Genomic DNA, 57,671 nt, shown 5'->3' with positions numbered 1-57,671 from the left:
CTGGGCACCTTCGACACGGTCAAGCGCGCGCTGGAGGTGTTCGGGCCCGAGGTCATCGAGTCGTACATCATCTCCATGTGCCAGGGCGCCGACGACGTCTTCGCGGCGGCGGTGCTGGCCCGTGAGGCCGGGCTGCTGGACCTGCACGCCGGGTGGGCGAAGATCGGCATCGTCCCGCTGCTGGAGACCACGGACGAGCTCAAGGCCGCGGACACCATCCTCGACGACATGCTCTCCGACCCGTCCTACCGCCGCCTGGTCGCGCTGCGGGGCGACGTCCAGGAGGTCATGCTCGGCTACTCGGACTCCTCCAAGTTCGGCGGCATCACCACCAGCCAGTGGGAGATCCACCGCGCCCAGCGCCGCCTGCGCGACGTCGCGCACCGGCACGGCGTGCGGCTGCGGCTCTTCCACGGCCGGGGCGGCACGGTCGGCCGCGGCGGCGGCCCCTCGCACGACGCGGTCCTCGCGCAGCCGTGGGGCACGCTGGAGGGCGAGATCAAGGTGACCGAGCAGGGCGAGGTCATCTCCGACAAGTACCTGGTGCCGTCGCTGGCGCGGGAGAACCTCGAGCTGACGGTGGCGGCCACGCTGCAGGCGTCCGCGCTGCACACCGCGCCGCGGCAGTCGGTGGAGGCGCTGGCCCGGTGGGACGCGGCGATGGACGTCGTCTCGGACGCCGCGCACGTCGCCTACCGGAAGCTGGTCGAGGACCCGGACCTGCCCGCGTACTTCTTCGCCTCCACCCCGGTCGACCAGCTCGCCGAACTCCACCTGGGCTCGCGGCCCTCGCGCCGCCCCGACGCCGGCGGCGGCCTCGACTCCCTGCGCGCCATCCCGTGGGTGTTCGGCTGGACCCAGTCCCGGCAGATCGTCCCCGGCTGGTTCGGCGTCGGCTCCGGCCTGAAGGCGCTGCGCGAGGCCGGCCTCGACAGCGTCCTGGAGGAGATGCACCAGGAGTGGCACTTCTTCCGGAACTTCATCTCCAACGTCGAGATGACGCTGGCCAAGACGGACCTGCGGATCGCCTCCCTGTACGTCGACAACCTCGTGCCCGACGAGCTCAAGCACGTCTTCGACGCGATCAAGGCGGAGCACGAGCTCACGGTGGCGGAGGTCCTGAAGGTCACCGGTGAGGGAAGCCTGCTGGACGCCAACCCGGTCCTGAAGCAGACCTTCGCGATCCGGGACGCCTACCTGGACCCGATCTCCTACCTCCAGGTCACCCTGCTCAAGCGGCAGCGGGACGCCGCCGCGCGGGGCGAGGAGGTCGACCCGCTCCTCGCGCGGGCCCTGCTCCTCACCGTCAACGGCGTCGCCGCGGGCCTCCGCAACACCGGCTGACCCCACCCCACACCCGCACGACGGCGCCCCCGCCCGGCCTTCACCGGACGGGGGCGCCGCCGTCCCTCCGTCGGGCGACGATCACCCCTCGCCCCCTCCCGGTGCGACGGCCACGCAGAACAGGCGGCGGAAGGGGAGGACCGTGCCGTGCGGGGCGCGGGGGTAGGCCTCGCGGAGGCGGTCGCGGTAGGCGGCGACGAACGCGTCCCGCAGCGGCGGGTCGGGGGCGAGCGCGGTCAGCACCGGCCGCAGGCCCGTGCCCGACACCCAGTCCAGCACCGCGTCCTCACCCGGCAGGACGTGCAGGTACGTCGTCTCCCACACGTCCACCGCGAACCCCCGCCGCGCGAACAGGTCCAGGTAGACCTCCGGGTCGCGCACCGAGTCGCCGCCGCGCAGCACCCCCCGCAGCCGGTCCGCCCACCGCGGGTCCCCGGCCGTCTCCCGCATCAGGGCGTGCACCGGCGCCTCCAGGTTGTACGGCACCTGGAACGCCAGCACCCCGCCCGGCGGCAGCGCCCCGGCCCACTCCGGCAGCGCCTCCACGTGCCCCGGCACCCAGTGCAGCGCCGCGTTGGAGACGATCAGGTCGTGCGCCCGGTCCGGCGACCACTCCGCGAGGTCGGCGAAGGCGAAGTCCAGGCTGCCGCCGCCCTCCGTCGGGCCGGCCAGCGGCGCCGCCCGCTCCAGCATCGCGGGGGAGTTGTCGTAGCCGGTGATCCGCGCCGCGGGCCACCGCCGCGCCAGCAGGTCCGCCGTGGTGCTGCCCGGCCCGCACCCCAGGTCGGCGATCCGCGGCGCGGCGGACGGCAACCGCGGCACCCGGGCCAGCAGGTCGAGGAACGGGCGGGCGCGATCACCCGCGTGGCGCACGTACTGCTCGGCATCCCAGTCCATGCGCCCAGTGCACCGCGAAAATGTCTTGACGTCAAGATAGTTGCGTTCAAGAGACTTCACGTCGACACAACCACTACACTGATCGTATGGAGGACGAGGTCGATCGACTGGTCGCAGCGTGGCGCCGCGAGCGCCCGGACCTCGACGTGGAACCGCTCGAAGTGCTCAGCCGGGTCAGCCGGCTCGCCCGCCACCTCGACCGCGCCCGCCGCCTCGCCTTCTCCGAGCACCACCTCGAACCCTGGGAGTTCGACGTGCTCACCGCGCTCCGCCGCGCCGGAGCCCCCTACCAGCTCTCGCCCGGGCAGCTCCTCACCCAGACGCTGGTCACCTCCGGGACCATGACCAACCGCATCGACCGGCTCGCCAAGAAGGGCCTCGTCGAACGCCTCCCCGACCCCAGCGACCGCCGCGGCGTCCTCGTCCGCCTCACCGAGGAGGGCAAGAACCGCGCCGACCAGGCCCTGTCCGGCCTCCTCGACCAGGAACGCGCCCTGCTCTCCGAGCTCTCCCGCGGCGAACGCGGCGAACTCGCCACCCTGCTACGCCGGCTGACCGCCCCGTTCGACAACATCCCCGGCTAGGTCCACCGGACCCACCCCGGCCCGCCGCGCCAGCGCCACCGCCGCCAGCGTCGAGTGCACGCCCAGCTTCCCCAGCACGTTCTGCATGTGCGTGCGCACCGTGTGCGGGGACAGGAACAGCCGCTCCGCCACCGCCTTGCGGCCCAGCCCCGCCACCATGCAGCGCAGCACCTCGCGTTCGCGCGGCGTCAGCGACTCCACCAGCCGCTCGCTCTCCGTCCGGTGCCGCCGCGCCGTCGTCATCTCCCGCAGCACGCCCGTCAGCAGCGCCGGCGGCAGATGCGTCTCGTCCCGCAGCACGCCCCGCACCACCGTCAGCAGCCGCGACAGCGAACAGTCCTTCGCCACCCATCCCGAGGCCCCCGCCTGCAGCGCCTGGGCGGCCCGCCGGGGATCGTCCTTCTCCGCCAGCACCACCGTCCGCGCGCCGGGATGCGCCGACCGCACCGTCGCCACCAGCGCGATCCCGTCCCCGGCCACCGCACCGGAAGCCCCCGGGCCACCCGGCCCGCCGAGGCCGCCCGCACCGCCCTGACCGCCCGCGGCCCCGTCGGGCCCGCCGCCGGACGGGGACACCGAGGACTGCGCCGGAAGCGACACCCGCGAGCCCGGCGGGGAACCGTTCACCGGACCCGAGCCGCCCAGATCCGCGTCGACCAGCAGCACGTCGAAACGCCGCCCGTCCGTCGCGGCACGCTCCAGCGATCTCAGCGCCGCCACCGCGCTGCCGGCCGCCGACACCTCGACGTCCGGCTCGGCCGCCAGGGCGGCGGCCAGCGACTCGGCGAAGATGCGGTGGTCGTCGACGACCAGCACCCGAACGCGGACCATCCGACCCACCCCGTCCCGTCTGCCTGCCAGTGTGCGGAGCCGTGCCCGGACACCGGCGCCACGGGCCGAGGGCCCCGGCGCCGGCGCCGCATGGCGAAGCGGACACGGCACCCGGCCCAGACCCAGGCCGCAGGGCCCCGGAGCGAGGAACCGCGCCCGACGACCACCGTCCGGCCGCCGCCGAACCCGAGTCGTACCCGCGCTGCTCCACCCACCGGATCCGGGCGCCGTACCCGACTGTCTCGCCCCCTGAACGGCACCGGCCCCCACCGGTGCTGCCCATCAGAGTACGGGCGCGGGACGGGGCGGGAAGCGGATTCCCCCGAACTTGGGGGAGCGGACCCGGTCTCCCGGGGGCGCACACCGCTCACCCACGCCCCCGGGCCCGCCCCGGCTGCCCCCGCCACCCCGGACCGGCGCGCGCGGTCAGGAGTTGTAGGCGCCCTGCGCCCGCTCGAGACCCTCCAGGACCAGCGCCTCCGTCGCGTCGGCGGCCCGGTCGACGAAGAACTCCAGCTCCTTGCGCTCCGCCGAGGAGAAGTCCTTCAGCACGAAGTCCGCCACCTGCATCCGCCCCGGCGGCCGCCCGATCCCGAACCGCACCCGGTGGTAGTCCGGCCCCATCGCCCTGGTGACCGACTTCAGCCCGTTGTGCCCGTTGTCGCCGCCGCCCAGCTTCAGCCGCAGCGTCCCGTAGTCGATGTCCAGCTCGTCGTGGACCGCCACCACGTGCGCCGTCGGCACCTTGTAGAAGTCCCGCAGCGCGTTCACCGGCCCGCCGGACAGGTTCATGAACGACATCGGCTTCACCAGCACCACCCGCCGGCCCGCCGGACCGGGCGGACCCACCCGGCCCTCCACCACCTGCGCCTGCGCCTTCCCGGCCCGCTTGAACCGGCCGCCCATCCGCTCCGCCAGCAGGTCCGCCACCATGAAGCCGACGTTGTGCCGGTTCATCGCGTACTCCGGCCCCGGATTGCCGAGACCCACCACCAGCCACGGGGCATTCGCGTCTGTGGACACCACGTCACTCTCCCTGGGAAAAGACCGCCGGCCGCCGCCCCCTCGGGGAGCGGCGGCCGGCGGAACGACAGATCAAGGGCGGATTCAGCCCTCGTCGACCACGTCGCCCTCGGGGGCCTCCTCGGCCTCCTCCTCGGACTCCTCGGCCTGCGGGGCGACGACGGACAGCACGACGGCCTCCTCGTCACCGGCCAGGGAGACACCCTTCGGCAGCTTCACGTTCTTGGCCAGGACGTTGGCACCCGACTCCAGGCCCTCGATCGAGACGACCACGGACTCCGGGATGTTGGTGGCCTCGGCCTCGACGGACAGCGCCGCCTGCACCAGCTCGACCAGACCGGCACCCGGGGCCAGCTCGCCCTCGGTGACGACCGGGATCTCGACCGCGACCTTCTCGCCCTTGTTGACGAGCAGCAGGTCGACGTGCTCCAGGAAGCCCTTCAGCGGGTCGCGCTGCACGGACTTCGGGATCGCCAGCTCGGAGCCCTTGCCGTCGATCGTCAGGGAGATCAGGACGTTCGGCGTACGCAGCGCCAGCAGCAGGTCGTGACCCGGCAGGGACAGGTGCTTCGGGTCCGTGCCGTGGCCGTAGAGGACGACCGGCACCTTGTTCTCGCGGCGGATGCGACGGGCCGCACCCTTGCCGAACTCGGTACGGGTCTCGGCGGCGAGCTTCACCTCGGACATGCTCACACTCCTTCGTAGTGGTACGTGAAACGGTCGGGGTCACCCGGCCAAACAACGGCCTGCTACGAAGAGCGCGTCGATAACGGACCGCCGTACACAGAAGTACGGCCTCCCTCGCCGAGCAACTCCAGAAGTCTACTCGGCGAGGAAGGCCGCACAAAAACGATCTCCCGGTCGGCTAGCTCGACGTGGTCGTCGTCACTGCTCGTCGAACAGGCTGGTGACCGAACCGTCCTGGAACACCTCACGCACCGCGGAGGCGATCGTCGGCGCGATCGACAGCACCGTGATCTTGTCCAGCTCCAGCTCACCCGGCGTCGGCAGGGTGTTCGTCAGCACGAACTCGCTCACCCGCGAGTTCTTCAGCCGGTCCGCCGCCGGACCCGACAGCACACCGTGCGTCGCCGTCACGATCACGTCCGCCGCACCGTGCGCGAACAGCGCGTCCGCCGCCGCGCAGATCGTGCCCGCGGTGTCGATCATGTCGTCGACCAGGACGCACACCCGGCCCTTGACCTCGCCCACCACCTCATGGACCGTCACCTGGTTCGCGACGTCCTTGTCACGCCGCTTGTGCACGATCGCCAGCGGCGCGCCCAGACGGTCGCACCAGCGGTCCGCCACCCGCACCCGGCCGGCGTCCGGGGAGACCACGGTCAGCTTGTCCCGGTCCACCTTCGCGCCCACGTAGTCCGCCAGCAGCGGCAGCGCGAACAGGTGGTCCACCGGACCGTCGAAGAAGCCCTGGATCTGGTCCGTGTGCAGATCCACGGTCAGGATGCGGTCCGCGCCCGCGGTCTTCATCAGATCCGCGATCAGACGGGCCGAGATGGGCTCACGGCCACGGTGCTTCTTGTCCTGACGGGCATAGCCGTAGAACGGCACGATCACCGTGATCGACCGGGCCGACGCGCGCTTCAGCGCGTCGATCATGATCAGCTGCTCCATGACCCACTTGTTGATGGGGGCCGTGTGGCTCTGCATCAGGAAGCAGTCCGCGCCACGCGCCGACTCCTGGTAGCGGACGTAGATCTCGCCGTTCGCGAAGTCGAACGCCTTGGTCGGGACGACCTCGACGCCCAGCTGGTGCGCCACCTCCTCGGCAAGCTCGGGGTGGGCGCGGCCGGAGAAGAACATCATCTTCTTCTGGCCGGTCGTCTTGATCCCGGTCACAGCACTGTCTCCTCAGAGGTGTGGTCTCACAGCGGGCGGGGGCAGGGGAGAGTGCCGGACGGCGCCTGCCCGCCCGGCTGGGGGGTGGTGCGAGTATCTGCACTTATCACGGTACGCCCGATCAGACGGGCCTGGACACGCTCAGCCTTCGCCGTCCGCCTGTCGGGACGCCTCCTCGGCGGCCTTCGCCGCCGCGCTCCCCGGACGCTTCCGGGCCACCCAACCCGCGATATTCCGCTGCTGGGCACGGGCCACGGCCAGCGCGCCGGGCGGCACCGGCGTGGTCAGCACCGACCCCGCGGCGGTGTAGGCGCCGTCCCCGACAGTGACAGGTGCCACAAACATGTTGTCCGCACCGGTACGGCAGTGCGACCCGATCGTTGTGTGGTGCTTCTCCTGGCCGTCGTAGTTCACGAACACGCTGGCCGCGCCGATGTTGGTGTGGTCGCCGATGGTGGCGTCCCCCACGTAGGTCAGGTGCGGCACCTTGGTGCCCTCGCCGATCTCCGCCTTCTTCGTCTCGACGTACGTGCCGATCTTCGACCGCAGGCCGAGCCGCGTCCCCGGCCGCAGGTACGCGAACGGGCCCACCGAGGCCTCCGGGCCCACGATCGCGCCGTCCGCCACCGTGTGGTCCAGACGCGCGCCCGGCCCCACCTCCGTGTCGTTCAGGCGGCTGTTCGGGCCCACCTCGGCGCCCTCGCCGACGTGCGTCGAGCCCGTCAGCTGGGTGTTCGGGTGCACCAGCGCGTCCTGACCGAAGGTCACCGTCACGTCCAGGTACGTCGACGCCGGGTCCACCACCGTCACGCCGGACAGCATGGCCTGCTCCAGCAGCCGCTCGTTCAGGATCCGCCGCGCCTCGGCCAGCTGCACGCGGTTGTTGATGCCCGCGATCTCCCGGTGGTCCGCCGCCACGCTCGCGCCCACCCGGTGACCGTCCGCCCGGAGGATGCCGAGCACGTCGGTCAGGTACTCCTCGCCCTGGCTGTTGTCGGTCCGCAGCCGGCCCAGCGCGTCCGCCAGCAGACGGCCGTCGAACGCGAACACGCCGGAGTTGATCTCCCGGATCGCGCGCTGCGTCTCGGAGGCGTCCTTGTGCTCCACGATGGCCGTCACCGCGCCCCGGTCGTCGCGGACGATCCGGCCGTAGCCGGTGGCGTCCGGGACCTCGGCGGTCAGCACCGTCACCGCGTTGCCGTCGGCGGCGTGCGTCTCGGCCAGCGCGCGGAGCGTCTCGCCGCGCAGCAGCGGGGTGTCGCCGCAGACCACCACGACCGTGCCGTCGACCTCGCCGAGCTCCTCCAGCGCGATGCGGACGGCGTGACCGGTGCCGTTCTGCTCCTCCTGCACGGCGGTGCGGACGGCGGCGTCGGTCTCCCCGAGGTGGCCCTTCACCTGCTCCCGCGCGTGGCCCACGACCACCACCAGGTTCTCCGGCTCCAGCTCCCGCGACGCCGCGAGCACGTGCCCCACCAGGGACCGTCCGCACAGCGTGTGCAGGACCTTCGGAGTGGCGGACCTCATACGGGTGCCCTCACCCGCTGCGAGGACGACGACGGCGGCCGGGCGGTTGACGCTCACGGTGGTGCCCTTCGGCTGTATTACGAGTGGGACACCCGCAGGATACCGGGGGGTCGGTGAGGCCACACGTACGTACGGGCCCCGACCGCATGTGGTCAGGACCCGTGCCTGGATGCTCCCCTGCCAGGACTCGAACCCGGAACTAACGGACCAAAACCGTCTGTGTTGCCAATTACACCACAGGGGACTGCAAACCAACTCGAAACGGACTTCTTGCCGTTCCGGCGAGGTCGCGCCTCTACTATGCCGCAACCGGCCGTCCGGATGCGACGGTACAAGTGGCTCCCTTGCGGGCGGCGAGGCCGCGGAGGGAACGTCCTCGGCGCAAACCCCCAGGAACCCCCCGCGGGCTCTTCCGTAGGCTGGTGCGTATGACCACGACGGGGGAAGAGCGGCGGGCGGCGGTGGACCGGGCCGGGCCCGGTGAGGGCGGCGGGCGGTGGCGGCGCTGGCGTGGGGTGGTGCTGGACGGTTCGCTGGCGGTGGCGTCGGCGGGGGAGTGCGCGGTCGAGGGCGTCGGGTTCGCCCGGGACGCCGGGCTGCCGGTGGCGGCCGGGGTGGTGTTCGGCGTCCTGGTGGGCGCGACGCTCGGGTTCCGGCGGCGGTGGCCGGTCGCGGTGGCCCTGGTGGGGCTGGCCGTGACGCCCGCGCTGATGGGCTACCTGCTGGGCGTGGTGGGCCTCTACACGGTGGCCTCCCGGGACCTGCCGCGGCGGGTGATCGGCGCGCTGGCCGGGATGTCGCTGGGCGGCGTGCTGGTGGTGACGCTGGTGCGCACGGGCTCCGAGGTGGACGGGTGGTTCCGGCTGTTCTTCGCCGTCGCGATGGCGCTGGGGCACACGGCGCCGCCGGTGCTGCTCGGGCTGTACGTGGGCGCGCGGCGGCGGCTGATGGAGTCGTTGCGGGAGCGTGCCGACAGCCTGGAGCGGGAGCTGCTGCTGCTGGCGGAGCGGGCCGAGGAGCGGGCCGAGTGGGCGCGGAACGAGGAGCGCCGGCGGATCGCGCGGGAGATGCACGACGTGGTGGCGCACCGGGTGAGCTTGATGGTGGTGCACGCGGCGGCGCTGCAGGCGGTGGCGTTGAAGGACCCGGAGAAGGCGTCGCGGAACGCGGCGCTGGTGGGGGACATGGGCCGGCAGGCGCTGACGGAGCTGCGGGAGATGCTGGGCGTGCTGCGGAGCACGCCGGCGGCGGGCGCGGCGCCGGTGTCCGCCTCGCGTGAGGCGGCGGCCGCGCCGCGGATGCCGGAGCAGCGGGGGGAACCGGAGGGCGCGGCCGAGGGGCCGGCCCGGTTGGCGGCGCTGGACGAGCTGGTCGGGCAGTCCCGGGCGGCGGGGATGGCCGTGGAGTTCCTGGAGGAAGGGGAGTCGCCGGGGTATCCGGCGGCGGTCGAGCGGACGGCGTTCCGGGTGGTGCAGGAGGCGCTGACCAACGTGCACAAGCACGCGGCGGGGGCGCGGACGCGGGTGCGGGTGGCGCATCGCGAGGGGGAGGTCGCGATGCAGGTGGAGAACGAGCGGCCGGACGGCGGGGCGGGGGCGGAGGCGTCGCTGCCGTCCGGGGGGAACGGGCTGGTGGGGATGCGGGAGCGGGTGACGGCGCTGGGCGGCGTGTTCGTGGCCGGTCCCACCGATCCGGGCGGCTTCCGGGTCTCCGCGGTCCTCCCGGCCTCCGTCTCCCCCGACCCCACGACCCCCACGGGCTGAGCCGCCTCCGGCCCCCGGGGCCGGTCGTGCGCGCCGCGGGGCGGTGTCCCTTCCCGCACCGCACCGCACCGCACCGCGCCGCGCGGGCGCCGACCCGGGTGGGCCGGCCGTCGGTCTCCGCGGGGTGCCGGGGCGGACGCCGGGCCGCGCCCGCCCCTGTCGGCGGCGCGGTCCGTCGCCGGCGCGGTCCGGCCGCTCGCGGGGGGCCGGCGCCTCAGCTGTGCGCGGCCCGCGAGGGGCGGGAGCGGGCCGGGACGGGGAGAGGGCGAAGGCCCCGCCCGGGATGGGCGGGGCCTGTGCGGGATGGGCGGGGCCTGTGCGGGGTGGGCGGGGAGAGGGGCTACTCCGTGGCGATGGCGTCGAGGACGTTCATGCGGCCGGCGCGGAAGGCGGGGACGAGGGCGGCGAGGAGGCCGACCACGGCGGAGCCGGCGAAGACGGAGAGGATGGTGGGCCAGGGGATCTCCAGGACGGTGAGCCCCTCCAGCGCGAGGAGCTGCTGCGCGGCCGCGCCCCAGCCCATGCCCAGCCCGAGCCCCAGCAGCGCGCCGAAGAGCGCGATGACGACCGACTCCAGCCGGATCATCCGCCGCAGCTGCCGCCGCGAGAGCCCGATGGCCCGCATCAGCCCGATCTCCCGGGTCCGCTCGATCACCGAGAGGGCGAGGGTGTTGACGACGCCCAGGACGGCGACGATCACCGCGAGCGCGAGCAGCGCGTAGACGATGTTGAGGAGCTGCCCGATCTGGTCCTGGAGGACCTCCTTGTAGTCGGTCCGGTCCATGACCTGGTACTGCGGGTAGTCGTCGAGGGCGGTCCTGAGGGCCGCGTAGGCCGCGTCCTCCTGGCCGTCCTCGGCGCCCGCGAAGACCATCGAGTCCAGCGGCATGTTCTCCGCGGGGATGTACTTCTCGGCGGTGTCGATGGAGAGGTAGAGGGCGCCCTTGTCGACGGTGACCTCGTCGCTGGTGATGGCGCGGACGGTGAGGGTGCCGGTCTCGCCGCCGGGGAAGTCGACCGTGATCTCGGAGCCGATGGTGAGGTCGTACTTGTCGGCGAAGTCGCCGAAGACGGACATGGAGTCGGCCCGGTAGGCGTCGGCGAGGTCGCCGGCCTCGGTCTCGGTGCGCAGGTCCTCGGCGTAGGTGGGGTCGGCGGCGTTGAGCCATTCCTTCTCGGCGACCCGGCCGTCGGGCATGGTGAGCCGGGCGTCGGGGAGGAGCTTGTACTCGGTGACGCGCTCGACGCCCTCGGCGTCGCGGACGGCGTCGACGGCCTGCGGGGTGATGAGCTGCCCGCTGGAGGACTGGACGATGAAGTCGGTGCCGACGGTCTTGTCGAGCTGGTCGGTGGCGGAGGCCACCATCGAGGAGCCGACGACGGAGAGGCAGGCGACCAGCGCGAGTCCGATCATCAGCGCGGCCCCGGTGGCGCCGGTGCGGCGCGGGTTGCGCAGGGCGTTGCGTTCGGCCATGCGGCCGACGGGCCCGAAGAGCCGCAGGACGGCCGCGCCGAGGACGCGGACGACGCCGGAGGCGAGGACGGGGCCGATGACGATGAAGCCGACCAGCGTGGTGACGATGCCGAGGCCGAGCCACTGGGAGCCCTCGCCGGCGGCGTCGGCGAGGGTGGTGGCGTAGAGGGCGCCGGCGCCGGCGAGGGTGAGGACGGTGCCGAGGGCGAGGCGGATGCGGCCGGCGCGGGCGTCGGCGGGCATGCCGGGGTCGCGCAGGGCGGCCATGGGGGAGACGCGGGAGGCGCGCCGGGCGGGCAGGTAGGCGGCGACCAGGGTGACCACGACGCCGAGGACGACGCCGGCGACGGGCGTGGTCCAGGCGATGGTGAGGTCGTCGGTGGAGAGCTTCATTCCCATGGCGCTCATGGCTTCCATGAGCAGGACGGCGAGGCCGATGCCGGCGCCGACGCCGAGGGCGGAACCGACCACGCCGAGGATCAGCGCTTCGGCGAGCACGGTCCGGTTCACCTGCTTCCTGGAGGAGCCGACGGCGCGCATCAGACCGATCTCCCGGGTGCGTTGGGTGACGAGCATGGAGAAGGTGTTGAAGATCAGGAAGACGCCGACCATGGCCGCGAGCAGGGCGAAGCCGAGCATGGCGTACTTGAGGACGTCGAGGACGCCGGCGAAGTCGGAGGCGGCCTGGTCGGCGGCCTCGTCGGCGGTGAGGATCTTGTACCCGCCGTCCGCCGCGGCCCCGCCGGCCAGGGCGGCGGCGACGTTCTTCTTGACCTCGCCGTCGGTGTGGCCGTCGGCGGCGGTGACGTAGACGTCGGTGAAGACGTCCTCCCGGCCGACCAGGGTCTGCTGGGCGGTGGGGGTGTCCAAGTAGAACAGGGCGGCGCCCGGGTTGGTGACGCCGAAGGCGGCGATGCCGCTGATCTCCGCGGTGTGGGTGCCGTTGGCGTTGATCACGGAGACGGTGTCGCCGAGGGCGAGGCCGTGGGCCTCGGCGGTGTCGGCGTCGACCATCACCTCGCCGGGGCCGCTGGGCGCGGCGCCGTCGGTGATCCTCATGGTGCGGGCGTCGTTGGCGGTCCAGTTGCCGACGACGGTGGGTGCGCCGCTGGTGGGGGAGAGGCTGTCCTTGTCGGCGTCGACGACGGTGACGCCGGTGGACCACACCGCGCCCTCGGCGGAGGCGACGCCTTCGGCGCCCTCGACCTTCTCGACGGTGCCGGCGGGCAGGACGGGTGGTTTGCCGGTGGCGGAGGCGTTCTCGGCGCTCGCGTCCTCCGGGCTGACGGTGACGTCGGCGGAGGTGGTGGCGAAGAGCTTGTCGAAGGTGGTGTTCATGGTGTCGGTGAACACCAGTGTTCCGCAGACGAAGGCCACGGAGAGCAGGACGGCGATGCCGGAGAGGGCCATGCGGCCCTTGTGGGCGAGGAAGCCGCGGACGGCGTTGCGGGTGGTGCTCATGAGGTACGCCCCCGGGTGCCGAAGGCGGGGGTCCGGGGGTGTCCGCCGGAGAAGCGCAGCATGCGGTCGAGGACCGCTTCGGCGGTGGGGGTGCGCATCTCGTCGACGATGCGGCCGTCGGCGAGGTAGACGACGCGGTCGGCGTAGGAGGCGGCGACCGGGTCGTGGGTGACCATGACGATGGTCTGGCCGAACTCGTCGACGGAGCGGCGGAGGAAGCCGAGGATCTCGGCTCCGGCGCGGGAGTCGAGGTTTCCGGTGGGCTCGTCGCCGAAGATGATCCGTGGCCGGGAGGCGAGGGCGCGGGCGACGGCGACGCGCTGCTGCTGGCCGCCGGAGAGCTGGGTGGGGCGGTGCTTGAGGCGGCCGGCGAGGCCGACGGTGGCGACGACGCGGTCCAGCCACTCCTGGTCGGGCTTCCGCCCGGCGATGTCCAGCGGGAGGGTGATGTTCTCCAGGGCGTTGAGGGTGGGCACCAGGTTGAACGCCTGGAAGACGAACCCGACCTGGTCGCGGCGGAGTTGGGTGAGCTTCTTGTCCTTGAGACCGGTGATCTCGGTGTCGTCGAGGAAGATCTGGCCGGAGGAGACGGTGTCGAGCCCGGCGAGGCAGTGCATCAGGGTCGACTTGCCGGAGCCGGAGGGGCCCATGATGGCGGTGAACTCGCCGCGCATCAGGTCCACGTCGACGGTGTCGAGGGCGACGACGCGGGTCTCACCGGTGCCGTAGGCCTTGACGACCTGCCGCGCCCGCGCGGCGACGGCCGATGTCCTCCCGTTGCCCCCGGACTTGGGGACGGTCACAGCCGAAGTCACGTTGATTCTCCTTGTAGTGGGAAATGTCCGGCCCGTGGTCATGGCGGGCCGGGTGGTGCGGCGTTCGGTTCCGGCGTGGTGCGGTGCGCGCGGCCTGCGGCGCGTGCGGTGCGGTGCGCGGCGCGTGCGGTGTGCGGCGGTGCGTGCCGCGGTGCGGCGGGAACGGGTGTGCGCGCGGTTCCCCCCGTCGCCCCGAGTCTTCTCGCCGGCGGGGTGCGGCGCGATGGTGCCCGGTGCAGTTCCGGCGGGGGGTAAACCCCACCGCCGTCGGTGCCGTCCGCCTCCCCCCGGGGCGTGTGACCAGGCTAGGGAGCGGGCGGTCCCGGTCGCGTCGTCCGGCGGGTGGAGGCGTCCCGGAGGCGGTGTACGGCCTTGCCCCTAGGGGACCGGGACCTGGGGACGAGGGATTTCGGGGTGCGGTACTCCCTGCCGCGCAGGGCGGTGGTGGTGCGAAGCTGTCCACGCGTGGGCGGGCGGACGGGCGCGGTGCGGGAGGGTTCTCGGTGACCAGGACGGATCCGACGGTGGTGGGCGCGGGCGCGGCGGGCACCGGGGCCGGGGCGGGACCGCGGCGCGGCCCCGTGATGGCGGCGCTGATGCTGTCCACCGGGCTGGTGGCCCTGGATTCGACGGTGGTGGCCACGGCGGTGCCGCAGATCACCGGGGACCTGGGCGGTTTCGCCTACTTCTCGTGGCTGTTCTCGGGCTACCTGCTGGCGGTGACGGTCACCCTCCCGGTGTACGGGAAGCTGTCGGACACCTTCGGCCGCAAGCCGGTGCTGGTGTTCGGGGCGGTGCTGTTCCTGCTGGGTTCGCTGCTGTGCGGGCTGGCCTGGAACATGGGCTCGCTGATCGCGTTCCGGGTGGTCCAGGGGCTGGGCGGCGGGGCGCTGCAGGGCACGGTGCAGACGCTGGCGGCGGACCTGTTCCCGCTGCGGGAGCGGCCGAGGATCCAGGCGCGGCTGTCGACGGTGTGGGCGCTGTCGGCGGTGGCGGGTCCGGGCATCGGCGGTCTGCTGGCGACGTACGCGGGGTGGCGGTGGATCTTCTTCGTCAACCTGCCGGTCGGCGCCATGGCGTTGTGGATGATCGTGCGGCACCTGCGGGACCCGCGGCGGGACGCCGGACGGGCGCGGCCCCCGGTCGACTGGGCGGGCGCGGTGGCGATCTTCGCCTGTGCCGGTGTGCTGATGACGGCCCTGGTGCAGGGCGGTGTGGCCTGGCCCTGGCTGTCGGCGCCGTCGCTGGGGCTGTTCGGGGCCGGGCTGGCGCTGGTGGCGCTGGTCGTCGTGGTCGAGCGGCGGGCCGCCGATCCGGTCATCCCGGGCTGGGTGTGGCGGCGGCGCACGATCGTCGCGGTCAACCTGGCGCTGGGCGCGATGGGGCTGCTGATGGTGGCGCCGACGGTGTTCCTGCCGACGTACGCGCAGGCGGTGCTGGGGCTGGATCCGGTGGCGGCCGGGTTCGTGATGTCGGTGTGGACGGTGACCTGGCCGGTGGCGGCGGCGTTCAGCCAGCACCTGTACCGCAGGATCGGCTTCCGGGACACCGGGCTGGTGGGCATCGGGGTGACGGCGCTGGCGCTGGGGGCGTTCCAGCTGCTGCCGTTCCCGGGGTCGGTGTGGGCGCCGGTGGCGCTGATGGCGGTGGTGGGCGCGGGACTCGGGCTGTTCTCCGCGCCGCTGCTGGTGGGGGCGCAGTCGACGGTGGGCTGGGAGGAGCGGGGCACGGCGACGGCCTCGGTGCTGTTCTGCCGGCAGACCGGTCAGACGCTGGGCGCCTCGCTGTTCGGCGCGGTGGCCAACGGGGTGCTGGCGGCCCGGCTGGGCGGTGCCGCCGACCTGGACGCGGTGACGCGGGCGGTGGAGCCGGGCGCGCGGGTGCCGGAGGCGACGGCGCGGGCCGTGGCGGCGGCGACCCAGGCGGTGTACCTGGGCGCGGCGGTCGCGGCGGTGGTGGCGTTCGTGGTGCTGCTGGCGGTGGCGCCGCGCCGGTTCCCTGTGCCGGGGACCAGCGGGGAGGGCGCCGGGGAGTGAGCGTGCACCGTTCCGGCCGCCACCGGGGTGGGCGGCGGTGAAACCCCTGTGTTCGCCGCGGGTGCGTCGGTAGCTTGCGTGGGCTTGTCCAACTCCTCCAACTCCCCTCCCTGTGGGCCCTTTCGGGGTCCGAGCCTCGCAAGGAGCACGGGATGTCCTACGACCCGTTCCCGTCGTACCCAGCACCGCCCCCGCAACCCTCGCCGCCTGCCGGACCCTTCCCCGCGTACGCGGAGGAGACGCCGGTGTACGGCGTGCGGCAGTACCCCGCCGGCCTGGACGCGTTTCCCGCGGATCCGGGGGAACCTCCCCCGTCCCCCGTCCCCGGGCGGCGGCAGCCGCCCGCGCCTCCCGCCCGGCAGGCCCGTGAGCTGGCGGGCCTGCGGGACGCCTACCGGAGGCAGCGGCGGGTCGCCGGCGTCACCGTGCTGGGCTTCTTCGCGCTGTACATCCTGCTGACCGTGTACGCCCCCGGGCTGGTCGGGTGGCGGGTGGCGGGCGGCCTGAACCTCGGCCTGCTGCTGGCGCTGCTCCAACTGCCCGTCACCGTGGTCGTGCTGCTGGTCCACGAGCACACCGCGCAGTCCTCGGTGGACCCGCTGGTGGAGCGGGTGCGCGGGCAGGCCGCGGAGGAGGCGCGATGAACGACTTCTCGGCGCACTCGATGTCGCTGGTCGCCTTCTGCGCCGTCGCCTCGCTCACCCTGCTGCTGTGCGTGATGACCGGCCCGGACAGCGACGACCTGCAGGAGTTCTACACCGGCTACGGAGCCCTGACGCCGTTCCGCAACGGCATGGCCATCGCCGGCGACTACGTCTCCGCGGCGACCATGCTGGGCACCTGCGGGCTGGTCGCCTTCTACGGCTACGACGGGATGCTGCTGGCCCTGTCGACCGCGCTGTCCCTGCTCCTGCTGATGCTGCTGCTGGCCGAACCGCTGCGCAACACCGGCCGGTTCACCCTGGGCGACGTGCTGGCCCGGCGGACCGGGTCGCGGGCCGTGCGGGTCACGATCTGCGTGGTGACCCTGCTGGCGCTGCTGCCGATGATGCTGGTGCAGCTCGCGGGCGCCGGCCAGCTGATGTCGTTCATCCTGGGCTTCGAGAGCGACGCCCTGGAGACCGGCATGGTGGTGGGCCTCGGCGTGCTGATGATCAGCTACGCGGCGATCGGCGGGATGAAGGGCACGGCGTTCATCCAGATCGTCAAGATCTTCATCGTGCTGGTCTCCGGGGTCATGGTCTGCGCGGTGCTGCTGGCCCGCTTCGACTGGAACCCGGGCGCGCTGTTCGACGCCGCGGCGCGGGGCAGCGGGCTCGGCCAGGCGTTCCTGGAGACGGGCCTGGAGTTCACCGGGCATCCGCATCCGACGCTCGACATGCTCGCCATCCACGTCCAGACCGTGGTGGGCGCGGCCTGCCTGCCGCACATCACGATGCGCATGTTCACCGCGACCAGCGCGCGGCAGGTGCGGCGTTCGATGTCGTGGGCGGTGTCGTCGGTGACGCTGTTCTCCCTGATCATCATCGTGGTGGCGTTCGGCGCGGTGGCGCTGGTCGGCCGCGCGGCCATCGCGTCGGCGGACCCGCAGGGCAACACCACCTACCTGATCGGGTCCAGCGCGGCGCTCGACGCCGGGGGCTCCTACCTGGCGGCGCTGCTGTTCACCGTCGTCACCACCGGGGTGTTCCTGACGCTGCTGGCGTCGGTGGCGGGCATGATCCTCGCCTGCGCGAACTCCGTCGCGCACGACATGGTGGCGGCGCGACGGCCCGGACTGACGCCGCGCCGGGAGGTGATGACCGCCCGGGCGGCGGCGCTGGGCGTGGGCGTCCTCGCCGTCGTGCTGGCGACGATGGTGCAGCACCGCAACCTGCAGCCGCTGGTGACGCTGGCGCTCAGCGTCTCGTCGTCGGCGATCGCGCCGGCACTGGTGTACAGCCTGTTCTGGCGGCGGTTCACCCGGCGGGGGCTGCTCTGGTCGATGATCGGCGGCACGGCCGTGGTGCTGCTGCTGTCGCCGTTCACCAACCTGGTGTCCGGATACCCGACCTCGGCGCTGCCGGACCACGCCTTCAACTGGTTCCCGTTCACGACGACGGCGCTGGTGACGATTCCGGTGGGGTTCGCGCTCGGGTGGATCGGCACGGTGACGTCGCCCCCGCACAAGGTGCGGGAGCAGCAGCACCGCTACGACGACCTGGAACCCCGCCTCCTCGCCGGCACCGCCCCTCACTGACCCCGACGGCGCGTGGGCCCGGCTCCTCGGAGGAGGAGCCGGGCCCACGCGCCGTTCTGCGGCCGGTGACCGGTGACCGGTGACCGGGTCCCACGGCCCGCCGCCCGGTGTCCGCGGGGGAGGGTCAGAGGAGGCCGTCCCAGAACTGTTCGAGGAGGACGGACCACCAGGTTTCGGGGGATCCGAGCGCCGCCGCGTCGAGCGCGGCCAACTGCGCCTGGAAGTCCACCGTCCAGCGAGCCGCCTGCTCCTGGTTCAAGCCGAACCGCAGCGGCCACATCCGCCCCAGCAGCGCCAGGCACCGCGCGAACTCCGGCAACCCGGTGTTGACGAACTGCGGCGGCACCGGCGCCCCGCCGGGCCCGGCCTCCACCGGCACCGCGACGATGTGCGCGGTGCCGTACTGGACGCAGACCGCCTTGCCGAAGTCGGTGCCCATGACCAGGTACGAGCCGGCGTCGGGGGCCGGCTGCACGCCCCGTTCCTGCGCCAGCTCCGCGAGGGTCGGCACCGGCCGCCCGGGCTGGGCCTGCGCCCAGAAGAACGGGCCGAGGTCGTACGGCAGACCGGCCACCACCAGCGTGTGGGCGACGACCGGCGGCACGCCCTGCCGGGACACCGCCGCCTGGTCGAAGCGGAACACGCCCGGCCCGAACACCGCGGCCAGCTCGTGCGCCACCCCCTCCGGCGGCACCGGCGGCAGCGGTTGCACGGGCGGCAGCGGCGCCCGCACCGGGCCGGGCCGCGCGGGCCCGTCCGCGACCTGGTGCAACTCGCCCTGGTGGGCGAGGAGCTGCGCCATGCCCTGCTGCCGGCTCGTGTGGTCCTCGCCGTACGGGGCGATGGAGGTGATCCGCGCCTGCGGCCACTGCTCGCGGATCATCCGCGAGCAGTACGCGCCGGGCAGCGAGCAGGACTCCAGCTCGGTGTGCAGCTCCAGCACCTGGTTCTGCGGCACGTTCATGGCCCGCAGCTCGTGGAAGATCTGCCACTCCGGGTGCGGCAGGCCCGGCGCGCTGCGGCGGATGAGCTGGTGCTCGGAGCCGTCCGGGGCGCGGTAGCGCAGCACGGCCTGGTAGCCCGGGCCGACCATCGGCTGCTGGGGCTGCTGCGGGTACCCGTACGCGGGCGGCATGCCGGGAGCACCCGGCGCCGGGGGCGGCGGCGGGACCGGCGCCGGCGGCACCGGGCCGGGGGCGGCGGGCTGCACCGGAGGGCCGGAGGGCGGCGCGAACACCGTCTCCGCGTGGTGCACGCCGCCCGGCGCGGCCGGCGGCGGAGGCGGCGGAGTGCCGGGTGCGCCGGGGCCACCGGGTGCGCCGGGCGGGCCGGGCGGCGGTGGAGGCGCGGCGCCGCCGGAGGAGGGGTCGGCCAGCATGGTGAGGGCGTGGTGCACGTCGCCGCCGCCCGGACCGCCCGGACCGCCCTGGGAACCGCCGGGCGCACCCGGCGCACCCGGTGCCTCGGGCGTGCCGGGGCCCTGCGGGCCGAGCGAGGACACCATCTGGGTCGGCACGTACCCCAGCGAGTCGCCGCCCGAGGGCGGCGCGGCGGGGGCGGAGGCCGACCGCGGGCCCGGCGGGGGCGGCGGCGGAGGCGGCGGGGTGGAGCCGGTGGCGGGGCGGCGCGGGGGCGCGGCCTTGGCGGTCGCGGCGTCGGCGATGTCCCCGGCGTCGGGGGACGCCGGACGTGCCGGGACGCCCGGCCCGGCCTGCGGCGGCCGCGGCGCCGGCTGTTCCGGCCGGGCCGGCGTGACCCTGGTCGGCGGGAGTTGGCTGCCGCCCTGCATCAGGGCGGTCTGCGCGTCGGGCGCGCCCGGCGTGCCGGGCGGCGCGTCGGCCGTGGGCGGCGCGAACACCGTCTCCGGCAGCGGCACCGAGCGGTCGCCGTCCGCCTGCGCGGTGGTGTCGGTGCCGTCCCACGGGGTCCCGCCCGCGGTCGCGGGAGCCGGAGCCGCCGGGGCCGGGGCCGGAACCGGGGCCGGGGTGGGAGCCGGAGCGGGCGTGGCGGGGGCGGACGGCTGCGCGGTGCCGCCGCCGCGGCTGCCGCCCCGCTGGTCGGGGATGCCCATCCGGTCGGCCGCCTCCTGCAGCCACTCCGGCGGGCTGAGCAGGAACGACGTCTGGTTGAGGTCCACCCGCGCGGGCGCCGGCGGCGGCGTGGGCGTCGCCTCCTGGCGGCCGTACAGCTCCTCGTAGCGGCGGATCACCTCGCCCACCGGCAGCCCCGGCCAGAGCGTGGCCTCGCCGCTGTCGCGGGCGACGACCAGCCGCTGCGCGCCGCCGTCGGAACGCGGGCCGTCGGCCCGGTCCTCGGCCCACACCACGAAGCCCAGCTCGAACTCCCGTACCCGCACCTCACGGTGCTGGTACGCGGGCGCGTCGCCGTTGATCCATTCCTCGCCGCGCTCCTGCGCCTGCGCGTAGGTCACCATCGGCCGTTCACTCCCCTGTCCGGCCCGACACCGGCACCGCGCGCGCGAAACCGCCGTCCACCATCAGATTCGCCACCGTCTCCAGCTCGGGCGGGCTGCCCGCGAGCCGGCCGAGGAACGCGTCGAAGTCCTCGCCGCAGGGCAGCAGCAGCCGCTCGACCCTCTCGGCGGGGGTCCACGACGGGTCCACGTCGCGCACGTCGTCGTAGGCGCAGAACCACACCGAGCCGCGCCGGTCGCCCTTGACCTTGACCGCCAGGATGCCGCCCTGGAGGAACGCCACCCCCAGGTAGTCCTTGGTGAGGTGGTCGCGCAGGCACTTGTTCACGTAGACGAGGTCGTTGACCGCCGCCTCGTCCCGCACGGTGAGGAACGGCTGGTCGACCAGCAGGCCGAGCTCCGCGTCGAGCGCGGTGCCGGCCGGGGCGCAGCCGCCGGCCGCCTTGAGGAAGGCGCGGTAGGCGCCGGGCAGCTGGTACCCGAGCTCCTCCTCCACGGCCTGCACCTGCTGCTCGGTCACCGCGACGGAGTTCTTGGGGAGCCGGAAGTGGGCGGGCCGGGTGTCCTGCAGCGGGCGCGTGCCGCGCTTGTGGTGCTCCACGGCCGCGGTGGCGATGCCGCCGTGGTGCCGCAGCAGCGCCTTCACCTCGACGGGGACGAGCTCCAGCCGGCGGGTGCGGGCGACGTGGTGCCAGGTCCAGCCGTGCGGGGTGGCCACCGGCGGGACGGTGTCCCACAGGGGGTGGCCGTCGGCGGCGAGCGCGGCGTTGGCGGAGACGTAGTCCGTCAGGCGCAGCTCGTCGACGCCGAATCCTTCCGGCGGGTCCGCGATCTCGGCGGCCGCGCGCGCGTAGGGAGAGAAGTCCGGGTGACCGTGCTCGTCGACCCGCACGCCGGCGGGGTGCCGGGCGGCGCGGACGGGGTCGGGGAAGTGCACGACCTGTCCGGCGTAGGCCGCGTTCGGCGGCGCGGGTCGTCCTCCGGTCCCGTGGCCGGGGGAGACCCCCAGCCCGAGCCCACCTGTCGTCATGGCGGTTGCCCCCTGCGGCGTTCCGGCGGCCGGTGAAGCCGCGTTCTCCCATACTGTCGACCACCGCTTGGGTGGCGGTTCCCGACAGACTATGCGGTGCCGCTCCTACCGGTCACGATGCGTCCGGATGTGTGACCTCACGTCAACACTCCGTGGTCGCGGCGCCCCGCCACGGGCGTGTCACGGGCCCTGGCTTCCTTGTCGGGCGCAGGGTTTGGCACTCTAAGGCCACCGAGGGGATGCTCGGGAGGTGAGAACGATCATGAAGGCCGCACAGACCGCGAGGACGGAACCGCCGTCCGGTCCGTCGCAGGACCCCCGAGTGGGCTGGAGCAGCGCGGACGACGCCGCGGCACCGGCGCTGCTGCACCGCCGTGACGGGATACTCCCGACGGTGGCCGCGGCGCTGTCGGTGCGCGGGACCACGCTCACCGGCACGGCGGCCCGGGGCGACCAGCGCCCCGTGCTGCACCCGCTGGTGCAGGACTTCCTCGACACCCTCACCAGTGACCAGCGCGACCGGTTCACCGGCCGGTGCGCGGAGGCGCTGCTGATCTCGCGGCACATCAGTGCCGCCGACGCGGCGCGCGGCAAGCGTTCCGCGCGCCGGCCCATGACCAACAGCGAGGCCCGCAGGGCCCTCAAGCACGCCAAGCTCACCGCCCGCCGCATCCGGGAGGACGGCGATCCGCTGCACGGCAGCTTCGTCGAGCCCTGCCGGGCCTGCGCGGCCCTCACCGCCCACTTCGGGGTGCGGGTCGTCGACCCGGGCGCCCAGGGCTGAACAAGGACGCCGAATCCGCCATGCACGCCGAGCCAACCTCCACGACCCGTTTCGCCGTTCCGGTCGACGCCGCGCTGCGCGCCGCCGGGTGGGAGCCGGGGCGCTGGGACATCCGGCAGGCCGAGGTGTGGGCCGACGCCCTGCGCGAGCACGCCTCCCCGGCCGGGCACACCCACGCGGTGTTCCCGGCGGCGGTGGAGGCGTGGGCGGAGTTCGGCGGCCTGCTGATCGTGCCGCAGGGGCCGGGGCGGCAGGTCGCCCCGGCCGCGCTCGACATGGACCCCATGCACGGGCTGCACATGGCCCGCACCCTCGGGGACCTGGGGCGGGCGCTGGGCACCGAGCTGTGCCCGGTGGGCGCGGAGGCGGAGACCGGGGCGCTGGTGGCCGTGGACGCGGTGGGCCGGGTCTACGCCCTGGACCACGCCGGTGACTGGTTCCTCGGCGCCGGCATCGACCAGGCCCTCACCACCCTCCTCACCGGCACCGCCCCCACCCGCCTCACCACCCTCGACCTCCCCGCCCAGCGCCCGGCCCCCTGACCCGTCCTCCCGGGGGTGCAGCACGGCCGCCCCCGGCGCGGTGAGCCGGTCGCGGGCGGCGGAGGGGGGCGGCGGAGACGTACGCTGGAACCCCCGGTGCGCGGCGCGTACCGGGCGCTTCGCGTGACACGAGAACCCCGCCGTACGGAAAGGCCTCCATGAGCCTGCACGGTCTGCTCGACGCCGTCGTCAAGGACGCCGCACTCGCCGAGGCGGTCGCCGCCGCCACCGAGGGCCACCGCACCCACGTCGACCTGGTCGGCCCTCCCGCGGCCCGCCCCTTCGCGGTGGCCGCCCTGGCCAGGGACGCCGGCCGCCCGGTCCTCGCGGTGACCGCCACCGGCCGCGAGGCCGAGGACCTGGCCACCGCGCTGCGGTCCCTCCTCGACCCGGACGCGGTCGTGGAGTACCCGTCCTGGGAGACGCTGCCGCACGAGCGGCTGAGCCCCCGCAGCGACACCGTCGGCCGCCGCCTCGCCGTACTGCGCCGCCTCGCGCACCCCAGCGCCGACGACCCCGGCGCGGGCCCCGTCCAGGTGGTCGTCGCGCCGGTCCGTTCCGTGCTCCAGCCGCAGGTCAAGGGCCTCGGCGACCTGGAGCCGGTGGCGCTGCGCACGGGGCAGCAGGCCGACCTGGAGGACGTCGTCCAGGCGCTCGCCGCCGCCGCGTACTCCCGCGTCGAGCTGGTGGAGAACCGCGGCGAGTTCGCCGTCCGCGGCGGCATCCTGGACGTGTTCCCGCCGACCGAGGAGCACCCGCTCCGCGTCGAGTTCTGGGGCGACGACGTCGAGGAGATCCGCTACTTCAAGGTGGCCGACCAGCGGTCGCTGGAGGTGGCCGAGCACGGTCTGTGGGCGCCGCCCTGCCGTGAGCTGCTGCTGACGGACGAGGTGCGCCGACGCGCCGCCGAGCTGGCCGAGGAACACCCCGAGCTGGGCGAACTGCTCGGGAAGATCGCCGAGGGCATCGCCGTGGAGGGCATGGAGTCCCTGGCGCCGGTGCTGGTCGACGACATGGAGCTGCTCCTCGACGTCCTGCCCGAGGGCTCGATGGCCGTGGTGTGCGACCCGGAGCGCGTCCGCACCCGCGCCACCGACCTGGTGGCGACCTCGCAGGAGTTCCTGCAGGCGTCCTGGGCGGCCACCGCGGGCGGGGGCGAGGCCCCCATCGACGTGGACGCGGCCTCCCTGTGGTCGATGGCCGACGTCCGGGACCGGGCCCGCGAGCTCGGCATGCTCTGGTGGTCGGTCTCGCCGTTCGGCGCGGACGACATCAGCGACGAGTTCTCCGACGGCGACACGCTCAAGCTGGGCATGCGGGCCCCCGACACCTACCGCGGCGACACCGCGCGGGCGCTGGCCGACGCCAAGGGCTGGGTGGCCGACGGCTGGCGCACCGTCTTCCTCACCGAGGGCCACGGCCCGGCCGCCCGGATCACCGAGGTGCTGGGCGGGGAGGGCGTGCCGGCCCGCCTGGACAAGGACCTCACCGAGCTCACGCCGTCCCTGGTGCACGTCTCGTGCGGCGGCATCGAGTACGGCCTCGTGGACCCGGCGCTGAAGCTGGCGGTCCTCACCGAGACGGACCTGTCGGGTCAGCGCACGGCCACCCGGGACGGCGCGAAGATGCCGGCCCGGCGCCGCAAGGCCATCGACCCGCTCACCCTGGAGCCGGGCGACTACATCGTGCACGAGCAGCACGGCGTCGGCCGCTACCTGGAGATGGTGCAGCGCACCGTGCAGGGCGCCACCCGCGAGTACCTGGTGGTGGAGTACGCGCCGGCCAAGCGCGGCCAGCCCGGGGACCGGCTGTACATCCCGACCGACCAGCTCGAGCAGATCACCAAGTACGTCGGCGGCGAGGCGCCCACCCTGCACCGCCTGGGCGGCGCGGACTGGACGAAGACCAAGGCGCGGGCGAAGAAGGCGGTCAAGGAGATCGCCGCCGACCTGATCAGGCTGTACAGCGCGCGGATGGCGGCGCCCGGCCACGCCTTCGGCCCGGACACCCCGTGGCAGCGGGAGCTGGAGGACGCGTTCCCGTACGCGGAGACGCCGGACCAGCTCACCACCATCGCCGAGGTCAAGACCGACATGGAGAAGTCGGTCCCGATGGACCGCCTGGTCTGCGGCGACGTCGGTTACGGCAAGACCGAGATCGCGGTCCGCGCCGCCTTCAAGGCGGTCCAGGACGGCAAGCAGGTCGCCGTGCTGGTGCCGACCACGCTGCTGGTGCAGCAGCACTTCGGCACCTTCGGCGAGCGGTACGCGCAGTTCCCGGTGAAGGTGCGGGCGCTCTCCCGGTTCCAGTCGGAGACCGAGGCGAAGGCGACGCTGGAGGGGCTGCGGGACGGCTCGGTCGACATCGTCATCGGCACCCACCGGCTGTTCTCGTCCGAGACGAAGTTCAAGGACCTGGGCCTGGTCATCGTCGACGAGGAGCAGCGGTTCGGCGTCGAGCACAAGGAGCAGCTGAAGAAGCTGCGCGCCAACGTGGACGTGCTGACCATGTCCGCCACGCCCATCCCGCGCACCCTGGAGATGGCGGTCACCGGCATCCGCGAGATGTCGACGATCACCACCCCGCCGGAGGAGCGCCATCCGGTGCTCACCTTCGTCGGACCGTACGACGAGCGGCAGATCGGCGCGGCGATCCGGCGCGAACTGCTGCGCGAGGGCCAGGTCTTCTACATCCACAACCGGGTGGAGTCGATCGACCGGGCGGCGGCGCGGCTGCGGGAGATCGTGCCCGAGGCGCGCATCGCGACGGCGCACGGCCAGATGTCGGAGCAGGCGCTGGAGCAGGTCGTCGTCGACTTCTGGGAGAAGCGGTTCGACGTGCTGGTCTCGACGACGATCGTCGAGAGCGGCATCGACATCGCCAACGCCAACACGCTGATCGTGGAGCGCGGCGACAACTTCGGCCTCTCCCAGCTGCACCAGCTGCGCGGCCGGGTCGGCCGCGGCCGCGAGCGGGGCTACGCCTACTTCCTGTACCCGCCGGAGAAGCCGCTGACCGAGACCGCGCACGAGCGGCTGGCGACCATCGCCCAGCACACCGACCTCGGCGCGGGCATGTACGTGGCGATGAAGGACCTGGAGATCCGCGGCGCGGGCAACCTGCTCGGCGGCGAGCAGTCCGGTCACATCGCCGGCGTCGGCTTCGACCTGTACATGCGGATGGTGGGCGAGGCGGTCTCCGAGTTCCGGGCGTCGCTCGAGGGCGGCGAGGAGGAGCCGCCGCCGCTGGAGGTGAAGATCGAGCTGCCGGTGGACGCACACGTGCCGCACGACTACGCGCCGGGCGAGCGGCTGCGCCTGCAGGCCTACCGGTCGATCGCCTCCGCCAACTCCGAGGAGGACATCGCCTCGGTCCGCGAGGAGCTCCAGGACCGGTACGGCAAGCTGCCGGAGCCGGTGGAGAACCTGCTGCTGGTGGCCGGGCTGCGGATGCTGGCCCGCTCCTGCGGGGTGGGCGAGATCGTGCTCCAGGGCAACAACATCCGGTTCGCGCCGGTGGACCTGCGGGAGTCGCAGGAGCTGCGGCTGAAGCGGGTCTACCCGGGGACGGTCGTCAAGGCGAGCGCGCAGCAGGTGCTGGTGCCGCGGCCCAAGACCGCGAAGATCGGCGGCAAGCCGCTGTCCGGCCGGGAACTGCTGTCCTGGACGGGCGAGTTCCTCACCACGGTGCTTTCCTAGGGGCCCAGGCGCGAGGGGCCCCGGCACGAGAGGCCCAGGCGCGAGGGGCGGGTCCGCGACGGCGCGGGTCCGCCCCTCGCGCCGTCGCGTGGCGTGGTGGCCCGAGGGGCCGTGCGGCGCCCGGACCCGTACGGGTGACAAACGGAATGGGTGCCACCGCCGGGGGCATGATCGCATCAGTTCCTGCAGTTCCGACACGACCGGAGGTAGCGAACTATGCGCACAGCAAGGCCAGTCGGCGAACGCCGCCGCGCCCTCGGCGCCCTCTCCGCCCTCGCCGCGGCGGTGGTGCTCGCCTCCGGGTGTCAGGCGCCCGGCGGCTCCGTGGACAACTCACCCTCCGACGCGGCGGGTTCGCCCTCCGGGCCGGCCGCCGCGGCGGGCCGGGCGGTGAGCCCGCTCGACAACCCCGACGGCACCAAGCCCGGTCTCGCGGTGGTGTCCTCCGACGCCGACCGCGCCGAGGCCCGGGCTCTGATCGAGAAGGTGGCCGTCAAGGGCCGCGGGCCCAAGACCGGTTACGACCGCGACGAGTTCGGCGAGGCCTGGCTGGACACGGCCGACGTCCCGTTCTCCCGCAACGGCTGCGACACCCGCAACGACCTGCTCCAACGGGACGGCGAGGACCTGGAGTTCCGCTCCGGCTCCAACTGCGTGGTCGTCGCGATGACCCTCGCCGACCCCTACACCGGCAAGGACATCGACTGGGTCAAGGCGGACGCCGCCGAGGTGCAGATCGACCACGTGATGGCGCTGTCCTACAACTGGCAGATGGGCGCGTCCCGGTGGACCCGTGAGAAGCGGGAGGCCATCGCCAACGACCCGCTCAACCTGCTGCCGGTGGACGGTCCCACCAACTCGGCCAAGGGCGACTCCGGCCCGGCGACCTGGGTCCCGCCCAGCAAGCCGATCCGCTGCGCCTTCGCGGTGCGCTTCGCCCAGGTCTCCCTGAAGTACGAACTCCCGGTCACCAAGGCCGACAAGGAGGCCATGCTGCGGCAGTGCGGCGGCTGACACGGCGACCGGCACGGCGCCTGACCGGGAGCCGGCGCGGGGGAGGACGACCGCAGGGGCCGCACCGCCTGTTGGCGGTGCGGCCCCTGCGTCGGAAGATCCCCCCCGGTGAGGCGGTTCCTCGGGAGCGTCAGAGCTTCAGGTCCCAGAGGACCGAGTCGTAGTCGAAGCTGGGGGAGACCTCGACGACCAGGTTCTCGGTGCCGGAGGGCACGGAGAAGTTGAAGGTCTGGGTGGTCTTCTTGCCCGCGGCGACGGAGCCCTCGAACATCCCGATGTTGTCCTCCTCGATGATGGACTCGGCCGGGGTGCCCTCCTCGCCGGCGGTGGCGTCGACCGTGCCCAGGGCCAGGTCCACGTTCTCCTTGGAGCCGTTGTCGATCTCGACGGTCACCTGGTAGGCGTCGTTGCCCTTCTCGTGGCCCACCGCGAACTCACCCGGGGTGTACTTCTCCACCTTGGTGACGGTGGCCACGAGGCCGTCCTCGAACTCCATGCCGTCGCCCAGGGCGAGCAGCTCGCCCTCCTTGGGGGCCTCGCCCTTGCCCTCGGACGGGTCCTTCGGGGCGGTCGCGGTGGCGTCCTTCTCCAGCTTGTCGATCTCGTCGCTCACCGCGTCCACGAAGAGGACGGTGGAGACGAGGAAGAAGGCCGAGATCAGCGTGGCGACGATGCCGAGCACGAGGCCGGCGATCGAGGCGCCCTTGTTGGTGGCCTGGCCCTTCTTGACGCGGCCGAGACCGACGATGCCGAAGATCAGCGCCAGGATGCCGAGCGGACCGGAGATCCAGAACAGCACCACGAACAGGCTGAGCACCACACCGATGATGCCGAGGACCATACCGGCCGTGCCGAGACCGTTCTTCGGCTTGTACACCGGGGCGACCGGCGCGTAAGGCGTCTGCTGGGACATCGTTTCCCCCTCCAAGGGTCGTAACCGCCGCGCGTTGTCGTGTCCACGCGCAGGCTGGGCAAGCAGATCATGCTCTGTGAACCGGATCAACCAGATATTCGGGGCCGAGATGGTCTTGTGATGAAACAAGGTGCTTTCTTGTGAACATCACGTCCGGTGAGGCCGGTTGCCGACGGGTGCAGGGGTGCATTGGTGCGGGATGTGCGCCCCCCGGCGCTCCCTGCGGCCCTGTCGGACGAGGCATATCTCAGCAGAGATTGTGAACGCGGTCAACCACGTTCACAGGAAGTGGGTCGTTCACACTGTGAACGTGAGGAGTCGGCTGGCTATGCTCTGCACACCGACGAGGGAGAGGGGCCCCGTGCAGGAGAACGCGACCGAGGTGACGGCCGCCGGAATCGCCCGGCTGGCCGGGGTGGGACGCGCTGCCGTGAGCAACTGGCGTCGCCGGCACGCCGATTTCCCCAAGCCCGTCGGAGGCACCGAGTCCAGCCCCGCCTTCCTCCTCGCGGAGGTCGAGGAGTGGCTGCGCCGCCAGGGCAAGCTGGCCGAGGTCCCGCTGCGGGAGCGGGTCTGGCAGCAGGTCGCCGGCCATCCCGACGGCCCGGCCGCCGCGCTGACCCAGACCGGCTGCGTCCTCCTCCTCGTCCACGAACGCCCCACCCGCTGGCTGGAACTGGCGGCCGGCTCCGACGAGCGGCTCGCCGCCCTGCTCCCCGCCGACCTCGCCCAGCTCCTCGGCCGGCGGCTCGGCCCCGCCCCGGGCGGCGGCGGGGAAGGAGCCGCCGGCCCGCCCGCCGTGCGCCCGCCCACCGGACCCGAACTCCTCCCCTCCGTGCCCCTGCTGCGCGGCGCGGCCGAACTCGCCGCCGAGAACGGCGCCCGCCAGACCTACGAGTTCCTGCTCGACCGGTTCGTCGACCCGCGCCAGCACACCCTCACCCCGCCCGGCCTCGCCGACCTGATGGCCGACCTGGCCGACGTCACGGGACCGGACGAGCCGGCCTCCCGCGTGGTCCTCGACCCCGCCTGCGGCACCGGCTCGCTGCTGCGCGCCGCCGCCCGCACTCATCCGGGCCGCGAACTCCACGGCCAGGACAGCGCCCCCGCCCTGGCCGAGCTCACCGCGCTGCGCCTCGCCCTGCACACCTCCGGCCCGGTGCGCACCGCCGCCGCCGACACCCTGCGCGGCGACGCGTTTCCCGCCCTCCGCGCCGACACCGTCCTCTGCCACCCCCCGTTCAACGAGCGCACCTGGGGCCACGAGGAACTCGCCTACGACCCCCGCTGGGAGTACGGCTTCCCGGCCCGCACCGAGTCCGAGCTGGCCTGGGTCCAGCACTGCCTGGCCCGGCTGCGCGAGGGCGGCACCGCCGTCCTGCTGATGCCGCCCGCCGCCGCGTCCCGCCGCTCCGGCCGCCGCATCCGCGCCGACCTGCTGCGCCGGGGCGCGCTGCGGGCCGTCATCGCCCTGCCGGCCGGGACCGCGCCGCCGCACGGCCTGCCGCTCCACCTGTGGGTGCTGCGCCGCCCCGGCCGGGCGCCCGCGCACCCCGAGGTGCTGATGGTCGACACCGCCGGCGCCCACGCCCCGCTCCCCGCCGGCACCGGCACCGGCGCCGCCGCCCGGCCGGGCCCCGACTGCGCGGCGGTGCGGGAGATCGCGCTCGCCGCCTGGCAGGCCCACGACCGCACCGGCACCCTCCAGGAGCGGCCCGGCGTCGCCCGCGCCGTCCCGGCCATCGACCTGCTCGACGACGACGTCGACCTCACCCCCGCCCGCCACCTGCCCCCGCAGGTCACGGCCGAGGGCCCCGAGCAACTGGTCGCGGTGCGCGAACGCCTCGGCGCGACCCTGCGGCTCACCGCCGACCTCGCCCCCCACCCCCCGGAGCCCGCCCCCGCGGCGTCCGGGGACCCCGTGCCCGCGCCGGTCACCACCGTGGGCGAGCTGGTCCGGGGCGGCGCGCTCACCCTCGTCACGGGCGGCGCCGCCGGACGCCGCGGCCTGCCCGTCCTCACCGACCTCGACGTCATCACCGGAACCGCACCGGCGGCTCCGGCGGCTCCGGCGGCTCCGGTCGCTCAGGCCGGTTCAGCCGCACCCGCCGCCCGGCCGACCGCGGCGGGCGCCCGCAGCCGGGCGCCCCGGTCCACCGACCGCGCCGGGCAGGGCGCCGGGCAGGGCGGCGGGCAGGGCGGCGGGCCGGGCAGCGGCCAGGGCGACGGGCAGGGCGTCGACGACCGCGACGACGACACCGTGATCACCCGCCCCGGGGACGTCGTCCTCCCCGTGTCCGGCGGCGACGGGGTGGCCCGGGTGATCGACGAGGCGACGGCCGGCGCCGTCCTCGGCCGCAACCTGGTGCTGCTGCGCCCCGACCCGCAGACCCTGGACCCGTGGTTCCTCGCCGGTCTCCTGCGCGGCACCGCCAACCAGCGCCGCGCGAGCAGCTTCGCCTCCACCGCGACCCGGCTCGACGTCCGCCGCCTGCGGGTACCGCGGCTGCCGCTGGAGGAACAGCGCCGCCACGGTGACCGGTTCCGCGCGCTGGACGAGTTCGAGGGCGCCCTCCGCCAGGTCGCCCGGCTCGGCGAGCGCCTGGTCCGCGGCTCCCACGACTCCCTCACGGAGAGTCTGCTCCCGCCCGCCTGACGCCCACTCGGCGGTGGAACCGGTCGCGCGGCAGGGCAGCCCCCGCCCGTCGCTGCGATCCGGCAACGGATCCGGCACTACGGGGCCCGGCGGTCCGACCGGCCAGTACCCTGCTGGCAGCCAATGTGAAGAAACGCAGGAGACGCCATGCAGGGCCACGGCCACGCGCTTCCCCAGCCGGTCCCGCCGGGCCGGACGTCACCGTCGACCGGGGTGCTGGTCTTCCTGCGCGTCCTGTTCGTGGTGATCGCGGTCGGCAGCATCGGCATGCTGCTGTGGGCGCCCATGCTCAGGCTCGCCCTGGTGACCCGCAGGGCGCTGGACTGGGGGCTGTTCGTCCTCTCCGTCGTGCTGACGTTCGTGGCGGGCGCGCTGCTCGTCACCGGGCCCGACGAGGGCGAGAACACCCCCGCCCAGAACTGGGGCGCCGCCCTCCTGCTGATCACCCTGACCGCGGTGATCGCCTACTACCTCGCCGCCGACATCCGGCACTTCGAACGCCGCCGGAAGGCTCCGTTCCCCGGCCCGGCGTACGCCGTCCCGGGCGCCGCACCGGCCGGCGCCGGCTACGGCTACCCGCCGCGGACCCCCGGCCCGTACGGCTACCCCGCCGTCCCGCAGCAGCACGGCACCTGGTCCGGCGGCGCCACGCCCACCCCGGTCCCGACGCGCCCCGCCACCGGTCCCAACGGTCCCACCATGCCCACCATGCCCATCCCGCCGTCCACGCCGCCCGCCACGCCCGCCACGCCCCCGTCCGGCGGCCGCATCGACCAGGTGCGGGCCGAACTCGACGAGCTCAGCGAACTCCTGCGCAAGCAGGACGGCGGGCCGGAGGGCGGCAGGTGAGCGCGACCGGCCGCGTCGTCGCCGGACGCTACGAACTCTCCACGCTCATAGGCCAGGGCGGCATGGGCCAGGTGTGGACCGCCTACGACCGGCGCCTCGACCGCCGCGTCGCCGTCAAGCTGCTGCGCCCGGACCGGGTCGCCGGCGACGAGGCCGAGGAGCTGCGCCGCCGCTTCCTGCGCGAATGCCGGGTCACCGCCCAGGTCGACCACCCCGGCCTGGTCACCGTCCACGACGCGGGCAGCGAACGCGACGACCTGTACCTGGTCATGCAGTACGTCGACGGCGCGGACCTCGCCGACCACCTCGCCGAGCACGACCCGTACCCGTGGCCGTGGGCCACCGCCGTCGCCGCCCAGCTGTGCGCGGTGCTCAGCGCGGTGCACGCGGTGCCGATCGTCCACCGCGACCTCAAGCCGCGGAACGTCATGGTCAAGCAGGACGGCACCGTGACCGTGCTGGACCTCGGCGTCGCCTCCGTGATGGACAGCGACACAACCCGCCTCACCCACACCGGCTCGCCCATCGGCTCGCCCGCCTACATGGCGCCCGAGCAGGCCATGGGCGGTGCGGTCGGCCCCTACACCGACCTGTACGCCCTCGGCGTCGTGCTCCACGAACTCCTCTCCGGCGAGGTCCCGTTCGCCGGGACCACCGCCCTCGGCGTGCTCCACCGCCACCTCTACGAGCCGCCGCTGCCGGTCCGCCGCCTGCGGCCCGAGGTGCCCGAGCCGCTCGAACGGCTGGTGCTGCGGCTCCTGGAGAAGGACCCCCAGGCCCGCCCGGGATCCGCCCAGGAGGTCTACGAGGCGCTGCTGCCGCTGCTGCCCGACCGCGGCATGCCCAGCGGCGCGCCCCTCGACCCCACCCGGCCCTTCCTGCGCCCGCACGCCCCCTGGCCGGACCGCGCCCGCACCCCCGCGCCCCGGCCCACCGCGCCTCCCGCCGGACCGGCCGCCCCCGCCGCGCCCAGGCCCGCCGTGGCCGACGCGGTCGACGAGGTCAAGCGGCTCCTCGGCGACGGCCGGATCACCCAGGCCGTGGACATCCTCGGCTCGATCCTCCCGGACGCCGCGGACCAGCACGGCGAGCGCTCCCCGGTGGTCCGCACCCTGCGCAAGCTCTACGCGGCCACCCTCATGGACGACGGCCAGTACCGCCGCGCCCTGCCCGAACTGCGCCGCCTCGCCGAGGAACGCGCCGCCGAGGCCGGCCACGACGACCCGCAGGCGCTCGGGTTCCGCTTCGACGCCGCCCTGTGCCTGGAGCAGCTCGGCGAGGCCACCGCCGCGCTCGCCGAGTACCGCGCGCTGCTCCCCGCCTACGAGAACCCGTACGCCGGCGGCGACCCCGCCCGCGCCCACGACCTCCGCCGCCGCATCGGCCACCTCCTCCTCGCCCTCGGCGACCGCCAGGCCGCCCACGACACCCTCGCCCGCCTCGCCCTCGACGTCGAACGCCTCCACGGCCCCACCCACCCCCTCGTCGGCGACCTCCGCCGCACGCTGGAGTGGCTCGGCCGGATGCGCGGCTGACCCGAACGCCCCGTGACCTCCGTGGCCTCCGTGACCTCCCCCTTCACTTCCTCCGGCCCGTCCCCGGCCCCGTCACCTTCACCCACCGGGACGGCGCCATGGACACCGGCACCGAGGCCGGCCTCCCCGCGCTCCTCGCCGAACTCGACGGCCCTCGCGACGACGAGCACCCGGACGTGTCGGTCACCGACGACGACTCCGGCTGGACCGTCTCCGCGTTCCCGGGCGGAACTCTCGTCCTGGAGAACCTCGAGCACCCCGACCCGCGCCCCCGCCACCTCCCCGGGGTCACCCGCGAGGAGGCCCTCCGCGTCCTGACCCTCCTGGTCCGCGGCGACCTCACCGCCCTCCGCCGCCTGGACTGGCAGCCCGGCTACGGGTGACGCCGGGCCGTGCGGGCCTGCTCGTGAACCGCACCGTCCCCTTCGAACTGCGGGTTCGCCCCGTGGCCGTCCACCGCCGACGCGTCGACGGGCCGGCCGTGGCCCCGGAGGAGGTGACAGGGCGGTCGCCGAGGGCCGAGCCCGCCGAGGAGCGCGTTGCGCGGGAAGTCCTCGATCGTTGGCACGACGTTGGCGCCAAGGGCTGGTTCACAGCCCGCGCGCTGCCTACCATCGATCATCGCAAGACTTTGTGCACCGAAGCACAAACTCCACCGGGAGGTTTCCTTGCAACGCCGTCGCCGTACCGCGCTCCTCCTCTCCGCCGCCCTCGCGGCGCCTTTGCTCACCGCCTGCGGGACCGGCTCGCAACCGGGCGCCGCGGCCGTCGTGGGCGACCAGCGGATCACCCAGGCCCAGGTCGAGGAGCGGGTGCGCGAGGTGCGCGACGCACAGCGCGCCGCGGTCCCCGACGACGACCAGTACCGGCAGGTCGTCGCCCAGTCCGGCAGCCTCGCCCGCTTCACCGTGCAGGGCATGGTCCTCGACCGGGTCCTGCACCACGCCGCCGAGGAGGCGGGGGTCACCGTCTCCCGCAAGGAGGTCCAGGACCTGCGGACCAACCTGGAGCGGCAGCTCGGCGGCCGCCAGGGGCTGGAGACCACCTGGCTCCAGCAGTACGGCGTCGCCCCCGAGCGGCTGGAGGAGAACCTCCGCCTCCAGGTCGCGGCGAGCGAACTCGCCCAGAAGCTGGGCACCGCCACCGACACCCCCGAGTTCGGCAAGGCGCTCGCCGCGTCGTCCAAGGACCTCGGCGTGGAACTGAACCCGCGCTACGGCACCTGGGACGCGGAGAAGAGCGCGCGGGCGGACCTCAGGACCCCGTGGGTGCGGGACGTCGAGGCAGCCTGACGGGACCGGCGCCCGCGGACCGCGGGCCAGGGGTGTCGCACCGCTGCGTTACGTTCGAAGGGTGAACGTCACCAGCTCCACGGACGCCCCCGGCCGCGTCGTCCTGCTCACCACCAGCCACCGGGTCGCCCCCGGCCTGCTGTCCTGGCCCGCCTGGAACGTGCTGCGCGAGGCGGACCGGGTGCTCTGCGCGGACGGCGCGCACCCGCAGCTCCCGTACCTCCGCGAGGCGGGGGTGACGGTGGAGGAGGCGTCCCTCTCCGCCCCGGAGCTGGTCGACGCGGCGGCCGGCGGGCGCACGGTGGTGGTCGTCGCCGGCGGCGAGGGCGAGCCCGCGCTGACCGACGGGCTGGCCCGGCTGGCCGGCTCCGGCCGCGTGCGGATGCCCGACCTGGAGCTGCTGCCCGCCTCCTACGACCTGCCCGGCGCGCGGCTCCTCGACCTCGTCCAGGTCATGGACCGGGTGCGGACGGACTGCCCGTGGACCTCGCAGCAGACCCACGAGGGCCTCGCCAAGTACGCGCTGGAGGAGGCGTACGAGCTGGTCGAGGCGATCGAGACGGGCAACCGCGAGGAGTTGCGGGAGGAACTCGGGGACGTGCTGCTCCAGGTGGTCTTCCACGCGCGGATGGCGGAGGAGGACGAGGAGGAGCCGTTCTCGGTGGACGACGTGGCGGGCGGTCTGGTCGCCAAGCTGATCCACCGGCACCCGCACGTCTTCGGCGAGGAGTCCGCGGCGACGCCGGAAGAGGTCGAGGAGCACTGGCTGCGGACCAAGGCGGTGGAGAAGCAGCGGACCTCGGTCACCGAGGGGGTGCCGCTCGGCCAGCCGGCGCTGGCGCTGGCGGCGAAGCTGGCGTCGCGGGCGCGGAAGGCCGGGTTGGAGGCGCCGCTGCCGGCGGGGGAGGGCGTGGGGTACGAACTGCTGACCCTCGCGGTCCGCGCCGAGGCGGCCGGGGTCGACCCCGAGTCCGCGCTCCGCGCGGCCGCCCGCGCCTACCGCGACGCCATCCACGCGGCGGAAACCCCTCCCGCGCCCTGACCTCACCCCCGGCCTGCCCCCGCGGCATGATGCCGCGGCGCGGGCGGGCCTCCGGGGCCGGCCGGGCCCCTCGGGCGGCCCACGGGGCGCTACCTGCGCGCTGCCGCGCTCCCGCGCGCCGAGGTTCGGGAGCGGGCGGACCACCCACGGACGGGCACCGCAGTGCCGGTTGGACGGGTCCGGCGGCGGACGGCGCCCGGTGGCGCGCGGGACCGGTGCCCACGCGGCGGTGGGCACCGCGCGCCCCCGCCGAGGTCCGCGTCGGCCCCGCCGAGGTCCGCGTCGGCACCGCTCCGCGGTCCCGCGTACCGTCGTGGGGTGAACGAGCCGCACCCCGAACCGTCCGCCCCGGAACTCTTCACCTGGGAGTTCGCCACCGACCCGTACCCCGCCTACGCCTGGCTCCGCGAGCACGCCCCCGTGCACCGCACCCGGCTGCCCAGCGGCGTCGAGGCCTGGCTGGTCACCCGGTACGCCGACGCCCGGCAGACCCTCGCGGACCCCCGGTTGTCGAAGAACCCCGCGCACCACGACGAGCCCGCGCACGCCCGGAACAAGACCGGCATCCCCGGCGAGCGCAAGGCCGACCTGATGACGCACCTGCTGAACATCGACCCGCCGGACCACACCCGTCTGCGCCGCCTGGTGTCGAAGGCGTTCACCCCCCGCCGCGTCGCGGAGTTCGCCCCCCGCGTGCAGGAGCTCACCGACACCCTGATCGACGGGTTCGCCGCGCGCGGCAGCGCGGACCTGATCCACGAGTTCGCGTTCCCGCTCCCCATCTACGTGATCTGCGACCTGCTCGGCGTCCCCCGCGAGGACCAGGACGACTTCCGCGACTGGGCGGGCATGATGATCCGCCACGGCGGCGGCCCGCGCGGCGGCGTGGCGCGGTCGGTGAAGAAGATGCGCGGCTACCTCGCCGAACTGATCCACCGCAAGCGCGAGGCGCTGTCCGCGGAACCCGCGCCCGGCGAGGACCTGATCTCCGGCCTGATCCGCGCCTCGGACGAGGGGGAGCACCTCACCGAGAACGAGGCCGCGGCGATGGCGTTCATCCTGCTCTTCGCCGGCTTCGAGACGACCGTGAACCTGATCGGCAACGGCGCCTACGCCCTGCTCACCCACCCCGGGGAGCGCGAGCGGCTCCAGCGGTCGCTGGCGGCGGGCGACGAGAGCCTGCTGGAGACCGGCATCGAGGAACTGCTGCGCTTCGACGGCCCCGTGGAGCTGGCGACCTGGCGGTTCGCCACCGAGCCGCTGACCGTCGGCGGGCAGCGGATCGCGGCGGGCGACCCGGTCCTGGTGGTGCTGGCGGCGGCGGACCGGGACCCGGAGCGGTTCGCCGAACCGGACACCCTGGACCTGTCCCGGCGGGACAACCAGCACCTGGGCTACGGACACGGCATCCACTACTGCCTCGGCGCCCCCCTGGCCCGGCTCGAGGGCCGAACCGCCCTCGCGACCTTGCTCACTCGGCTCCCCGACCTCCAACTGGGCCTGGAGCCCGCCGAGTTGCGATGGAGGGGCGGACTGATCATGCGTGGCCTGCGAACTCTTCCGGTCGAGTTCGCCCCCGAGCAGGGCTCAAGTGGAAGCACGACCTCGACAGTTCCGTGACGTTCGTGTGTTCCTTGCGACATCGAGTTGTGACGAACGTTGATCACCGGCTACGTTCCCGCACAGACGCGACGACCCCTGCGGCGGGATGCCGACCGGGTCGACGCGGCCCCTGTAGTCGACGAAAGGCCACCCGCATGCTCTCCGGAAACGGTCGTCACCGCCGCCCCCGTCAGGCGCCGGCGGTCGTCGTCGCGGCCGGCGTGACCGGTTCCGCACTCGCCCTCCCGCTGTTCGCGGCCTCGAGCGCCGGCGCGGCCGAGGGGGCCACCTGGGACCGGGTCGCCGAATGCGAGAGCGGCGGCGCCTGGAGCGCCGACACCGGCAACGGGTTCTACGGCGGCCTGCAGCTCTCCCAGGACCAGTGGGAGGAGCACGGCGGCCTGTCGTACGCCTCCAAGCCGTCGGAGGCGAGCCGCTCCCAGCAGATCGCGGTGGCCGAGCGGATCCTCGCCGAGCAGGGAGCCACCCCGTGGCTGGCCTGCGGCGCCATGAACGGTCTGCGCGAGGACGGCCCCGCCGCCGAGGTGGACACCGGCGTGGACGCGCTGCGGACCGGCGACGTGACCGGCCCCGGCGCCTTCGACGGCTCGGCCTCCGGCTGGGGTTCCGTCGGCGGCGACCTGGCCGGAACCGGCGAAAGCGGCAAGACCGACAAGAGCGACAGGAGCCGCAACAGCGACAAGTCGGGCGTCGTGGACGGCGAGACCGGTGACGCCCGTGGGCAGGGGCGGTCCGGCGAGGGCGCGAACGGCGCCTCGGACCACGGCTTCCTCCCCGGCTCCGGCTACGGTTCCGCGCAGGGCGGCGGCCTCCTGGACCTCGGCCAGGACCTCGGCCTGGTGGACACCGGCACCGGCAGCCCGGTGATCCCGGACCTGCCCGAGACCGGCGGGGGCCAGAACGGCCAGGACGGCCAGAACGGCGTCGGCGGCGACAGCGGCAAGGACGACAGCGACAAGGGCGGGACCGGCAAGGGCGGCTCCGGCGAGGACGTCCCGGTCCGCGGCGACGGCGGCGAGCAGGACGGCGCCACCGGCGAGGACGCGCCGGACGAGGACGCCCCGCTGTTCGGCGACGGCGACGGTCCCCTCTTCCAGGACGACACCCCGCTCTTCGGCGGGGACACCGCGCAGGAGGAGAGCACCGGTTCCTCCTCCGGCTCCGGCCGCCACCGCGGCCCCAGCGCCGACGAGACCGCCGCGCAGTCCGGCTCCGGCACCTCGGGCCGGCACGCCGCCCCCGCGGACACCTACCAGGTGCGGGCCGGCGACAGCCTGGTCTCCATCGCCAAGTCGGAAGGCGTCAAGGGCGGCTGGCGCGCCCTCTACGAGGAGAACCGCGACCTGATCGGGAAGGACCCGGACCGCCTGGTGTCGGGCATGGTCCTCACCCTCCCGTAGCGGTCGGGACGACGGCAGGAGAAGGGCGAAAGGCGGGCAAAATCGGGGGAGTTACCCGCCTTTTCGTCCTGGAATGTCTGATTCCGGAGAAGTGAGAGATGGGTCTCAGAAGCCCTGATCGTCTTTGAAATCCCGGCATGGGCGTGGCTAACGTCGAACCGCTCGCTCCAGCGGGCCCCGGCGGCCGTCACGCCTAATCCTGCCAACGGCCGTACGGGACATGTCGTCGCGTCATGCGCCGTAGGCAGGAGCGGGGGAACCAGGTAAGTGCCGGCCCGGCGGCCAGACCGCCGGAACGGCTAGGGGTGAAGCCGCGCACCGAGAGGTGTGCGGCCGGGCGACCCTCATAGCCCGAACCCGACAGCTCACCTCGTAGGCGTCGGTGAGGGGATACCTCCATGTCGTTTACCTGCCAGGGCAAGCACCGTCGTCCGTCCAAGGCCAAGCGCGCTCTCGCCGTCGCCGGTCTCACCGGCGCGGTCGTGGCCGCCCCGCTGCTGACGGCGGGCACCGCGTCCGCCGCCACCGAGTCCGAGTGGGACGCCGTCGCCCAGTGCGAGTCGGGCGGCGACTGGTCCATCAACACCGGCAACGGCTTCTACGGCGGTCTGCAGTTCACCAGCCAGACCTGGGCCGGCTTCGGCGGCACCCAGTACGCCGCCCAGGCCAACCAGGCCACCAAGGCCCAGCAGATCGAGATAGCCGAGAAGGTCCTCGCCGAGCAGGGCCCGGGCGCCTGGCCGCACTGCGGCACCGGCCTCTCCAGCACCCCCTACCAGGGCGGCGCCGCCGAGGCCCCCGCCCAGGAGGCCCCGCAGCAGGAGGCTCCCGCCCCCGCGCCGCAGGCCGAGGAGACCCCGGCCCAGCCCGCCAAGGCGGAGAAGCCGAAGAAGCAGGAGAAGGTCACCACGCCCACCGGCGAGAAGGTCCTCAAGGGTGACGGTGAGTACAAGGTCGTCAAGGGCGACTCGCTCAGCCTGATCGCCGAGGAGCACGACATCAAGGGCGGCTGGAAGAAGCTCTTCAAGCTGAACAAGGACGTCGTCGAGGACCCGCGCCTGATCTACCCGGGCCAGATGCTGCACCTGGGCTGACCGGTCCGCCCGTCGCACGAACCTCCCGCCCCCGGGCGCGTCACCACGCGCCCGGGGGCGGGGGCGTTTCCGGCGGATCCGCCTCCAGGGCTTTTTGTTTCGAGCCGGAACAATTAATCTCCTGTTACCCCTCCGTACAGGGGGTGACCGGCTGGCCGATCCCGCCCGGCCGGTTAGGCTCGGTCTCGCAGAGCCACGGAGGCTGTGCACCCCGTGCCGGGCCAGGTGGTCCGGCGCCACCCGCGTCACATCCCAGAAGGAGATGCTCGTGCCGTCCATCGACGTCGTCGTAGCCCGGGAAATCCTGGACTCCCGAGGCAACCCCACGGTCGAGGTCGAGGTCGGCCTCGACGACGGCAGCACGGGTCGTGCCGCCGTCCCGTCCGGCGCCTCCACCGGCGCCTTCGAGGCCGTCGAGCTCCGCGACGGCGACAAGAACCGCTACCTCGGCAAGGGCGTCGAGAAGGCCGTCCTCGCCGTCATCGAGCAGATCGGCCCGGAGCTCGTCGGCTACGACGCCACCGAGCAGCGCCTGATCGACCAGGCGATGTTCGACCTGGACGCCACCGACAACAAGGGCTCGCTCGGCGCCAACGCCATCCTCGGCGTCTCCCTCGCCGTCGCCCACGCCGCCGCCGAGGCCAGCGACCTGCCGCTCTTCCGCTACCTGGGCGGCCCCAACGCGCACCTGCTGCCGGTGCCGATGATGAACATCCTGAACGGCGGCTCGCACGCCGACTCCAACGTGGACATCCAGGAGTTCATGATCGCGCCGATCGGCGCCGAGTCCTTCTCCGAGGCCCTGCGCTGGGGCACCGAGGTCTACCACACGCTGAAGAAGGTGCTGAAGACCAAGGGCCTGTCCACCGGCCTCGGCGACGAGGGCGGCTTCGCCCCGAACCTCGGCTCCAACCGCGAGGCCCTGGACCTGATCCTCGAGGCGATCAAGGAGGCCGGCTACACCCCCGGCCAGCAGGTCGCCCTCGCCCTCGACGTCGCCGCCTCCGAGTTCTACAAGGACGGCAAGTACCTATTCGAGGGCAAGGAGCGCTCCGCCGCCGAGATGACGGAGTACTACGAGGAGCTCGTCGCGGCCTACCCGCTGGTGTCCATCGAGGACCCGCTGTTCGAGGACGACTGGGACGGCTGGAAGGTCATCACCGAGAAGCTGGGCGACAAGGTCCAGCTCGTCGGCGACGACCTCTTCGTCACCAACCCCGAGCGCCTCGGCCGCGGCATCGAGGAGGGCGCCGCCAACGCCCTGCTGGTCAAGGTCAACCAGATCGGCTCCCTGACCGAGACCCTGGACGCCGTCGAGCTGGCCCAGCGCAACGGCTTCAAGTGCATGATGTCCCACCGCTCCGGCGAGACCGAGGACGTCACCATCGCCGACCTCGCCGTCGCCACCAACTGCGGCCAGATCAAGACCGGCGCCCCGGCCCGCTCCGAGCGCGTCGCCAAGTACAACCAGCTGCTGCGCATCGAGGAGATCCTCGACGACGCCGCCGTGTACGCCGGCCGCAGCGCCTTCCCGCGCTTCAAGGGCTGACCTGCCCGACGGCCCCTCGCGTGCCCCCGGAGCCCCGGCTCCGGGGGCACGCCCCTGTCCGCGCCCCACGGCGTCCCGGCGTCACGTACCGTGTGCGGGGAAGGAGCACGCGGGACGGGACAGCACGACGCCGGCCCGCACGGCACACGCCGCACGGCACACGGCACGCACGGCACACGAAACGCCCACGGGGAGGCGCGGAGAAGATGGCGCAGAACCGGGACCGGTTCTCCACGACCACCCGGCTGCGGCTGCTCGGTGAGCAGACCGCCGCCCGCGTCTACCGCTCCCAGACCCGCCGTCAGGCACGCCGCTCCCGGCTCACCGGCCGCGCGGCGCTGCTGGCCCTGGTGCTCTGCACCCTGGTCGTCGCCCTGGCCTACCCGACCCGGCAGTACGTCTCCCAGCGCGCCGAGGTCGCGAAGCTGGAGGAGGAGCGCGACGCCGCCCGCGAGCGGGTGGAGGAGCTGCGCGACCTCAAGGCGCGGTGGAAGGACGACGCCTACGCCGAGCAGCAGATCAGGAAGCGGCTGCACCACCTGCGGCCGGGCGAGAGCGGCTTCACCGTGCGCGGCTCCGCCGCCCCGCGGCGGGACACCGGGCGGCCCGTGGCGGACCGCCCCTGGTACGCCGTCCTCTGGGACGACGTGGACCGGGCCGACGCCGCGGGCTGACCCCGCGGCGCCGACCGGCCGCCCCGGTCGCCGCCGGCGGGGGCGGGTGCCTGAGAGACTGTCCCCCTGCACCACCGTCCCGGAGCCGTCGCACGAGGCCCCGCGGCAGGACTTCCGTCCGCAGCAGAAGACCGCAGCAGAAGATCGCAGCAGCAGACCGAGAGAGACTGATCCCCGGCATGGAAACGCCCCCGCCCTCCACCCCGCGCACCGAGCCCACCGAAGCGGACGTCGAGGCGTTCCAGCTCCAGCTCGGCCGCCCGCCGCGCGGCCTGCGCGCCATCGCGCACCGCTGCCCCTGCGGACAGCCGGACGTCGTGGAGACGGCCCCGCGGCTGCCGGACGGCACGCCCTTCCCGACGACGTACTACCTGACCTGCCCGCGCGCCGCCTCCGCGATCGGCACGCTGGAGGCGGACGGCGTCATGAAGGAGATGACCGAGCGCCTGAGCACCGACGAGGAGCTCGCCGCCGCCTACCGGGCCGCCCACGAGGACTACATCCGCCGCCGCGACGAGATCGAGGTGCTCCAGGGCTTCCCGAGCGCCGGCGGCATGCCGGACCGGGTCAAGTGCCTGCACGTCCTGGTCGCCCACTCCCTGGCGGCCGGACCCGGCGTCAACCCGCTGGGCGACGAGGCCATCGCCATGCTGCCCGAGTGGTGGCGCAAGGGCCCGTGCGTCACGCCGCAGGCGTGCGTCCCGCGGGAGGCGGGCGAGGGCGGCATCGTGGCCACCACCGAGGACGGCTCCGGGTACTTCGCCGCCCGCCCCGTCGAGGAGGAGGGCAAGTGACCCGGGTCGCCGCCGTCGACTGCGGTACGAACTCCATCCGGCTGCTGGTCGCCGACTGCGACCCGGCCACCGGCACGCTGACCGACCTGGACCGGCGGATGACCGTCGTCCGGCTCGGCCAGGGCGTCGACCGCACCGGCCGCCTCGCCCCCGAGGCGCTGGAACGCACCTTCGCCGCCTGCCGCGAGTACGCGGCGGTGATCGAGAAGCACGGCGCCGAGCGGATCCGCTTCGTCGCCACCTCCGCCTCCCGCGACGCCGAGAACCGCGACGAGTTCGTGGCCGGCGTGCTGGACATCCTGGGCGTGGAGCCGGAGGTGATCACCGGCGACCAGGAGGCCGAGTTCTCCTTCACCGGCGCCACCCGTGAACTCGCGGGCCGCACCGACCTGGAGAAGCCGTTCCTGGTCGTCGACATCGGCGGCGGCTCCACCGAGTTCGTGGTCGGCGACGACCGGGTCCGCGCCGCGCGCTCGGTCGACGTCGGCTGCGTGCGGATGACCGAACGGCACCTGGTGGACGGCGGCGCGGTCGTCGACCCGCCGACCGAGGAGCGGATCGCCGCGATCCGCGCCGACGTGGAGGCCGCCCTGGACCTCACCGAGCGGACCGTGCCGCTGCGCGAGGCCCGCACCCTGGTCGGCCTGGCCGGCTCCGTCACCAGCGTCTCGGCCATCGCCCAGGACCTGCCGGAGTACGACTCGCGGGCCATCCACCACTCCCGCGTCCGCTACGAGCGCGTCCGCGAGATCACCGGGCGGCTGCTGCGCTCCACCCATGCCGAACGCTCGGAGATCCCCTCGCTGCACCCGGGCCGGGTCGACGTGATCGGCGCGGGCGCCCTGGTGCTGCAGGCGATCATGGAGCGGATCGGCGCGGAGGAGGTCGTGGTCAGCGAGCACGACATCCTCGACGGCATCGCCTGGAGCATCGCCTGAGCGGCCCCTCGGCCGGCCGCATGACATGACTCACACAACCGGTGCGGACCGGGAGGGCAACCCTCCCGGTCCGCACCGTTTTGCGCCCGCGCCGCGGGGCGGGGGTCGTTCCCGGCACCCGGAAGGACCAGGGCGGAATCGGCCAACCGCTCCTAAAATCACGGAGGTTGCGGATGTCGCGGAGGTTGGCCACCGTCCCGTGCGTCACGCAGGCGGCCCCGAGGACGGGCCCCCGTGGACCGGACCGGCGGTGGACCCAGGCGCTCCGCGGCACCGTTCACGCACTCCCCGCACTCCAGGTGTTCCACGACACCGCCCGCACCGCACGCAGTCCGCGCTGTCCGCGCAGTTCGCCCCAGGAGGCACGCCCGTGCAAAGACGCCGTTACCTGGCAGTGGCCGCCGCGCTCGCCATCACCTCGCCGGTCGCCCTGCTCGCCGCCTCGCCGGCGTTCGCGGAGCCGACGACGGCGGTCGCCGAGTCCGCGCCGGCCTACCAGGACCTGCTCGACGCCGTGACCGAGGCGCGCAAGGTCTACGCGGAGGCCATCCGCGCCCGCATCGAGGCCAACGACAAGATCGAGGCCCTCACCGACACCCGGAACCCGCACCCGCTGGCCGTCGCCGCCAAGGAGGCCGAGAAGGCCGCCGCCGAGGCCAAGGCCACGCTCGACGCCGCGCAGAAGCGCGTCGACGAGGCCGAGGCGGCCCTGGCCGGGGCGGACGAGGCCGGCAGGGCCGCGGCCGAGGAGGAGCTGGCCGCCGCCGAACTCGCCCTCGCCGGCGCCCGGCAGGCGCACGACGAGGCCCGCGGCGAGGCCGACGCCGCCGACAAGGAGCTCGACGACGCCCGCGTCGACGCCTCCCGGGAGCTGCACCTCGCCCGGGAGGCCGAGAAGGCCGCCGAGGCGGCGCTCCAGGAGGCCGAGAAGGCCCTGGCGGCCGCCAAGGAGTGCAAGCGCGACAGTGGGCTGAAGTCCAAGGCGATCGGCCTGCCCGAGCGGATGTACGCCGGCGACCGGGTGACGTTCACCTTCCGGATCACCAACGGCACCGGGCACACGCTCGACGTCGAGCCGCTGACCTTCATCGTCCTCGACACCCCCGGCGCCGACCAGGACGACCTCGAGGTCGAGTGGAAGAGCGGCGACGGCTGGACCGCGCTGGAGCCCGCCGAGAGCCCCGACCTGGTCGTCGAGGACCTGGCGCCCGGCGAGCGCGCAACGGTCAGGATGCGGCTGACCGTCGACAAGGACGCCCCGAAGGGCCACGTCCACGCGTCCTTCGCCGCGGACCCGGTCAAGGACTCGATCCCGTGCCTCTACGGGCCGATGAAGAACTACGGCATCGACCTCCTGCCGGCCGGCAGCACGCCGAACCCGACGCCCGACGGCAGCGGCTCGCCGTCGCCGACGGAGTCCACGACCGCGAGCCCGGGCGCCACCGGGCCCTCGGGCGCGGCCCCGCAGGGCGGCACCGGGGGCAACCTGGCCGCGACCGGTTCCACGGTGACCCCGGTCGCCCTGACCGCCGCGTCCGCGCTGGTCCTGGGCGCCGGCGCGGTGGTCGTCACCCGCCGCCGGACGGCGGGCGCCCACTCCTGACGCAGGCTCACCGCGGCCCGGCGGAGCGCTCCGGCGCCCGCCGGGCCGCGGCGTGTCCAGGGCCCTTGGGGCCCGGCGGAGGTCCCTCGCCAAAAACCTTCGTGAACTTCTTCACAAGGAATTGGCCCCTGGAGGGCGACAAGGGCCGCCGAGTGCGGCCCGCACGGGCCGGAACGGAGGATTCCGCGAAGGGCGGCGGGGTCCCGGACCCTCCCGGAGGGCAGGTGCCCGCATCCCTGTTTCGTGATCCTCACACCGTCCTTACACGGACAAGGAGCAGCTCACGGGCCATTGACAACGACGCGGCGGCGCGCACCGTTCCCCGTGGAGACAATGATCTGGATCACGTGGGCCGCGCAGTGTAGCAGAGCACCGGTGGAACCTTGTGAAGGGGCGCACGAAAGGCACCTCCTTACCGGGTGGATACTCGATGCCATGAGCACCACGGAGCGTCCCAGGATCCTCGTTGTAGGCGGTGGGTACGTAGGCCTGTACGCGGCACAACGCATTCTGAAGAAGATGCGCTTCGGCGAGGCGACCGTCACGGTCGTCGACCCGCGCTCGTACATGACCTACCAGCCCTTCCTCCCCGAAGCCGCCGGCGGCAACATCTCGCCGCGCCACGTCGTCGTCCCGCTGCGACGCGTGCTGCGCAAGGCCGAGGTGCTGACCGGTCGCGTCACCACCATCGACCAGGACCGCAAGGTCGCCACGGTCGCCCCGCTCGTCGGCGAGGCCTACGAGCTTCCCTTCGACTACCTCGTGGTCGCGCTGGGCGCGGTCTCGCGGACCTTCCCGATCCCGGGTCTGGCCGAGCAGGGCATCGGCATGAAGGGTGTGGAGGAGGCCATCGGCCTGCGCAACCACGTCCTGGCCCAGCTGGACAAGGCCGACTCGACCACCGACGAGGAGATCCGCCGCAAGGCGCTCACCTTCGTCTTCGTCGGCGGCGGCTTCGCCGGCGCCGAGACGATCGGCGAGGTCGAGGACATGGCCCGCGACGCGGCCAAGTACTACCGCAACGTGTCCCGCGAGGACATGCGCTTCGTCCTGGTCGACGCCGCGGACAAGATCCTCCCCGAGGTCGGTCCGAAGCTGGGCCAGTACGGCAAGCAGCACCTGGAGTCCCGCGGCATCGAGGTGCACCTGTCCACCTCCATGGACTCCTGCGTCGACGGCCACGTGGTCCTGAAGAACGGCCTCGAGGTCGAGGCGGGCACCATCGTGTGGACCGCCGGCGTCAAGCCCAACCCGGTCCTGGCCCGCTACGGCCTCCCGCTGGGCCCGCGCGGTCACGTGGACGTGGCCCCGACCCTGCAGGCCACCGGCACCGACTACATCTGGGCCGCGGGCGACAACGCCCAGGTCCCGGACCTGGTCGGCCGCGCGGCCGGCAACCCGAACGCCTGGTGCCCGCCGAACGCGCAGCACGCGCTGCGTCAGGCCAAGGTCCTCGGCGACAACGTGCTCTCGGCGCTGCGCGGCTTCCCGCAGAAGGAGTACAAGCACGCCAACAAGGGCGCGGTGGCGGGCCTCGGCCTCCACAAGGGCGTGGCGATGATCGTCATGGGCAAGATGAAGATCAAGCTCAAGGGCCGTCTCGCCTGGTACATGCACCGTGGCTACCACGGCATGGCCATGCCGACCTTCAACCGCAAGATCCGGGTCCTCGCGGACTGGACGCTCGGCGCGCTGACCAAGCGCGAGGTCGTCTCGCTGGGCGCCATGGAGCACCCGCGCGAGGAGTTCTACGAGGCCGCCAAGCCGGCTCCGGCCGCCGCCGTCACGGCCCCGCCCGCGGGCGCCGAGGCGGCCAAGAGCGGGGAGAAGGCGAAGGCCTGACCTCCGGTCGCGGCCGGCCTCCGGTCACCGGTACGAGCCCGAGGGGGCTGCCCACCGTCCGTGGTGCGGGCAGCCCCCTCGGGCTCTTCCGTTGTCACCCGCGGGTTCGGGCGTTGCTTTTCGGCCGATCGTTTGCTTTTCGGACTGCTGGTGCCCAAGGCGTCGATGTTTCGGGATGTTTCGGTGCCGCGGGCTGTTTACACGGGGTTCACAGTCGCCCTATGGTCCGAAGTGGGAGCGCTCCCACCCCCACGTTCTCTATGTCATGCCCATGCAGCGCATTCGGGTGGACGACCCGGCGGCGCGTCACCCCGGCATGACCGGCGAAAGGCACCTGCCGTGATCCGACCGATCCGCCGCTTACGCGGCATCAGGCGCAAGACCTCCTTGTTCACCGCGTTCGCCACCCTGCTCTCCGGCTTCGGCCTGGTGCTGCTGGCCCAGGGCCCGGCCGAGGCCCACGGCGTCGCCATGTCCCCCGGTTCCCGCACCTACCTCTGCTACAAGGACGCGGTCACCGGCTCGGGCGGGGTCGCCCCGACCAACCCGGCCTGTGCGGCGGCCATCGCCCAGAGCGGCACCTCCTCCCTGTACAACTGGTTCGCGGTGCTGGACTCCAACGCCGGCGGACGTGGTGAGGGCTACGTGCCCGACGGGACCATCTGCAGCGCCGGCGACCGGTCCCCGTACGACTTCCGCGGCTTCAACCTGGCCCGCAACGACTGGCCCAAGACGCATCTGACCTCCGGTGCCAGTATTCAGCTGAAGTACAGCAACTGGGCCGCCCACCCGGGCTCCTTCCGGGTCTACATCACCCGTCAGGGATGGTCGCCGACCCAGCAGCTCAAGTGGTCCGACCTGTCGCTGATCCACACCGTGACCAACCCGCCGCAGTCGGGCTCGGTCGGCACGGACGGCGGCCACTACTACTGGAACACCCCGCTGCCGTCCGGCCGTTCCGGTGACGCGCTGCTGATGGTCCAGTGGGTGCGCTCGGACAGCAACGAGAACTTCTTCTCCTGCTCCGACATCGTCTTCGACGGCGGCAACGGCGAGGTCACCGGCATCCGCGACGGCTCGACCCCGCCGCCCACCACCCCGCCGCCCACGACGCCTCCGCCGACCACCCCGCCGCCGTCGGGCACCACGTCCTGCATGGCGCACTACAAGGTGGTCAACTCCTGGCCCGGCGGCTTCCAGGGCGAGGTCCAGGTCATGAACCACGGCACCGCCGCCATGAAGGGGTGGAAGGTCAGCTGGACCCCGGGCAGCGGGACGAGCATCGCCAGCCTGTGGAACGGCAGCCACACGACCTCCGGCGGGGCGGTGACGGTGACCAACACCTCCAGCAACGGCTCGGTGGCGGTGAACGGCTCGACGACCTTCGGCTTCACGGCCAACTCCTCGGGCAACGACCTGCCGTCCGGCTCCCTCAGCTGCACGGCCTCCTAGCCGCCGGCCCGGGCCCGCGGACGGCCGCGAAGGTCTCCCGCGGGTCCGGCACCGGCCGGGACCGGGCCCCCGTTCAGGGCCTGGAAACGGCCCGGCCGGGCAGAGATGGATTCCCGTCAATCTTCGGCCGGCCGCGGTCGCCGACGGGAGGGCCCGGGGCGGGTCTGGACAGATCGAACGGTGTCTGACGGATCGTCAGGGACCCGTAAAATAAGACAACTTCGCAGGCGCGCGGCTGTTCGAACGGGGTGCCGCCGCTAGGCTCAGGCCTCGTTGCGCGCCCGCGATCGGCCCGGATGGTGGAATGCAGACACGGCGAGCTTAAACCTCGCTGCCCCTCGGGGGCGTACCGGTTCGAGTCCGGTTCCGGGCACCCACGCACCGACCCAGGACCCCTGGGGAAACGGCCTCTCGGGGCCGTTTCGCGTTTCCCCGACGTGCCCGACCCGCCCGACCCGCCCGATGTGTCCGTGGGGCGCGGGCGGCTGTCCGTCGGGCGCGGGCGGCGCGGTCCGGCCGGTCCGCGCCCGGTTCAGGAGCGCCGGCCCGCCGCCGTCGTCCGCCGCCCGGCCGGGCGCCCGGCGGTGGCCGGCCACAGGCGGGGCCGCCTGCGGGCCGCGACGTCCTCGATCCAGCCGAACGCGAGGACCGCCAGCCCGAGCAGCGGCCAGACGAGCACGAACGTCCACAGGTCGGAGGTGCTCTCCAGGGCGCTCTCCGCCCGTGCGCTCTGCATGAACGGGAGGCGGTAGGCCAGGTCGATCAGCGGGAACGTCGCCATGATCAGCAGGTTGTGCCACAGGTAGACGGTGACCGCCCGGTTGTTGGAGAGGGTCACCAGCCGGTCCCACCTCGCCCACCGGCCCGGCAGCTCCCGCCAGGACGGGGAGTAGAGGAGCAGGAGCGCGACGAAGCCGAACGACCAGGCCGCCTGGGCCAGCGGGATGCCGTTGAGGTCCCAGCCGTCGGGGCCGAGGTGGCGGGAGGCCCACCACAGGCCGAACGCCATCACCAGCGAGGCCAGGGAGACGGAGACGTACCGCGGCAGCCGCCGCAGCAGGCCGTCGTGGTGGGCGAAGCCCAGCACCCAGCAGGCGCCGTAGACGGCGAAGTCGGTGACCGCCTCGCCGGTCTCGCCGGGGACGGTCACCAGACCCGTGCCGACGACGGCCGTCAGGCCGAGCGGGGCCAGCAGCGTCGGCCAGGGGGCGCGGCGGAAGGCCCACAGCAGCAGCGGGGAGGCGAGGACGAACCACAGGTAGGCGCGCAGGTACCACAGCGGGCCCACCGCCTGCTCCGCCCAGCTCGCCTCCAACCAGTCCACCGGGGCGCCCGCCTCCGCCGGGTAGGGCGGTGCCCCGAACGGGAACAGGTAGCCGAGCAGCCGGACCAGGCTCCAGGGGGTGTCCTCGTCCGGGTCCTGGGCGGGGTCCCAGCCGCCCGCGAACAGCAGGGTCAGCGCGACCGCGGCGAACGCCCACAGCGGCGGCAGCAGCCGTCGGACGCGGGAGCGGATCACGCCCGGCGCCGGACGCTTCAGCGAGCGGGCCATCAGGGAGCCGGCCAGGGCGAACATCACGCCCATGGAGGGAAAGACCACCGTCAGCCAGGCCCAGCCGAAGACGTGGTAGGCGACGACGCGCACCAGGGCGAGGGAGCGCAGCAGGTCCAGGTACCGGTCCCGGCCCGGCCCGGCGGAGGGATGTCCGCCGGAGTCCGCCGGGGCGTCCCCGGCGTCGGGGGCCGCCTGCCCGGCGGTGGACGCGTCCGCGTCGTCACCGGGCCGCCCGGCGTGCGGGTCGGCGTACGGCGTGCCGGGCCGCCCGGTGTGCGGGTCGGCGTACGGCGTGCCGGGCCGCCCGGTGTGCGGGTCGGTGTCCGCGCCGGTGTACTCCGTGCCGTGCGGGTCGGCGTCCGCGCCGGTGTACCCCGTGCGGTCCGGGTCGGCGTACGCGTCGGTGTACCCCGTGCCGTACGCGCCGGTGTACTGCGGGTCCGCGGTGGGGGCGGGTGCGGGTGCGGCGCGGTACGGGTCGTGCGGCGCGGGGACGGCCGGGTAGGGGGAGCCGGTGGCCCACGGGGCGTCCGCCGGGGGCCGGGGGCCGTACGGGTCCGCCGGTTCCGGGCGGCGGCCCGGGACGGGTGCGTCGGTCATGGGGTGGGCCTCCGGTCGTTGACGGACCGCGCCCGCTGCTGGGGGACCGTCCCGTCGACCGGCGCCTCCACGACGCCGGTGCGCCGCAGCTTCTGCCACCTCAGCCGGCCGCCGGTGAGCGCGGTGATCCAGGACTGGAGCAGCACGACGTACATCAGCTGGCGGTAGAGGAGCTGCTGCAGCGGCAGCGAGATCAGGTGGGTCATCCGCTCGCGGTCGAGGTGGAAGGCGTACGCCGCGCAGACCGCCTGGAGGGCCAGCACGCCCAGCCAGGCGACGATCGTCTTCTCGGTCGGCCCGAAGACCAGCCCGTAGAGCAGGAAGACGTCGATCAGCGGGGCGAGCAGCGGGGCCACCACCATGAACAGGGAGACGAAGGGCAGGCCCACGCGGCCGAACCGGCCGGAGGGGCCCTTCTCGATCACGGCGCGGCGGTGCTTCCAGATGGCCTGCATGGTGCCGTACGACCAGCGGTAGCGCTGGGACCACAGCTGCTGCACGGACTCCGGGGCCTCGGTCCACGCGCGCGCGTTCTCGGCGTAGACCACGCGCCAGCCGGCGCGGTGCAGCGCCATGGTGACGTCGGTGTCCTCGGCGAGCGTGTCGTCGCTCATGCCGCCGATCGGTTCCAGCGCGGAGCGGCGGAACGCCCCCACCGCGCCGGGGATGGTCGGCATGCAGCGGAGGATGTCGTACATCCGGCGGTCCAGGTTGAAGCCCATCACGTACTCGATGTGCTGCCAGGCGCCGATGAGGCTGTCCTTGTTGCCCACCTTGGCGTTGCCCGCGACGGCGCCGACCTTCGGGTCGGCGAAGGGCTGGACGAGCTCGCGGACGGTGGACGGCTCGAAGACGGTGTCGCCGTCCATCATCACGACGATGTCGTAGCGGGCGTTGGCCAGACCGCGGTTGAGCGCCGCCGGCTTGCCCGCGTTGAGCTGGCGGATCACCCGGACGTTGGGCAGCCGCATGCCCTCGACGATGCGGGCCGTGCCGTCGGTGGAGCCGTCGTCGACGACCAGGACCTCGATCGGGTGGTCGCTCGCCATCAGGGACCGCACGGTGTTCTCGATGCACTTGGCCTCGTTGTACGCCGGGACGAGCACCGTCACGGGCTCGCGGACCGGCGGCCCCCAGCTGAACCTCCGGTCGCGCACCCGGCGGGCGTGGGCACCGGAGAGCAGCAGCATCAGCGCGAAGCGCGCGATCACCAGCGTGCCGACGATCGCGAGGCCGACCACCAGGGCGTCGGTGACCTTCTCCGACGCCTGGACGACGACGATCCACGCCTTGCCCGCCCACAGGTCGGGGCCGGTGACCGGGCTGTGCGCGCTCGGCGCGTCCAGGGCCTCGGTGAGGTTCTGGAACCTGTAGCCCTGCTTCTTCAGGTCCGGCAGGAACCTGTCGAGGGCCGCGACGGTCTGGCTGCGGTCGCCGCCGGAGTCGTGCATCAGGACGATGGCGCCCTTGCCGCCCTCGGGGGTGGCGCGGCGGATGATCTCGTCGACGCCGGGGCGCTTCCAGTCCTCGCTGTCGGTGTTGTTGACGACGGTGATGTACCCGCGGCTGCCGATGTACCGGGTGACCGGCCAGGTGGCGTTGTCCATGGCCGCGGCGAACGAGGAGTACGGGGGGCGGAACAGGGAGGTGCGGATGCCGGCCGCGCCGGTGATCGCCAGCTGGTTCTGGGAGAGCTCCCAGTCGATGCGCCGCTGCGACTGGAGGGCCAGGTCCGGGTGGTTGAAGGTGTGCAGGCCGATCTCGTGGCCCTCGTCCACCATGCGGGCGACGAGGCCGGGGTGGCGGGAGGCCATCGTGCCGGTGACGAAGAAGACCGCGTGGGCGTCGTGCTTCTTCAGCACGTCGAGGACCTTGGGCGTCCACTCCGGGTCGGGTCCGTCGTCGAAGGTGAGCACCAGGCGGTGGTCGGGCACGCTCAGGGTCCGGGCCTGCCCGGCGCGGGCGTCGATCACCGGCCCGCCCTCCAGGATCTCGTCGGGCACCCGGTCGGTGGCGGCGGGAGGCGCGACCCGGTGGTCGGCGAGGATCTCGCTGTTCACGTAGCCGCCGATCATCAGCATCACGGTCAGGGCGGCGAGGAGCAGCGAGGGCAGGACGAAGCGCAGGGGCAGCGCCCGGCGGGAGGGGCGGGTCTTCCGCCGGCGGCCGCGGGCGGAGGACCCGCGGCGGGTACGCGGTGGGGTCACGGAGGTGGTTCTCTACGGGAAGGGGAGGGAGGCGGCGTCGGCCGGTTCGACCACGGTGCCCGGGCCGGGTTCGGCCACGGTGCCCGGGCCGGGTTCGGCGACCGGGGCGTCGTCCCCGGACGGACTCGCGGACGGCGGGACGGCGTCGGGCGACGGGGTGGTCTCGGCCTGCTGGGCCGGCGCCTCCTGCCGCGGCTTCTGTTCCGGCACCGGGAGCCAGGGCGCCGAGGAGTTCTGGGACAGCAGGGTGACCACGATGGCCGCGGCGAACGCGGCGCAGGCGAGGCCGATCACCGCGCCGAGCAGCCGGAACCGGCGGACGCGGCGGCCGGAGACGTCGACGAAGACGGGCCCGTCGTGGTCGGGCGCGGCGGGCTCCGCGCTCGCCGGGACGCCGAGCCGCTGATCGCCTATGGTCACCGCGCTGAGCTGGACGGTCACCTCGCCGAGGGGCACCCCCTGCGCGGTCATCTCGTCCAAGGACACGGTCCTGAGCTGCACGGTGCGTTCGTCCGGGCGGCGCACCGAGGCCGCCGGGGCCTCGGACGTGCGGCCGGCCTCGGACGTGCGGCGGGCCGCGGCGCCGGCGGCGGAGCCGGGACGGCGCGGCGCAGGGATGCGGTCGGACCGGCGGCGGGCGTGCGATCCGCCCGACTCCGTCCGGCGACCGGGCTGGTCGCGGTCAAGCCAGTTGTCCACTCCGACGCACATCTCCCAAGGACCACGGATAGGGTGCGTTCGCGATCCCGAGGTGACGCACTTTCGCGAGAGCAAATGCTGGCGAGAGAGGGTGCGTCGATGTCGCGCTACGCCCGGGGCTCCTGAGAGTAGCGCACGCGTGCGGTGGTCTGATATCGCAATCGCGAGACGATTTTGTATGTAGATCATAATGGGATGACCGGAGTTGGTCGGCCGGCCTCCGTGTGGGTCCGTCAGCAATTTGCTTTGCCCTGCAAATTGCCCCGGACGGGATGACTTCCGGAGGGCCGCGGCTAGTGTGTGTCCCATGAAACGTGTTGGATGCCTGCTTCTCGGGGTCATCCCCGTCGTGGTGACCGCAGGTGCCTATTTTTTTGCGCCCGCACACGAAGGCGGTGAAGGGCTGGGCGCCCCGACCGTGTCCGCGGCGCCGCAGGCCCGCCAGGAGGCCAAGGACGCCGCCGAGTCCGAGGACGACAAGGTGATCGCCGGTCTGCCCGCGGGCCTGGCCGCGCCGACGAAGAAGGAACTGGCGCAGCGGGTCGTGGCGAGCGCCGTGCACTCCACCACCGACTGGCGCAGCACCTACGGCGCCATCCGGGACACCGGCGACGGCCGCGGCTACACCGCGGGCATCATCGGCTTCTGCACGGGCACCCACGACCTGCTCGAACTCGTCGAGCGGTACACCGAGGAGCACCCCGGCAACGGCCTGGCCGGCTACCTCCCCGCGCTGCGCGCCGTGGACGGCACGGACTCCCACGAGGGCCTCGACCCCGGCTTCCCGCAGGCCTGGGCCGAGGAGTCGCGGACCGAGGAGTTCCGCGCCGCCCAGGAGGCCGAGCACGACCGGGTGTACTTCGACCCCGCGGTCCGCCTGGCCAAGCTGGACGGCCTCGGGCCCCTGGGGCAGCTCGCCTACTACGACGCGATGGCCCTGCACGGCCCCGGCGTCGAGAGGAACGGCTTCTACGGGCTGCGCGAACGCGCCATGGAGGCCGCCGGCACGCCGGCCGAGGGTGGATCCGAGAAGGCCTACCTGGAGGCCTTCCTGGACGCGCACCGCGCGTCCATCGAGGCGCGCAGGACCGTGAGCGACACCGGGCGCGTCGACACGACCCTGCGGCGGTTCCTCCGCGACGGCAACCTGGACCTCGTCACGCCGTTGGTCTGGGAGATCGACGGCCGGACCTTCCGGGCCTGACGCCGGAGCCCCTCGGGGGAGCCGGTCGGGGAGCCGGTCCGGGGAGTCGGTCCGCGGAGTCGGTCCGCGAGGCGCCGCGCGGACCGACTCCCGCCTACAAAGCAAGCGCTTAGAAAAATGCGGCCGGTGTCACACCGCCATCACGGTGACCGGGCGGGTACGGCCCGGTAACTTCCCAGGAAGTCCGACCCATTCCGCCGCGTACGCCACTGGAGCCGTGATGCCCGAAGCCGTGATCGTCTCAGCCGCCCGCTCGCCCATCGGCCGTGCCTTCAAGGGCTCCCTCAAGGACCTGCGCCCGGACGACCTGGCCGCCACCATCATCCAGGCCGCGCTGGCCAAGGTGCCCGAGCTGGACCCGCGGGACATCGACGACCTGATGCTCGGCGTCGGCCTCCCCGGCGGCGAGCAGGGCAACAACCTCGGCCGCATCGTCGCCGTCGAGATGGGCATGGACTTCCTGCCGGGCTGCACCGTCACCCGCTACTGCTCGTCGTCCCTCCAGACCAGCCGCATGGCGCTGCACGCCATCAAGGCCGGCGAGGGTGACGTCTTCATCTCCGCGGGCGTCGAGACGGTGTCCCGTTTCGTCAAGGGCAACTCCGACAGCATCCCGGACACGCGCAACCCGCTGTTCGCCGAGGCCGAGGCGCGCACCGCCGAGGTCGCCCAGCAGGAGGGCACCACCTGGCACGACCCGCGCGAGGACGGCCTGCTCCCCGACCCCTACATCGCGATGGGGCAGACCGCGGAGAACCTGGCACGCCTCAAGGGCGTCACCCGCCAGGAGATGGACGAGTTCGGCGTCCGTTCGCAGAACCTCGCCGAGCAGGCCATCAAGGACGGCTTCTGGGAGCGCGAGATCACCCCGGTGACCCTCCCCGACGGCACCGTGGTCTCCCAGGACGACGGCCCGCGCGCCGGCGTCACCCTCGAGGGCGTGCAGGGCCTCAAGCCGGTCTTCCGCCCCGACGGCCTGGTCACCGCGGCCAACTGCTGCCCGCTCAACGACGGCGCCGCCGCCCTGGTGATCATGTCCGACACCAAGGCCCGCGAGCTCGGCCTCACCCCGCTCGCCCGCATCGTCTCCACCGGCGTCTCCGGCCTCTCCCCGGAGATCATGGGCCTCGGCCCGGTCGAGGCCTCCCGCCAGGCCCTGCGCCGGGCCGGCATGTCCGTCTCGGACATCGACCTGTGGGAGATCAACGAGGCGTTCGCCGCGCAGGTGATCCCCTCCTACCAGGACCTCGGCATCGACCTCGACCGCCTGAACGTCAACGGCGGCGCCATCGCGGTCGGCCACCCCTTCGGCATGACCGGCGCGCGCATCACCGGCACGCTGATCAACTCCCTCCAGTGGCACGACAAGCAGTTCGGCGTGGAGACCATGTGCGTCGGCGGCGGCCAGGGCATGGCCATGGTCATCGAGCGCCTCAGCTGACACCCCGCTCCGGCCCCGCTCCGGGCCGCTTCGGCCCCGTTCCCGGTTCCTCCGGGAGCGGGGCCCCGGCGTTTCGCGCGGGCCCCGATCCCGGAGGAACCGGCCGTCCTGTGCGGATCCCTTCACGGGACGGACGCCTTCCCGTGACCCAACCTCCGCCAGGATGTGACCTATCTCCCTCGGCCCCCACCTCCTCCCGGAAAGTCGCAGGTCAGAACCGCTACGCCCGTCGGTGCGCCCCCGCCGTGCGCCCGATTCGCGGGGGTTCGCACTGACATCCGGGGCGTGCAGGCGTCAAGCTCGGTAGGGGAACTCGATGTAGGAAAGTCGGGGTCGAGTCGTACGGGGGTGCGCCGGTCGTCGTCCGGTGCGTCTGTTCGTGGAAACCGGGAGTACGTCAGTGAGCGCCATGCAGACCGCACTGCTGGTCATCTCCGCCGCCGCGTGCGTGGTGGGGGTCGCCGTCCTGGCCACCCTCCGGCGGCTGCGCCGGGAGTTCGCCGCGCTGCGCGCCGAACTGGACGCCGCGCGGCCCGCCGACGCGTCCCTCGCCGGGCACGGCGGTGGCGCGCGGGTGCCCGCGGCCCGGTCGGCCGCCGACGCCGAGGAGATACGCGCGGCCGTCGCCGAGGCGCTCGCCGAGGAGCGCGAGCGGGAGCTCGCGGAGGCGCGGGCCTTCTGGGCCGCGCAGGAGGCCCGCGACGCGTCCGAGGCGCGGTCGCTGCTGGGGCTCCCGCCGGACGGCGAGTTCTTCCTCCCTCACCCCGCCGACTTCGTGGGCCTCGAGCTCGAGGCGGACGGCGGCGACGGCGAGTCCGCCGAACTGGCCGCGGCGCGGCGGCGCCACCCGTCCCACCCCGACTTCACGCCCGCGGGGGCGCAGCCGCCGACCGTCGCCGACGACGAGCAGACGCTGGCGCGGCTGGAGGAACTGGCCCAGTTGGAGACGCCGCTGGCCGACGTCCGGCCCGGCCCGATGGGCACGCTCGACGTGTACGAGTTCGCGGACGGGACGACGCTGTGCGTCACGCCCGGGCACCGGGAGACCGCGGAGCGGCTCGCCTCCGCGATCCGGGAGGGCGCGACGCCGTCGTTGCTCGGGGGGTCCGGCATCTCCGGCGGCTACGTCCTGACCTTCACCTGCGGCCCCACCGACAACGTCTGCGTCCTCGCCGACCGCGTCATCGCCTCCCTCTGACCCGAACCCACGCGCGACGCCCCCGCCCGGTCGACCGGGCGGGGGCATGGCGGGCACGCCCGACCCCGGGCCGCTCGCCCCGCCCGTCGACGCCGTCGTGGCGCCGGCCGCGGACGAGACCTCCGGGGTGGCCGCGCGGCGCTCACGCGGTCACC

At 73.7% G+C, this 57,671-nt stretch carries 43 protein-coding genes, 2 tRNA genes and 1 riboswitch (1 of these 46 running past the window's edge); of the genes, 30 read left to right on the top strand and 15 right to left on the bottom strand.

The annotated features are described in order from the left end of the window. A protein-coding gene (ppc, locus tag ABZ836_RS27730) for a phosphoenolpyruvate carboxylase (RefSeq protein WP_361146600.1) crosses the window boundary here: on the top strand, positions 1-1,344 show its end. It extends 1,389 nt beyond the left edge of the window; the window shows 1,344 of its 2,733 coding nt (coding positions 1,390-2,733); its start codon lies off the left edge, out of view; it ends in the stop codon at positions 1,342-1,344. Positions 1,345-1,425: 81 nt separating this feature from the next. Here ppc and ABZ836_RS27725 read toward each other — a convergent pair whose 3' ends face one another. Continuing rightward, on the bottom strand, positions 1,426-2,241 hold the full coding sequence (locus ABZ836_RS27725; protein WP_356135533.1) for a trans-aconitate 2-methyltransferase: 816 nt from the start codon (positions 2,239-2,241) through the stop codon (positions 1,426-1,428). A gap of 86 nt (positions 2,242-2,327) precedes the next feature. On the opposite strand from ABZ836_RS27725, the gene ABZ836_RS27720 reads away from it, so the two are divergent. Then, positions 2,328-2,825 carry a MarR family transcriptional regulator gene (locus tag ABZ836_RS27720; protein ID WP_356135531.1) on the top strand — a complete coding sequence of 166 codons (498 nt, stop codon included), beginning with the start codon at positions 2,328-2,330 and terminating at the stop codon, positions 2,823-2,825. Here the strand turns inward: ABZ836_RS27720 and ABZ836_RS27715 are convergent. From ABZ836_RS27715 to ABZ836_RS27690, 6 genes are all read right to left on the bottom strand, one after another. Continuing rightward, positions 2,784-3,656, bottom strand: a complete 873-nt coding sequence (locus ABZ836_RS27715; RefSeq protein WP_361146596.1) for a response regulator transcription factor — start codon at positions 3,654-3,656, stop codon at positions 2,784-2,786. The two genes, ABZ836_RS27720 and ABZ836_RS27715, sit on opposite strands and share 42 nt — an antisense overlap. Positions 3,657-4,082: 426 nt before the next feature. After that, a complete protein-coding gene (gene pth / locus ABZ836_RS27710; RefSeq protein WP_356135564.1) occupies positions 4,083-4,679 on the bottom strand; it encodes an aminoacyl-tRNA hydrolase in 597 nt (198 codons plus the stop codon). An 84-nt stretch (positions 4,680-4,763) separates the two neighbouring features. Beyond that, positions 4,764-5,366, bottom strand: coding sequence for a 50S ribosomal protein L25/general stress protein Ctc (locus ABZ836_RS27705; RefSeq protein ID WP_361146593.1), 603 nt, complete (start codon positions 5,364-5,366; stop codon positions 4,764-4,766). A 198-nt stretch (positions 5,367-5,564) separates the two neighbouring features. Then, entirely contained in the window at positions 5,565-6,539 is a 975-nt protein-coding gene (locus ABZ836_RS27700; protein ID WP_166022202.1) for a ribose-phosphate diphosphokinase, read from the bottom strand. Positions 6,540-6,680: 141 nt separating this feature from the next. Beyond that, positions 6,681-8,123 carry a bifunctional UDP-N-acetylglucosamine diphosphorylase/glucosamine-1-phosphate N-acetyltransferase GlmU gene (gene glmU, locus ABZ836_RS27695; protein WP_361146589.1) on the bottom strand — a complete coding sequence of 481 codons (1,443 nt, stop codon included), beginning with the start codon at positions 8,121-8,123 and terminating at the stop codon, positions 6,681-6,683. Positions 8,124-8,238: 115 nt separating this feature from the next. Further along, positions 8,239-8,310 (bottom strand) — tRNA-Gln (locus tag ABZ836_RS27690). Between the two features lie 184 nt (positions 8,311-8,494). Between ABZ836_RS27690 and ABZ836_RS27685 the strand changes: the two genes are divergently transcribed. Beyond that, positions 8,495-9,829, top strand: a complete 1,335-nt coding sequence (locus tag ABZ836_RS27685) for a histidine kinase (protein ID WP_356135521.1) — start codon at positions 8,495-8,497, stop codon at positions 9,827-9,829. A 340-nt stretch (positions 9,830-10,169) separates the two neighbouring features. Here ABZ836_RS27685 and ABZ836_RS27680 read toward each other — a convergent pair whose 3' ends face one another. Together ABZ836_RS27680 and ABZ836_RS27675 are read right to left on the bottom strand one after the other, a co-directional pair. Continuing rightward, positions 10,170-12,764: an FtsX-like permease family protein gene (locus tag ABZ836_RS27680; RefSeq protein WP_361146586.1), complete on the bottom strand. Its 2,595-nt coding sequence runs from the start codon at positions 12,762-12,764 to the stop codon at positions 10,170-10,172. Then, positions 12,761-13,579 (bottom strand): ABC transporter ATP-binding protein, encoded by an 819-nt coding sequence (locus tag ABZ836_RS27675; protein ID WP_361146583.1) that lies wholly within the window; start codon positions 13,577-13,579, stop codon positions 12,761-12,763. Before ABZ836_RS27675 ends, ABZ836_RS27680 begins: the two co-directional genes overlap by 4 nt. A gap of 524 nt (positions 13,580-14,103) precedes the next feature. Between ABZ836_RS27675 and ABZ836_RS27670 the strand changes: the two genes are divergently transcribed. From ABZ836_RS27670 to ABZ836_RS27660, 3 genes are all read left to right on the top strand, one after another. Then, on the top strand, positions 14,104-15,615 hold the full coding sequence (locus tag ABZ836_RS27670) for an MFS transporter (RefSeq protein ID WP_361146621.1): 1,512 nt from the start codon (positions 14,104-14,106) through the stop codon (positions 15,613-15,615). Positions 15,616-15,767: 152 nt separating this feature from the next. Then, a complete protein-coding gene (locus ABZ836_RS27665) occupies positions 15,768-16,259 on the top strand; it encodes a DUF485 domain-containing protein (RefSeq protein WP_361146580.1) in 492 nt (163 codons plus the stop codon). After that, complete coding sequence (locus ABZ836_RS27660; RefSeq protein ID WP_361146577.1) at positions 16,256-17,854, top strand: cation acetate symporter; 1,599 nt, start codon at positions 16,256-16,258, stop codon at positions 17,852-17,854. Before ABZ836_RS27665 ends, ABZ836_RS27660 begins: the two co-directional genes overlap by 4 nt. A gap of 124 nt (positions 17,855-17,978) precedes the next feature. On the opposite strand, the gene ABZ836_RS27655 is transcribed toward ABZ836_RS27660, so the two are convergent. Both ABZ836_RS27655 and ABZ836_RS27650 read right to left on the bottom strand, forming a co-directional pair. Continuing rightward, positions 17,979-20,288 (bottom strand): SUKH-4 family immunity protein, encoded by a 2,310-nt coding sequence (locus ABZ836_RS27655; RefSeq protein ID WP_361146574.1) that lies wholly within the window; start codon positions 20,286-20,288, stop codon positions 17,979-17,981. 7 nt (positions 20,289-20,295) lie between these two features. Beyond that, positions 20,296-21,318 (bottom strand): SMI1/KNR4 family protein, encoded by a 1,023-nt coding sequence (locus ABZ836_RS27650; RefSeq protein ID WP_356135509.1) that lies wholly within the window; start codon positions 21,316-21,318, stop codon positions 20,296-20,298. 262 nt (positions 21,319-21,580) lie between these two features. Between ABZ836_RS27650 and ABZ836_RS27645 the strand changes: the two genes are divergently transcribed. The 4 genes from ABZ836_RS27645 (at position 21,581) to ABZ836_RS27630 (ending at position 27,356) form a co-directional block, all read left to right on the top strand. After that, on the top strand, positions 21,581-22,102 hold the full coding sequence (locus tag ABZ836_RS27645; protein ID WP_356135507.1) for a YwqJ-related putative deaminase: 522 nt from the start codon (positions 21,581-21,583) through the stop codon (positions 22,100-22,102). Between the two features lie 20 nt (positions 22,103-22,122). Further along, entirely contained in the window at positions 22,123-22,644 is a 522-nt protein-coding gene (locus tag ABZ836_RS27640) for an SUKH-3 domain-containing protein (protein WP_356135505.1), read from the top strand. 158 nt (positions 22,645-22,802) lie between these two features. Further along, positions 22,803-26,342 carry a transcription-repair coupling factor gene (mfd, locus tag ABZ836_RS27635; RefSeq protein WP_356135503.1) on the top strand — a complete coding sequence of 1,180 codons (3,540 nt, stop codon included), beginning with the start codon at positions 22,803-22,805 and terminating at the stop codon, positions 26,340-26,342. 216 nt (positions 26,343-26,558) lie between these two features. Then, positions 26,559-27,356, top strand: a complete 798-nt coding sequence (locus ABZ836_RS27630) for an HNH endonuclease family protein (protein ID WP_356135501.1) — start codon at positions 26,559-26,561, stop codon at positions 27,354-27,356. Between the two features lie 130 nt (positions 27,357-27,486). On the opposite strand, the gene ABZ836_RS27625 is transcribed toward ABZ836_RS27630, so the two are convergent. Further along, on the bottom strand, positions 27,487-28,269 hold the full coding sequence (locus ABZ836_RS27625) for a DUF4190 domain-containing protein (RefSeq protein WP_356135499.1): 783 nt from the start codon (positions 28,267-28,269) through the stop codon (positions 27,487-27,489). A 361-nt stretch (positions 28,270-28,630) separates the two neighbouring features. Between ABZ836_RS27625 and ABZ836_RS27620 the strand changes: the two genes are divergently transcribed. The 17 genes from ABZ836_RS27620 (at position 28,631) to ABZ836_RS27540 (ending at position 48,985) form a co-directional block, all read left to right on the top strand. After that, positions 28,631-30,925, top strand: a complete 2,295-nt coding sequence (locus ABZ836_RS27620; protein ID WP_361146568.1) for an N-6 DNA methylase — start codon at positions 28,631-28,633, stop codon at positions 30,923-30,925. A gap of 147 nt (positions 30,926-31,072) precedes the next feature. Next, a complete protein-coding gene (locus ABZ836_RS27615; RefSeq protein ID WP_361146565.1) occupies positions 31,073-31,774 on the top strand; it encodes a hypothetical protein in 702 nt (233 codons plus the stop codon). After that, the gene (locus ABZ836_RS27610; RefSeq protein ID WP_356135493.1) at positions 31,771-33,309 is read left to right on the top strand and encodes a serine/threonine-protein kinase; all 1,539 of its coding nucleotides are present in this window, start codon (positions 31,771-31,773) and stop codon (positions 33,307-33,309) included. Before ABZ836_RS27615 ends, ABZ836_RS27610 begins: the two co-directional genes overlap by 4 nt. A 98-nt stretch (positions 33,310-33,407) precedes the next feature. Further along, positions 33,408-33,692 carry a hypothetical protein gene (locus ABZ836_RS27605; protein WP_361146561.1) on the top strand — a complete coding sequence of 95 codons (285 nt, stop codon included), beginning with the start codon at positions 33,408-33,410 and terminating at the stop codon, positions 33,690-33,692. Between the two features lie 285 nt (positions 33,693-33,977). Beyond that, a complete protein-coding gene (locus ABZ836_RS27600) occupies positions 33,978-34,601 on the top strand; it encodes a SurA N-terminal domain-containing protein (RefSeq protein ID WP_356135489.1) in 624 nt (207 codons plus the stop codon). Positions 34,602-34,662: 61 nt separating this feature from the next. Further along, on the top strand, positions 34,663-35,643 hold the full coding sequence (locus tag ABZ836_RS27595; protein ID WP_356135487.1) for a nucleoside triphosphate pyrophosphohydrolase: 981 nt from the start codon (positions 34,663-34,665) through the stop codon (positions 35,641-35,643). Between the two features lie 318 nt (positions 35,644-35,961). Continuing rightward, positions 35,962-37,263 carry a cytochrome P450 gene (locus ABZ836_RS27590; protein WP_361146557.1) on the top strand — a complete coding sequence of 434 codons (1,302 nt, stop codon included), beginning with the start codon at positions 35,962-35,964 and terminating at the stop codon, positions 37,261-37,263. A gap of 137 nt (positions 37,264-37,400) precedes the next feature. Continuing rightward, positions 37,401-38,666 (top strand): transglycosylase family protein, encoded by a 1,266-nt coding sequence (locus ABZ836_RS27585; RefSeq protein ID WP_361146554.1) that lies wholly within the window; start codon positions 37,401-37,403, stop codon positions 38,664-38,666. Between the two features lie 226 nt (positions 38,667-38,892). Further along, positions 38,893-39,060, top strand: a riboswitch (cyclic di-AMP (ydaO/yuaA leader). Between the two features lie 4 nt (positions 39,061-39,064). Beyond that, positions 39,065-39,760, top strand: a complete 696-nt coding sequence (locus ABZ836_RS27580) for a transglycosylase family protein (RefSeq protein ID WP_356135481.1) — start codon at positions 39,065-39,067, stop codon at positions 39,758-39,760. A 262-nt stretch (positions 39,761-40,022) separates the two neighbouring features. Beyond that, entirely contained in the window at positions 40,023-41,309 is a 1,287-nt protein-coding gene (gene eno, locus ABZ836_RS27575; protein WP_356135479.1) for a phosphopyruvate hydratase, read from the top strand. Between the two features lie 206 nt (positions 41,310-41,515). Continuing rightward, a complete protein-coding gene (locus tag ABZ836_RS27570) occupies positions 41,516-41,983 on the top strand; it encodes a septum formation initiator family protein (protein ID WP_356135477.1) in 468 nt (155 codons plus the stop codon). Between the two features lie 179 nt (positions 41,984-42,162). Further along, the gene (locus ABZ836_RS27565) at positions 42,163-42,777 is read left to right on the top strand and encodes a DUF501 domain-containing protein (protein ID WP_356135475.1); all 615 of its coding nucleotides are present in this window, start codon (positions 42,163-42,165) and stop codon (positions 42,775-42,777) included. Beyond that, positions 42,774-43,715: a Ppx/GppA phosphatase family protein gene (locus ABZ836_RS27560; protein ID WP_361146549.1), complete on the top strand. Its 942-nt coding sequence runs from the start codon at positions 42,774-42,776 to the stop codon at positions 43,713-43,715. Before ABZ836_RS27565 ends, ABZ836_RS27560 begins: the two co-directional genes overlap by 4 nt. A 370-nt stretch (positions 43,716-44,085) precedes the next feature. Then, positions 44,086-45,318 (top strand): hypothetical protein, encoded by a 1,233-nt coding sequence (locus ABZ836_RS27555; RefSeq protein WP_361146546.1) that lies wholly within the window; start codon positions 44,086-44,088, stop codon positions 45,316-45,318. Positions 45,319-45,753: 435 nt separating this feature from the next. Next, positions 45,754-47,160 (top strand): NAD(P)/FAD-dependent oxidoreductase, encoded by a 1,407-nt coding sequence (locus tag ABZ836_RS27550; protein ID WP_356135469.1) that lies wholly within the window; start codon positions 45,754-45,756, stop codon positions 47,158-47,160. 342 nt (positions 47,161-47,502) lie between these two features. Continuing rightward, positions 47,503-48,612 carry a lytic polysaccharide monooxygenase gene (locus ABZ836_RS27545; protein WP_356135560.1) on the top strand — a complete coding sequence of 370 codons (1,110 nt, stop codon included), beginning with the start codon at positions 47,503-47,505 and terminating at the stop codon, positions 48,610-48,612. A 290-nt stretch (positions 48,613-48,902) separates the two neighbouring features. Then, positions 48,903-48,985: transfer RNA gene (locus ABZ836_RS27540), tRNA-Leu, on the top strand. A 159-nt stretch (positions 48,986-49,144) separates the two neighbouring features. On the opposite strand, the gene ABZ836_RS27535 is transcribed toward ABZ836_RS27540, so the two are convergent. From ABZ836_RS27535 to ABZ836_RS27525, 3 genes are all read right to left on the bottom strand, one after another. After that, a complete protein-coding gene (locus tag ABZ836_RS27535; RefSeq protein WP_361146542.1) occupies positions 49,145-50,767 on the bottom strand; it encodes an acyltransferase family protein in 1,623 nt (540 codons plus the stop codon). Next, positions 50,764-52,899, bottom strand: coding sequence for a glycosyltransferase (locus ABZ836_RS27530; RefSeq protein WP_356135558.1), 2,136 nt, complete (start codon positions 52,897-52,899; stop codon positions 50,764-50,766). Before ABZ836_RS27530 ends, ABZ836_RS27535 begins: the two co-directional genes overlap by 4 nt. An 87-nt stretch (positions 52,900-52,986) precedes the next feature. After that, positions 52,987-53,673: a hypothetical protein gene (locus ABZ836_RS27525; protein WP_356135465.1), complete on the bottom strand. Its 687-nt coding sequence runs from the start codon at positions 53,671-53,673 to the stop codon at positions 52,987-52,989. Positions 53,674-53,980: 307 nt separating this feature from the next. Between ABZ836_RS27525 and ABZ836_RS27520 the strand changes: the two genes are divergently transcribed. From ABZ836_RS27520 to ABZ836_RS27510, 3 genes are all read left to right on the top strand, one after another. Continuing rightward, entirely contained in the window at positions 53,981-54,877 is an 897-nt protein-coding gene (locus ABZ836_RS27520) for a chitosanase (protein WP_361146539.1), read from the top strand. Between the two features lie 220 nt (positions 54,878-55,097). Next, positions 55,098-56,318, top strand: coding sequence for an acetyl-CoA C-acetyltransferase (locus ABZ836_RS27515; RefSeq protein ID WP_356135462.1), 1,221 nt, complete (start codon positions 55,098-55,100; stop codon positions 56,316-56,318). A 409-nt stretch (positions 56,319-56,727) separates the two neighbouring features. Beyond that, the gene (locus tag ABZ836_RS27510; protein ID WP_361146617.1) at positions 56,728-57,516 is read left to right on the top strand and encodes a hypothetical protein; all 789 of its coding nucleotides are present in this window, start codon (positions 56,728-56,730) and stop codon (positions 57,514-57,516) included. Positions 57,517-57,671 lie beyond the last annotated feature (155 nt).

It is taken from the genome of Streptomyces sp. NPDC047130 (assembly GCF_040643475.1).
Lineage (GTDB): Bacteria > Actinomycetota > Actinomycetes > Streptomycetales > Streptomycetaceae > Streptomyces.
Note: the sequence above shows the minus strand (reverse complement) of the source record. Positions and strands in the feature narration are given on the sequence as shown.

What these genes read in the sequence shown, in the direction of transcription:
- ABZ836_RS27520 (WP_361146539.1), top strand. Translation starts at nt 53,981, where the DNA reads ATGAAACGTGTTGGATGCCTGCTTCTCGGGGTCATCCCCGTCGTGGTG.
- ABZ836_RS27585 (WP_361146554.1), top strand. Translation starts at nt 37,401, where the DNA reads ATGCTCTCCGGAAACGGTCGTCACCGCCGCCCCCGTCAGGCGCCGGCG.
- ABZ836_RS27660 (WP_361146577.1), top strand. Translation starts at nt 16,256, where the DNA reads ATGAACGACTTCTCGGCGCACTCGATGTCGCTGGTCGCCTTCTGCGCC.
- ABZ836_RS27655 (WP_361146574.1), bottom strand. Translation starts at nt 20,288, where the DNA reads ATGGTGACCTACGCGCAGGCGCAGGAGCGCGGCGAGGAATGGATCAAC.
- ABZ836_RS27680 (WP_361146586.1), bottom strand. Translation starts at nt 12,764, where the DNA reads ATGAGCACCACCCGCAACGCCGTCCGCGGCTTCCTCGCCCACAAGGGC.
- ABZ836_RS27510 (WP_361146617.1), top strand. Translation starts at nt 56,728, where the DNA reads ATGCAGACCGCACTGCTGGTCATCTCCGCCGCCGCGTGCGTGGTGGGG.
- ABZ836_RS27630 (WP_356135501.1), top strand. Translation starts at nt 26,559, where the DNA reads ATGCGCACAGCAAGGCCAGTCGGCGAACGCCGCCGCGCCCTCGGCGCC.
- ABZ836_RS27535 (WP_361146542.1), bottom strand. Translation starts at nt 50,767, where the DNA reads ATGACCGACGCACCCGTCCCGGGCCGCCGCCCGGAACCGGCGGACCCG.
- eno (WP_356135479.1), top strand. Translation starts at nt 40,023, where the DNA reads ATGCTCGTGCCGTCCATCGACGTCGTCGTAGCCCGGGAAATCCTGGAC.
- ABZ836_RS27720 (WP_356135531.1), top strand. Translation starts at nt 2,328, where the DNA reads ATGGAGGACGAGGTCGATCGACTGGTCGCAGCGTGGCGCCGCGAGCGC.
- ABZ836_RS27625 (WP_356135499.1), bottom strand. Translation starts at nt 28,269, where the DNA reads ATGTCCCAGCAGACGCCTTACGCGCCGGTCGCCCCGGTGTACAAGCCG.
- ABZ836_RS27550 (WP_356135469.1), top strand. Translation starts at nt 45,754, where the DNA reads ATGAGCACCACGGAGCGTCCCAGGATCCTCGTTGTAGGCGGTGGGTAC.
- ABZ836_RS27685 (WP_356135521.1), top strand. Translation starts at nt 8,495, where the DNA reads ATGACCACGACGGGGGAAGAGCGGCGGGCGGCGGTGGACCGGGCCGGG.
- ABZ836_RS27640 (WP_356135505.1), top strand. Translation starts at nt 22,123, where the DNA reads ATGCACGCCGAGCCAACCTCCACGACCCGTTTCGCCGTTCCGGTCGAC.
- ABZ836_RS27570 (WP_356135477.1), top strand. Translation starts at nt 41,516, where the DNA reads ATGGCGCAGAACCGGGACCGGTTCTCCACGACCACCCGGCTGCGGCTG.
- ABZ836_RS27725 (WP_356135533.1), bottom strand. Translation starts at nt 2,241, where the DNA reads ATGGACTGGGATGCCGAGCAGTACGTGCGCCACGCGGGTGATCGCGCC.
- ABZ836_RS27515 (WP_356135462.1), top strand. Translation starts at nt 55,098, where the DNA reads ATGCCCGAAGCCGTGATCGTCTCAGCCGCCCGCTCGCCCATCGGCCGT.
- mfd (WP_356135503.1), top strand. Translation starts at nt 22,803, where the DNA reads ATGAGCCTGCACGGTCTGCTCGACGCCGTCGTCAAGGACGCCGCACTC.
- ABZ836_RS27605 (WP_361146561.1), top strand. Translation starts at nt 33,408, where the DNA reads ATGGACACCGGCACCGAGGCCGGCCTCCCCGCGCTCCTCGCCGAACTC.
- ABZ836_RS27580 (WP_356135481.1), top strand. Translation starts at nt 39,065, where the DNA reads ATGTCGTTTACCTGCCAGGGCAAGCACCGTCGTCCGTCCAAGGCCAAG.
- ABZ836_RS27615 (WP_361146565.1), top strand. Translation starts at nt 31,073, where the DNA reads ATGCAGGGCCACGGCCACGCGCTTCCCCAGCCGGTCCCGCCGGGCCGG.
- ABZ836_RS27565 (WP_356135475.1), top strand. Translation starts at nt 42,163, where the DNA reads ATGGAAACGCCCCCGCCCTCCACCCCGCGCACCGAGCCCACCGAAGCG.
- ABZ836_RS27665 (WP_361146580.1), top strand. Translation starts at nt 15,768, where the DNA reads ATGTCCTACGACCCGTTCCCGTCGTACCCAGCACCGCCCCCGCAACCC.
- ABZ836_RS27705 (WP_361146593.1), bottom strand. Translation starts at nt 5,366, where the DNA reads ATGTCCGAGGTGAAGCTCGCCGCCGAGACCCGTACCGAGTTCGGCAAG.
- ABZ836_RS27645 (WP_356135507.1), top strand. Translation starts at nt 21,581, where the DNA reads ATGAAGGCCGCACAGACCGCGAGGACGGAACCGCCGTCCGGTCCGTCG.
- ABZ836_RS27715 (WP_361146596.1), bottom strand. Translation starts at nt 3,656, where the DNA reads ATGGTCCGCGTTCGGGTGCTGGTCGTCGACGACCACCGCATCTTCGCC.
- ABZ836_RS27650 (WP_356135509.1), bottom strand. Translation starts at nt 21,318, where the DNA reads ATGACGACAGGTGGGCTCGGGCTGGGGGTCTCCCCCGGCCACGGGACC.